Here is a 57,671-nt window from a genome sequence, read left to right on the forward strand (position 1 = left end):
AGAATACCAATTGTAATAAAATAACATAAAAGAAGTCCTAAGTGCTCCTCGACACTTAGGACTTCTTTATTCTTAGCTGATTTTTTTGATTGAATCACTAACCGTTTTAATCATAAATTGAATATCTTCCAGTTCAATGTTTAATGGAGGTGACAGTGCTAATACGTTATTGTAGCCTGCTACGGTGGCACCGTTTTTACCAATTAATACCCCCTCCTGCTTACAGGCAGCGATTACCTGATTAACTAATGCAGCATCTAAAGGCTCTTTTGTTTTTTTATCCTTAACTAATTCAATTCCAATTAATAGCCCCCTGCCGCGGACATCACCGACATATGGATGATTTTTCAGGAGATTCCTTAACTCATTTAATACCTGATTTCCAAGGTCACGCGAGCGGTCAAATAAACTTTCCCTCTCCATAATCTCCAGGTTCTTTAGCGCTAAGGCGCAGGCGGCAGGGTTTCCTCCAAATGTATTAACGTGACGGAAATAATCATATTCCTCTGTACCCTTAAAGGCTTCATAAATTTCTTTCCGAACAGCGGTAGCCGAAAGCGGTAAATACGCACTTGTAATACCTTTTGCCATGGTGATGATGTCAGGCTTAACATCATAATTCATAAAGCCAAAAGGCTTTCCGGTTCGTCCGAACCCACAGATTACTTCATCAACAATTAAGAGCGCACCGTGTTTTTCACAAACCTGTTTAGCTGCTTTCATATAGCCGTCTGGCGGTACTAAGATTCCCCCGCCGGTAATGATGGGTTCCATTATCATTGCGGCTATCGTCTCACTCAGTTCCCATGTCATAGTCCGGTCGATTTCTTTTACCGATGAAAGTTCCATCGGATTGTCTACATTGGTATCGTCCCGATAGGAATCCGGCGGAGCTACATGTATAAACCCTGGAGCTAACGGCTCGTATTTATATTTTCTCTGTGCCTGCCCTGTTGCAGCCAAAGCTCCCATCGAATTCCCATGATAGCCTCGATATCGTGAGAGTATTTTGTACCGGTTATGCTCACCTCTTTGCTGATGATATTGGCGGACGATTTTAAAAGCTGTTTCATTCGCTTCTGAACCGCTGTTTGAGAAGAAAATTACATATTCATCACCAAGCAGCTCATTTAACTTTTCTGCAAGCTTTATGGCAGGGATATGACTTTGAGTCAGCGGGAAATACGCCATTTCCTTAAGCTGCTCATAAGCTGCATCAGCAAGCTCTTTTCTCCCATAGCCTGCATTCACACACCATAATCCAGCCATTGCATCTAAATACCGTTTCCCATCTGCATCCGTTACCCAAGAACCCTCTGCCTTTTCAGCCACGATGGTTGCATTAGGGTTATAAGGCTTCATCGAATGCCATAAATACTTGTCATCTTGCGAAAGTAAATCCTTATGCGGACGACCTGTTTGAACCATTGATAGTCACTCCTTTTCTATCCATCAAACCGTGATGTAATCATTTTTTTACGTGTATAAAAATTCAAACCATCTTTCCCATTGACATGCAGATCTCCATAAAATGAATCCTTCCAGCCTGAGAAGGGAAAGAACGCCATTGTCGCCGGTACACCAACGTTAATGCCTAACATTCCCGCGTCTGCTTCTTCACGGAATTGCCGGATTGCTTTTGCATTATTTGTATAAATTGTTGCTCCATTTCCATATCTTGATTTTCGAATAAACTCTAAGCCATCATCTAAACTGCTTGCTCTGAGGAGGCTTAAGACAGGTGCAAATATCTCTTCCTTCGCGATTGTCATGTCTGGAGTAACATGATCGAAAATAGTTGGTCCTAAGAAGTTCCCTTCACTATGGTCACTCATTTCCCTGCGGCCATCACGAATTAACTCAGCACCCTCTAGTACCCCTTTATCAATATAACCAAGTACCTTATCACGATGTTCCTTTCGAATCACAGGAGTTAATAACACCTCGTCATCCATTCCATTACCGATGATCAATTCATCTGCTTTTTTCTTTAAAGCCTTCACAAAGGGTTCATTGTCACCGACAACCACCACTGCACTGCAGGCCATACAGCGCTGTCCAGCACTTCCAAATGTTGAAGAAATAATATGCTGTACCGCTTTTTCCATATCGGCATCAGGCATAACAATATGATGATTTTTAGCTCCAGATAATGCTTGAACTCGTTTTCCTTTTGAGGCAGCCCGTTCATATACATACTTTGCAACAGGCTGTGACCCAACAAAGGAGATCGCAGCAATATCTTCATGGTCTAATAATCCATTGACAACATCATGAGCTCCATGGACCACATTCAGTACTCCCGGAGGGGCACCAGCTTCAGAAAACAACTCTGCTAGTCTATTAGCCAAAATCGGGGTGCGTTCAGATGGCTTTAATACAAATGTATTGCCACAAGCAATTGCTAAAGGGAACATCCAAAGCGGAACCATCATCGGAAAGTTAAACGGGGTGATTCCTCCAACAACCCCTAATGGATAGCGGAACATTTCGGAATCAATCTCCTCTGCAATACCGGATAGTGTTTCCCCCATCATCAGTGTAGGTGCTCCTGAAGCAAACTCTACACACTCTATTCCACGCTGAACTTCTCCATACGCTTCTTTGTATGCCTTTCCATTTTCTTCTACAATTAGTCTTGCAAGTGCTTCATGGTTATCGCTTAATAGACTGTGATATTTAAATAGGATACGTGCACGTTTCGGAACGGGAACTCTCTTCCACTTTTCAAACGCTTTTCTTGCAGCTGCTACAGCTAAGTCCACATCTTCTCTCGTAGATATAGGAACTTTTGTCAGTAATTCATTTGTTGCTGGATTTGGCACATTAAGGGTCTGGTTACTGCTTGAACTTACCCATACACCATTAATAAAATTCTGCAGAAGTGTTGTATCTTTTTTGGTCACGCTCATTCGTTTCCCTCCATCATCAACTAAGATAGCTGAACGTTTATAAAATAATTATCTATTATTATAGAAAGTTGTTCATTAGACATTCTGTAAGATAACCTGCTCTTTTTCTTCCACAAATTGAACACTTAGTAAGGTTATTCTATCCATTGTTTTTTATTTTCCATCAAATGAGGTGATAAATAATCCTTAACAAGCAGCATGAATTCGTATGCCACTCGTTTTTCATGATTCATAAAATCCTTACCCAGCAGATTCTCTAACTTTTGGAGGCGGTGATATAAAGTTTGCCTGACAATAAAGAGTTTATTGGCCGTTTCTTGCTTTTGACCATTACATTCTAAATATACTTTTAAGGTTTCTAATAGCTTGCTATTATACTTCTGGTCATAATGAATCACAGGCTGAAGATATTCCATCACAAGTTCTTGTAAATCCATATGCCTGCTCATTTGAGAAATGAGCCGGTATAAATGTAAATCTTCATAGAAATAGGTTGTTTCCTTAGCCATTTCCTGTTGGATTCGCATAGTCTCTTTAGCAGTCTGACAGCTCTTATGAATATCCGTTAATCGTTCAACAAATTTACCTGCCGCCATTAATAATTTGGATGTGCTTTTTTTCTTAAGAAACTCAGAGTCTCTAATAGTCTCGATTGCTTTTCTAAATCGCTCCTTAACATTTTTATTCGCTCGATTATTTAAAAGAATAAAGATCAGTTCATTTCTTTTCTCGATAGATAATATCGCAAATCCATTTTGCTCAAAAACAGATTGGAATAATAACTTTATATACGAAACATCCTGATTCAATTTCTCTGTAAACGAATGCACCTTAGCTAAAAAAACCACAGCTTCTGACGACTTAGGTTTAATACTATGCCTGTGCAAATAATCTTGAATACTGTCTAAAGAATGCTCCCCCTCCAGCCAGTCCTGGAGCCACTCATATTCTTCGGCTCTTTTCTTTTCTTCCATAAATAAATTTCTTAAGTCACTAATTTTCCTATATTGATTGTGAATAATCATGGTATGAATATCTTGGGTAATTTCAACAAATGGAACTTCTTTTTGAAAAATAACAAGGGGGAACCTATGCTGATTAGCAATCCTAATCGCCTCGGCTGGAATCTCTGACAAATAGGTTCCCATTTCAATACATAGGCCTGCTGCATGAATTTCTATCAATTGGTTCAGAATGGAAACAAACAAATCCTCATTTCCTTTCCAAGCAACACCGGTTGATAAAATAAGTTCATCACCATTTAAGAGATTACGGATGTTGGTGACTTCAACAACATGAACCCATTTTACGATCCGCTCCAGACCCTCTTCCCCAGCGATGATGGCCGCTTCTTCAAAATGCTTCCTGGATAATATATCAGAAACCATTAGTGGTAAATGCTCATTCATCCTTTATTACTCCTCTACAAATAAACGAATTCTCAAAAAGGATTGGTATTAGATACCAATCCCTAAAAACTCACTTTATCCCCAAATTCTGTTTGATTAGTAAACTCGAAAAATACTTTCTAGCATTTGCGGTTCCAATAAGCAATGTTGCTGCTTCCATACTTACTGGATGGTAAAACTCTACCGAAGCCCCATCTAAATGCTCATGGACAGCATTAATTCGAAAACCCTTCTGAATTAAAAAATCAAGCTTATCTCTTTCATTAAGATATTGTTGATAATCCGACATTGTACCCTCCTGCAAATAAGAAATTTCATTAATCGAATTTTAAATGGGCCGGTGTTTCTTCTACTACTGACTCATATTCTTCTTCAATGACCCAGTCTCGGCCAACTGAGATTCCTAGATATTTCGCATCACTCGGATCAACAATTTCGGCTTGTTGATACTTCTTAAACCACCAGTATTTTGCCAGTACGTAATAAATAGCTGCTCCAAGCAAGAATCCTGCTAAAAAACCATACTCTGGGACTAAATAGGATATATATCCGCCAATGACCCAAGCAATAAAACCTGCAAGATTAACTCCGCCCCAATATCTAAATTGACCATGATCTTCATAAAGTTCCGGGACATTAACGCGCCTTTTACGGATTAAATAATAATCAGCAAAGAGAATCCCTACAATGGCAGACAATATACCTCCAACAATTAGAAGAATGGGAATGATTATACCAAACAACTCCCACGGTTGAACGATGGTTCCTACAATACCTGCTGTTACAACACCTGCCCAAAATGGAAACTTCGGCCCGCCGACATTAGAGAAAATAGTTGCCGCCGGTACAACATTTGCAGCAGTATTTGTTGACCACTGTGCTAAGACAATCATTAGCAGTAATATCGCAAGAATTATTCCACTTGCCGATTCTTGAAGGGCAACCACTGGGTCTGCATTTAAAACGGCAATATAAGAAACTGCACCAATGATAATCATAAAGGTTTGCGTTATAGGCATAGCGACTAGGTTACCAATTAATGAATTCTTATTTCTCTTAAACCAGTTCTTTTCATTAGCAGGGGCCTTCATGAAGCGTGAAATCGAAGGAATATCAGCACTCAATGTTGCCCAGAACCCCATATTACTAAAAATAACAACCATAAAAGCAGTAAACGCGGCACCACCGGTAACAGGTGATTCTACCCAGCTCCATACATCTCTTCCTGCTGCCTGTGCTTGGTCCGATAAAGAAGAATACATCCAGATAGAGATTAAGATAATGATTGGTGCGGCTAAATCTGCAAATCGTTCAATCGATTTTATTCCTAAAGCAGTATTAATCAACTGAACAATCGCAAAAATAATGAAGCACACAAACCAATTATCAAAACCGAATAATATATTTAATATGCCGTTCATAGCTGTTGCACCAAAATAGGTGTTAATTCCAAACCAAGCGGACGCTGTGACACCCCTAGTGACAGAAGGAATATGGGTTCCAATTGTCCCGAATGGCGCTCTCATATACACAGGAAACGACAAACCATGCTCGATACCAATATCTGAAATTAAGGATATAAAGAATCCAATGGCAAGTGATCCAATAATGGTTGCAAGAATAACAAGCGGCAGTGATAAGCTTTGTACACCAGCTCCACCAATCGCAAAGGTTGCAAGGACAACGACCATTCCGACCCACATAAACGAATAACCTAATTTTGTAATTTTCCTATCTTTTTGTTGAATGGGTAATAAGTCTGAAGACTTTAAGTGGCTTTTTTTCATATGAACACTCCTTATTCGGTTAAAAATAATAGAATTTAATCTTTTAAATTCAAATACCGATTTTATAACAGAGGTTTTAAAGTGCAATTGCCTGCGGCAGGCAATTGCAGGAGTCGTTCAACAATGAATGGAGTAAATAGTATTCTAGGAAATGCTGCTAAATGGATAGTGTTTCATTTTGGTTTACTAGTGTATTTCCATTGTATTTGGCTCTCTTTAAATATCGGCCAGAACCCGGTTTACCAACAAACTGCTTATCACGTACGACAAATTCACCTCGTGATAAAACAGAAACAGGTTCTCCCGTGACTTTCATTCCTTCAAAGGCATTGTAATCAACGGCCATATGATGTGTTTCAGCTGAAATAATCCGCTCTGCCTGTGGATCAAAAATGACAATATCCGCGTCTGCCCCAACGGCAATACTGCCTTTTTTCGGATACAATCCAAATAATTTTGCGGCTCTAGTGGAAGTAAGATCAACAAATTGGTTTAGGCTTATTCTTCCCTTTTTCACCCCCTCAGAGAATAGGATGGAAACACGATCTTCAATGATCGGGCCGCCATTAGGAATTTTAGTAAAATCATCTCTGCCTAAGTCCTTCTGCCCATTAAAATCGAAGGAACATTGATCAGACCCGAGAGTTTGCAGCTGGCCGCTTTTTAATGCATTCCAAAGTACCTCTTGATTCCATTTTTCTCTTAATGGAGGGGACCAAACATATTTTGCTCCCTCAAAATTTGGTCTTTCTAAGTAACTTTGATCTAATACTAAATATTGCGGGCAGGTTTCTCCCCATACATTAAACCCCTTGCTTCTGGCTTCGGCAATTTTTTCTACCGCATCACTACAGGATACATGAACGACATATAATTGAGAGTTAGCCAGCCCTGTCAGCTTTGCTGCTCTTCCTGTTGCTTCCCCCTCTAATTCTGGCGGTCTAGTTAAGGCGTGATAGATTGGATCTTTGTTCCCATCGGCAATGGCCTTTTTCGTTAAATAATCAATGACATCCCCATTTTCTGCGTGTACCATAACAAGTGCTCCATGCTCTTTAGCTGAAACTAGAGTTCGGAAGAGTGTTTCATCATCAGCCTGGAAAACATTTTTGTAAGCCATAAATACCTTAAAGGAAGTTATACCTTCTTCATTAATTACATAAGGAAGTTCATTCAATACATTTTCATTAATTTCTGCAATCATTAAATGAAAACCATAGTCAATGACCGCTTTTTCTTTCGATTTATCATGCCAGGTTTGAATGGCATTCTTTAACGGCTCACCTTTATTTGTTAAACAAAAATCAATAACCGTCGTAGTTCCCCCAAAAGCAGCAGCAATAGTCCCCGTTTCAAAATCATCTTTTGTTACAGTTCCTCCAAATGGCATATCTAAATGAGTATGCGGATCAATGCCGCCTGGAATAACAAGACAGCCTTTTGCGTCTATTACTTCCGCTCCATTCGCGGGGAGATTGGTTCCAATTTGTGATATCTTACCATCTTCTATTAATATTTCTGCTTGAAAGGTATCTGAAGCTGTTACAATCGTTCCATTTTTTATCAGTTTTTTCATACAATTTCTCCCTTCTTTATTTATTACTATCAATCTTACATTCTGCTGCGAGACTTAATGCTGACTGTCTTTCATTCCAAGTCATCGGCGGTAATTCATTCGCGACTTCGATCATATCGATGGCCCCGTCTACCGGACAGACAATGGAACATAAATTACAGCCGACACAATCTTCTTCTCTTACTTTTAGATAATTTCTGCCGTTCTCGTCAGTTAACCTATCAATACATTGATGGGATGTATCTTCACAGGCAATGTGGCACTTATTACAGTTGATACATACCTCTGTATTGATTTTTGCAACGATATTATAGTTAAGATCTAAATTCCCCCAATCCGAATACCTTGGAAGAGCTTTTCCAATGATCTCAGATACTGACATTATCCCCTTACTATCTAAATAATGACTGAGACCTTCAATCATGTCTTCAACTATACGGAATCCGTGGTGCATAGCAGCGGTACAAACTTGAACACCGGTTGCTCCCATTAACAAGAATTCTACTGCATCCTGCCAGTTGGAGATTCCGCCGATACCTGATATTGGGACATTTATATTTGCATGACGGGCACATTCCGCCACCATATTAAGGGCAATCGGTTTTACGGCAGGACCACAATACCCTCCGTGTGCCCCCTTCCCTGCAACATGCGGGATAGTATTCCAAGTATCTAGGTCTACTCCCATCAAACTATTAATCGTGTTTATCATACTGATTGCATCTGCACCGCCTTGACATGCCGCTTCAGCGGTAGCTGTAATATCCGTAATGTTTGGTGTTAATTTTACGATAACAGGTGTTTTTGCAGCCTCTTTCACCCAATAAGTCTGCCGTTCTACCAGAGCTGGTACTTGACCGGAAGCTGACCCCATCCCGCGTTCTGCCATACCATGAGGACAGCCAAAATTTAACTCGAGTCCGTCCACCCCAACATCTTCTACCCTTTTTACTAATTCGTGCCACTTTTCTTGCTTTGGCTCCATCATTAAGGATGCAATGATAGCATGGTTAGGAAATCTTTTCTTTGTTTCATAGATTTCTCTTAAATTTACATCTAAGGGCCGGTCGGTAATCAATTCAATATTATTGAAACCGGCGACTCGCTGCCCGTTAAAACTGATAGCAGCAAATCTGGAGGAAACATTCAGTATTGGATCTCCTAATGTTTTCCACACAGCTCCTCCCCACCCTGCTTCAAAGGCTCTCTGTACCTGGTAACCTGAATTGGTAGGAGGTGCTGAAGCAAGCCAAAATGGATTTGGAGATTTGATCCCTGCAAGATTAATACTTAAATCAGCCATTTGAATTCACCCCTTTATAGAAAAATGCTTTAGTGCAGGAAAGCGCTTACATAAATATATCTATATTTATAGACATTTATTGGGCTGTCTCCACCGCTGAAAGTTGCTTGTGAATGCTATAGGCAGCTAGTTTTCCTTGCTCTGCAGCAGTAACCACCATAGCGTCCCCAATGCCCTTTCCAAAGACGACATCTCCGCAAGCATAAATTTTAGGATTAGAAGTTTGATAGGATTCCTTATTTACCTGGACCACACCACTAGTATGTTGTAATCCAAGTTCCGCAATTAGTTCTAAATGCCTTGTTTGTCCGATTGCTTTAATAACGGCATCAACTGGCAAAACATGTTCAGAGCCTTCAATTGGAATCGGTCTTTTGCGCCCGTCTCTATCTGGCTCACCAAGTTTCATTTTGATACATTCAATCCCGGTTACTCTTCCGTCTTGATCACCAATAATTTTCATCGGTGATGTTAACCAGCGAAATTCTACACCATCTTGTTTGGCAAATTCATATTCGAAATCATAGGCAGTCATTTCATCTCTTGTCCGGCGGTATAAGATTTTTACATTTTCTGCACCCAGTCGTACGGAACAGGTAGCACCATCAATAGCGGTATTTCCCGCACCAATGACAACGACTCTTCTGCCGACAAAATCCATCGATAACCTTCCGCTCTTTGTTTCTTTTACAAACTCAATCGCGTCGTAAACTCCTTCTAGGTCTTCTCCCTCAATTCCTAAGTTAGGTACATGTGCCATACCTGCAGCTAACACAATGCAATCAAATTTTTCAAGGAGTTCCTTTGTAGATATATCCTTCCCAACCCTTGTGTTTGTTTTAATGGTTACATTTAGCTTTTCAACCTGATCTACTTCCCAATAAGAAATGGCCTGCGGGAGCCTAAATGAAACAATTCCATAAGTATTTAATCCGCCAGCTTTTTCTGCAGCTTCAAATATTGTTACATCATAACCAAATCTAGCGAGCTCTCGGGCAGCAGAAAGTCCTGCTGGGCCGCCGCCGACAACTGCAACAGATTTTCCATTTGCTTTTCCAGGTTTAAATAGGGTTTGGTCATTTTTTATTGCCCAATCAGTGGCGTATCTCTGCAGATTTCCAATCATAATCGGTTTTGTGGAATGATTTAATACACACGCCCCTTCACACAACTCCTCGGTGGGACATACTCTCGCACAGCTCGCCCCAACTGGATTGGATGTCATGATCGTTTTGGCAGAGCCCAGTAAGTTTCCAGTCGATATTTTTTTTATAAAAGCAGGGATATCAATGCCTGTCGGACAGGCCTTTATACAAGGAGCATCATAACAATATAGACAGCGATTTGATTCTTCCAAAGCCTCTTGATTTGAAAGAGGAGGTTCTACTTCCTGAAAGTTACGTTCCAAATGTGTATAGGAGATCCGCTGTGTTCTTTCCAATAAAAAACCCTCCTTTTATCTAAAAGTTTATTTTACTGAAAATTCTGCATCTAGCCTTCATTTTACAGCCAGCAAAAATACAAAACATTATACGTATTGTAAAATAATGCTTGTCTTCTACTAACCAATATGTGAACTAGATATAAAAAAACAGATTAGGTGTTGCATTTACTTGATGATGATTTGAAGGGAATTTTCGATGAAAAATGCAGTAATGGATGAGAGATATTCTTGTACTATTCTTAACCTTTTACCAATTTATCACAGATAAAAGAAAAATTTTGTAAATTCCCATCGAACATATAATGAATATATTAGATGAAATGTGATTTTAGTAAATAACTTAAACTCAATGAGAATAAAGGAAAAATGAAGGAAGTGCTAAGAACTCTTACAAACTTCCATAAATTTTTTCCCTAATAAGTTCTCGACATTTGCAAAAAATTTGCCGAATAATTTTGTATATGATTAATGATTAAAGTAACACTAAAAAAATGAAACTTGTAATTACTACCCAAAGGGGTTGTTGGATATGAATGTTCAAGAAATGATATTTGAATTCATTGGCGGCTTAGGTATCTTTCTATTTGGAATAAAGTACATGGGTGATGGACTTCAAAATGCAGCCGGTGACCGCTTAAAAAATATATTGGATCGATTTACAACCAACCCTTTTATGGGAGTCTTAGCAGGCATATTTATTACTGCATTAATACAATCAAGTTCTGGTACAACTGCATTAACAGTTGCTTTGGTAAGTGCAGGATTTATGAAGCTCCGTCAAGCCATTGGTGTTATTATGGGGGCAAATATCGGAACAACAGTTACCGCTTTTATTATCGGTATCGATATCGGTGCGTATGCCCTGCCTATAATAGCTTTAGGTGCTATCTTGCTTTTTTTCTTTAATAAAAGAGCAATTAACGCATTGGGACAAATTGTCTTTGGATTTGGAGCGCTATTCCTTGGGCTTGAATTAATGAGTGGCGGAATGAAACCGCTTCGCTCTTTAGAAGCCTTTCAAGACCTAACAGTTTCAATGAGTGATAATCCGATATTAGGGGTTGTCATCGGGACCATATTCACAGTCATCGTGCAGAGTTCCAGTGCGACAATTGGGATCTTACAGGAGTTATTTGGTACGGGCGCGATTGATCTGAAGGCTTCTCTTCCTGTTCTATTTGGAGATAACATCGGTACTACCATAACCGCTGTCCTTGCAGCTATTGGTACATCAATTTCGGCAAGAAGAGCTGCCAGTGTACATGTAATGTTTAATTTAATAGGTACCTTCATATTTATGATTTTATTAATTCCGTTCACAAATTTTATTGGCTATCTACAGGGTGTTTTGAATTTAAATCCAGAAATGACCATCGCTTTCGCTCACGGTATCTTTAATGTCAGCAACACGATTATTCAATTTCCCTTCATTGGTGCACTCGCGTGGATTGTAACCAAGATTATACCAGGAGAAGAAAAACATGTTGATATGACCGTTCAACATTTAAATCCAAAGTTAATTGAACACTCACCATCCGTCGCCTTAGGACAAGCTAAAGAGGAAATTTTGCGCATGGGAAGTTTTGCAAAAGACGGACTAGCTGAAGCGATACATTTTTTAAATACACAAGATAAAAGTAATGCGTCACTTGCTTATCAATATGAAGAAGCGATTAACAAACTAGATAAGGCCATAACCGATTACCTTGTTAAAGTTTCTAAGAGTTCGTTAACTCCTGAACATTCTGAAGAACATATGAATTATATGAATATTATTAGAGATATCGAGCGTGTGGGTGACCACACGGAGAATATCATAGAGCTTCTAGAACTGAGGACTACTCGTAAAGCACCGTTATCCGCTGATGCTTTAGGTGAATTAAATGAAATGTTTCAATTAACGCTGGATACGCTGAATCATGCACTAGAAGCACTTTCAAAAAAGGACTTAACTCTTGCAAATGAAGTGCTCTCTAAAGAAGTGAAAATAGACCAAATGGAAAAAGACTTCCGTAAAACACATATTCTCCGTCTAAATGAAGGAGCATGTACCGGAGACGCCGGTATTCTTTATGTAGATGTTATTAGTAATCTCGAGCGTATTGGTGACCATGCAGTAAATATCGCTCAAGCAGTCCTTGGTGAACAAAAAGCACCAAATGTAAGTAGTTGACGTGATTAAAAAGGGAATCATTCGTTATGAATGATTCCCTTTCTTCAGCTTATACCTTTCCCGATTCTGATAACCCAATCATTGATTCTATTTCATTTGAAAGATAAACATGATTGCCTAATTTTTTTGACTGCGCAACAAAGGACATCGCAGCTGCCACTTTCCTTGCTTGTATACCTCGATATGGAAGGAGCGGGCCAATCATGAGTTTATTCATTACCCCGCTAGACTTTTCTGCTATTTTCTCTCCAAGTCTGAATTCACTTCGCTCTCCTAATAATAATGAAGGTCTAAAAATATGCAGGGAGGGCAGGTTTAAACTAATCAGCGCAGCTTCTAGGTCCCCTTTTACCCGACTGTAAAAGAATAATGACTTAGGATCGGCTCCCATTGAGCTAATTACCAAAACCTTTTCAGCGCCGTTTTCTTTTGCTAATTTTGCAGCCGCAACAGGATAATCGTAGTCTACCTTACGAAAGGCCTCCTTTGTCTTCGCTGCTTTAATCGTTGTCCCCAAGCAGCAGAAAATATCTGTCACCTGAAATAATTCAGTATATTTATGTAATTCATTGAAATCAATAATATGCTCTTCACATATGGCAGATTCTAGATCAATAGGTCTCCGAACTAATAACCTTATTTTTTCATATTGTTCTGATTCATTTAAGATCTTTACTAGTTCTTTACCAATAAGACCCGTTGCTCCAAGAACAAGAGCTGATTTTTTAGTTGAAATCATTGAATTCTCCTCTCAAACATTCACTTTGTTATCCTGCTTAATTGAATTATAATTGTAAAAAACACCATATTCTATATATGAACGAAAAAGGATGAGGTTTCATGAAGTATGAATGGCGAAAAAAAGATAAAGAACTGTACCTTCCTGGTGCCAAACCCAGTAAGCTTGTCGTACCACCGATAAAATACTTTACCTTAACTGGAAAAGGCAACCCTAACAGTGAAGCATTCAAGGAAAGTGTAGAGGCCTTATATGCATTATCATATGCAATACGGATGATGCCGAAAAAAGGAACAACCCCCGAGGGTTATTTTGAATATACTGTTTTTCCTTTGGAGGGTGTTTGGGATCTGGATGAAATTGGAAGACAATTAGATTATTTAGATAAAGACAGGTTTGTTTATAAATTAATGATTCGCCAGCCTGATTTCGTAACAGAAGATCTTTTTTTAATTGCCAAAGAATTATCTGCTAAAAAAGTGTCAAAGACCTTGTTAGAGTCTGCAAAATTTGAAGTAATTGAAGAAGGATTATGCGTCCAAAGCCTTCACCTTGGAGATTACGACAGCGAACCGGAAACTTTTTCAAAAATGCATGACTTTTGTTCTGCCAATCATCTAACAAGAATAGACAAAAGGCATCGTGAAGTGTACATAAGTGACCCAAGAAAAACGGAACCTGCGAAATTAAAAACTGTCCTTCGTTTTAAAGTAAAGTAACGCTTGGGAGTCCCAAGCGTTTTTCATTATTTTAACGGTATTAAGGGACTTTAGCTGGCAGGATTTTTAATACTTTCAACTAAATGTGTTAAGAACTGGTGAATTATCTGAAATGCATTATTCAAAGATATATCTTCTTGGAAACCCCGAACATAATTTAAAGCAAAATTTAAATCCCATAACCCATCGGCTTGACTGAACATTAAATCAAATTTCGCTTCATCTCCATGTAAAGACTGATTAAACTGTTCTTTTAGCACTTTTTCAAACTTCTTTTGAAGTTTTAAGCCAAGCATGACATCATATGTACCAAACACATCATCAACCTCTAAAGACACACCCTCTACTCCAATTTGTTCAAACAATATAGACTCAACATAAATAAATTCATTTTTATGTTCTTTCAGGTATGTAATAGGCTGGTTTAGAAAACCCGACGATTCATTGGCGATCATCGTTTCTGTTTCCTTGCTGCAACGCTCAATATACGAATCAGTAAAACTAATATTCTGTTTGTTCTCCATCCTAATCCTCCTATAATAACTTTTCCCACTTTTAATATAGAATGATGTTCCATGAAAAAGCAAATTTTCCACCATTAAAAAACGTCTAAACCCACTAGAGCTTAGACGTTTTTTATTAGTTTTCTACAAGTTTATTTACTACTTTTTCTCCAACAGGGTTCTCTTCCCTGCTTTCATCTGCTTTTTGAACACGTTTCATAAAGAAAGCAAGTATTAGGGCAACAGCTGCAATAAAGACGGATATTAGAAAAGCAAAATTGATTCCATCTAGTGTCGCACTCATCATAATTTGCTGCTTCATTTCAGCTAAAGCTGCCTGCGATGGCTGTTCAGTCAAGTTAGCCATTGCCGCATCGCCTAGTTCTTTTGCCTTTGACTCAGCACGGTTAGACATAATAGTCACCAATAATGCTGTCCCTATTGCACCAGAAACCTGCTGAAGTGTATTGTTCATCGCAGTACCATGAGGGTAAAAGCGTGCAGGCAGCTGGTTAAGACCATTTGTTGACACTGGCATCATAACCATTGACATCCCAAACATACGAATTGTATATAGAAAAATTAATTGAAGGTATGTCGTTTCTAATGATAATCGGCTGAAAAAATAGCTTGTAATAACTGTGATGGTTAACCCAGTAATGGCTAATACTTTACCGCCAAATTTGTCAAATAATTTACCGGTTACAGGTGACATAACAGCCATTACAATCGCTCCTGGGAGCATCAATAGACCTGCATCAATAGGAGATATGCCTCGAATTGTCTGAACGTAAATTGGCAGCAATAGCATCCCTGAGAACATTGCCATTGTAAGCACCATAGAGATAGCCGATGATAAAGCGAACATAGGGTACCTAAAGATCTTATAATTAAGCATTGGTTTATCTTGTTTTAATTGGCGTAAAATCGATAACAGTAAGGAGATAGCTCCTATTAAAATGGTTAGGTAAACTTGAGGACTATCCCAGCCCTGTTTCCCAGCTGAACTGAATCCATAAAGTAATCCGCCGAATCCAACACTTGTTAGGATAACGGATACGAAATCAAGGTGAATATCCACTTTTTCCTTCTTATCTTTTAATAAGAAGAAACCGATTAGTAAGATAACCACAGCGATCGGTGTTACAAAATGAAATAGCATTCTCCAGTCATAATGTTCAATTAACCAGCCGGATAATGTTGGTCCAATAGCTGGGGCGCCCATTAATATTAAACCAAATACTCCCATGGCTGCCCCGCGTTTTTCAATTGGGAAGCTTACTAACATTACATTCATTAACAGCGGCATCATGATCGCAGAACCAGCAGCCTGTGTCATCCTGCCTGCTAACAAAACAGGAAAAACATGTGCAACCCCTGCAAGGATAGTACCTGCTGTAAATAGCCCCATCGCTGCTAAGAAGAGTCCCCGGACGGAATATTTTTGAATTAAAAAAGCAGTAGTTGGAATTAATACTCCATTTACTAACATAAAGCCTGTCGTCAACCATTGTACAGTTGATGCATCAACTTCTAAATCAGCCATTATGGATGGAAGTGCAATATTAAGTAAGGTATTATTTAAAAAAGCAATAAAGGCCCCTATCATTAAGATGGATATAACACCATATGGCGGCCGTATCGTTTCGGTTTTAACGTGTTCCATGTTCATTTACCCCCTATAAACCCTTTGTACATTTTTTTATACCTGTGTTTCATGCTTTATCAATAATATACCGTCAGTTCATTTTTTGCAATAAAAAAACACTTCTTAATTATAGGTTTGTAATAGACGTCTTTATCATGTAGTATATTTTTATACAGTTAGTATAATTTCGAATTAAAGGTGATAAAGTGAACCAACGGAAGCAGCATGTTATTAATAAGGCTCATCAATTATTTATAGAAAAAGGGTATCATGCTACATCAATTCAAGACATTTTGGACTTTAGCGGAATCTCTAAAGGAACCTTTTACAAATATTTTTCATCAAAAAGTGAATTATTAATTGCTATTTATAAGGCCATTTTTAAAAACCTCCAAAAAGATAGAAATGATTTATTAATTGGGAAAAGCCCTTCAGATATTGAAGTCTTTATAAAGCAATTAGAATTGCAAATGATTTCTAATAGAAAAAATAAGTTAATTGCTCTATATGAGGAAGTAATGTCGACGAATGATGCAGATTTGAAACACTATATCCGTCTAACACGATTGCGTTCACTTCGATGGATGTTCAGCAGGTTTATTGATATCTTCGGTGAAAAAAATAAACCATACTTACTGGATTGTGCCATCATGTTTCAAGGACTTATGCAGCACAATCTCCAATACAACCGCTTAGCTAATGATTCCAATGAGAAAATAAGCAGTGTCGTCAGATATAGTGTGAATCGATTAATTAAATTGGTTGAAGAAGTCGCTGAATCTGATGAACAATTACACCCGCCAGAACTATTGGTCAAATGGCTCCCAGGGCTGGAGAAAAATAATCATGAATTAATTGATCAATTTCATAAAATTGTAAGTCCAATGAGAAATTGTATCCCTAAACACTTTCAAGATAAAAACGACCAAGAAAAATATCATGAACTGCTAGATTTCATCCAAGAAGAAATTTTGCACACCAGGTCACCAAGAAAGTTCCTAATCGAAAGCGCCCTTCAAACACTGCAGAACACTACAGCACATATCTGGGATCAAGAGGTTCTTCAGTTAAACAAAATCATAACTGCCTTCTTTCAACAATTCGAGACAGATAAAGAAGAACAGTAAAATAGACAATTTTATCAGGAGAATTTTAAAGACTGAGCATTTGCCCATGCATTTCTAGATACTTTTACGTAAATTAGTAAAAAACATGTTCTTTTACTATTTAGAGGAGGTGCAAAAATGGGAGAATTATCGACAGAAAAGAACCAAACTTATGTTTTACAGGGTAATGGTTCAATATTTGATTCTTCCAAATTTTGGGGTAAGGGACTAAGGCATAGGAATACCCTGAGTCTAGATCAAGATTTAGAAAAACAGCCAGAGATAATACAAACAATTGATTCAATTGACCCTGCTCCGAAAGAAAAAATAGACAAATCAAGTTTTAGTTCTAGCAATGTAAAACTCTACGAGACGATAAGCGGCCATTTCATTATCACTAGGGGCTGGGAAGACAATAATATGTCTGTATATAAAATTCGCAGAAAAAACCTCTAAAACAAAAGGAAGGAGTTCAATAACTCCTTCCTTCTTGTTTTATTCTTTTTTTACAAAAGTACTCGGCATAATGACAGCTACTACTTCACCGCGGGCACAAAGCTCATTATTTGCAAATACCTCTGTTTCTACCCTGAATTTCTTAGGGTGTATTTCATGAACAACTCCAATAGCCTTTAAAGGAACTCCATGTGGAGTAGGCTTAACAAAGTCAACATTTAATGAAGCGGTGACAAATCTAGGTGGTTCCGTTCCCTCTCCTGCCTCACACCCATTCTTTTTATGCAGCGCTAAAGATGCTGACCCTGTTCCATGACAATCTATAAGGGATGCGATAACGCCTCCATATACAAATCCCGGGAGTGCTATATGTTCGGGTTCAGGTGAATAAATCGTTATTGTTTTTTCTCCCATCCAGCCTGTCCGAAAATGGTGTCCAGGCTTATTTAATCTGCCGCAGCCATAACACCAGGCAAAATCATCAGGATAATCATCTTGAATGGCATGCTCTACAATTTCTTCCATGTTCATACCCCCTTTTTTAGAAAATTATAACATATCGTTCCTTTTTTTAAAGTCAATCAAAGTCAACTTAACCTTGAAATTAACCTATTTGTTAAGTATTCTAATAACATAATTTAACCCTTTTAAGGATGTGTTTAACCTGCGATTAAATAAATTTATATCTGAGTCCGGAAAAACTTCAAGGCGTGGTGCCGATAAATGGATAGAAGAAGGAAGAGTTACAATTAATGGGAAGATTGCAAAAGTTGGCAGTCAAGTAGGGCCTGGTGATGTGGTTCGCGTTAATGGTGAAACCATAAGGGTTGCCAAAAACAATGTCTATATTGCATTAAATAAACCAGTAGGGATCACTAGTACTACTGAAAAACATATCAAAGGCAACATTGTTGATTTAGTCAATCACCCACTTAGAATCTTTAATATTGGAAGATTAGATAAGGATTCAGAAGGATTAATCCTCCTTACTAACGATGGCGATATTGTGAATGAAATTCTGCGTGCTGAGAATAAACATGAGAAAGAATATATTGTAACGGTGGATAAGCCGATTACATCTGAGTTTTTAAAAAAGATGTCAGAAGGCGTTAAAATACTTGATACCAAAACTCTTCCATGTAAGGTGGAGCAAATGTCTAAATATGTATTCAAGATTATCCTGACACAAGGGTTAAATCGTCAAATTCGACGGATGTGCTCTGCTCTCGGGTATTCAGTTGTTCGCCTTCAGAGGATCCGTATCATGAATATTCATTTAGGAAACCTCCCTGTTGGTCAATGGAGGGACTTAACGAAGAAAGAAAAGAATCAATTGTTTAGTGATTTAAATTATGAACCTAGAGAATGGTGAAGAAAAGGATGAGTCAAAACTAACATGTTTTGTCTTATCCTTTTTTATTTTAGTTGCTTTATTATTCAAATAATTTAAGATATTACTTAGATACACGAAGGAATAATAGGAGGAGATATAATGAAAAAGACTGTTGAAAAACGACTTACCCGCTCAGAAGTTCCCGAACACTTAACGTGGAATCTTAATGATTTATTTACGTCTGGTGAAGCCTGGGAAGTAGAATTAAAGGAGATAGAATGTGAGATAACAAGCATCGAGTCATTTAAAGCAACCTTACATACAGGTTCAAATGAGCTTTTAGCTTGTTTACTTGCCCAAGAAAGTCTATTAAAGAAAATGGTCAAAGCAGCAACCTATGCCAGCTTAAAGCAATCCGCGGATGGAACAGATCCAATAAATCAGGCGAATTCCGCTAAATTAGCTGCATTACGGACAAACATGTCTGCAACATTATCATTTATCAATTCTGAGATTCTTTCCTTAGAAGAGGGAACGATTGAAAGATACCTTAGTGAAAATCAGGAACTTCAACCGTTCCGAAAAGACTTATGCGAGTTGCTTGAAACGAAGAAACATCGACTTTCACCGGAAACAGAAGAGGTATTAGCATCGTTAGGAGAGGTGCATGGTGCCCCTTATACTATTTATAGCATGGCTAAATTGGCAGATATGGACTTTGCCCCTATTGTAGACCGTGATGGTAATGAATTATCGGTATCCTTTGCATTATTTGAAAACCGCTACGAGTTTTCTTCTGATACTGATACACGCCGAAAGGCCTATGACTCTTTCGTTTCAACACTAAAACAATATAAAAATACAATTGCAGCCGCCTATTCTGCTGAAGTTAAAAAGCAAGTAACACTGTCTAGACTAAGAAATTATCAATCAGTTGAACAAATGCTCTTAGAACCTCATCAGGTAACAATAGATATGTACAATAACCAGATCGATATCATTTTTAAAGAGCTGGCACCTCATATGCGTCGATTTGCACAATTAAAGAAACAGAAATTAGGCCTGGATGTCATGAAGTTTTGTGACTTAAAAGCCCCCTTAGATCCTGATTTCAACCCAGAAACCACATATGAAGAAGCCAGTCAGCTTATCTTGGAATCTTTAAAAGTGATGGGACCAGAATATTGTGAAATAATCGAAAAGGGCTTCAAAGAGAGATGGGTGGATCTTGCTGACAATATTGGAAAATCCACTGGTGCTTTCTGCTCAAGCCCTTATGGAGCACACCCTTACATTTTGGTTACCTGGCAGGATAATATGCGTGGCGCATTTACCCTCGCACATGAATTTGGACATGCCGGACATTTTTACTTGGCGAACAAAAATCAAAGAATTATGAATGTTCGTCCTTCAATGTATTTCATTGAAGCTCCATCTACAATGAATGAGCTTTTACTAGGCCAGCATCTCTTAGCAAATAATGAAGACAAACAAATGCGCCGCTGGGTGGTCCTTCAGCTGCTTGGAACCTATTATCATAATTTTGTTACCCATTTGCTGGAGGCTGAATACCAACGACGGGTTTACGCATTAGCTGAAAGCGGAAAAGCTCTTACAGCTAATTCTTTATCTGAACTGACAACTAACGTACTTTCTGAGTTCTGGGGAGATACAGTGGAAATAGATGAAGGTGCAAGCCTCACTTGGATGCGCCAGCCTCATTATTACATGGGCTTGTATCCATACACCTATTCTGCAGGATTAACAGCCTCTACTGCTGTAGTACAATTGATAAATGAGAATGGCCAGCTTGCGGTTAACCACTGGCTGGAAGTACTCCGTGCAGGTGGAACGATGAAACCTCTTGAATTACTAAAACACACAGGAGTGGATATGTCGACTTCTGACCCAGTCCGAAAAGCCGTAGCTTATGTAGGCAGTTTAATAGATGAATTAGAAAAATCTTACTCCTGACGACGAACAATACTATCCAAAAGGCACCATTCATACCCGGAATGGTGCCTTAATCATGCAGTTCTAAGGGACTGTCCACCGTAGACGTACAAATGTACACAAGTGGTGCCTGTCACCTATTAAAGTTGAAACTTTCTTCCTATACATTCGTATATAAATAGATCCAGAAAAAGATATCTGAAATAAAGGGGATTTGTATATGGGGAATATGTTTTTGTTTGTACTGATTGTTGCTATTGTGTCTGCACTTGTTCTTATACCGTTTTATAGGGAAGATCCTGCGTCAGAGAGGAAAAGCAAAAATAATGCCAAAGGTAATAGAAGACTTATGCCTGGGGTAATGATTACCGTGATTGTTCTCTTAATTCCTTCTGTTTTTGCATACTATTATATTACCAATTATGATAGGAACCCTTCTTCTTTATGGGTATTTGCAATAATCATTACTGCGTTGGGAGCATTACTTTCCACAGGTATGGAAAGAAAAGTTAAAGCCCTGCTGTTTCTTGTCAGCTTGGTTTTTGGGACCTATTTTCTGACTGCCTTTTTGTTTAATGCAGATGAAAAATTTGAGATTGCTCAAATGGAACAAGAAGTGGAAATCAAGTCTTTTGACGAGAAAGAAACACCTGCTAGTGTACCGCCTGAATTCGCTCGAAATAAAATGAGAAAAGCATTCGGACAGGTTCCAAATACAAGCTATTATGAACTCGGAAATCTACAAATTCAAAAGGTAAAGGGCGATTATGTTTATATAGCTCCTGTTGAGTTCTCTGGTTTTTTCAAATGGATGAAAGGAAAAGAAACACCCGGTTACTTCACTTTAAGCGCAACTGATTCTTCCGCCAATCCAAAGTTTGTAAAATCAGAAATGATTTATACCCCCTCTTCTTACTTTAATAAGTCTATTGAACGCCATATCCGCATGCAGTACCCGAAACATATCTTTTATGGCGATGTTCAATTAGAAATTGATGACGAAGGAAAACCTTACTATATCCGTTCCTATGGAGAATTTATTTCGGCTCGTAATGGGTTTGATGTTAAAGGTGTTGTGGTAGTAGACTCCAAAAATGGGGATACCAAGTCATATACTCTATCCGAAGTTCCAGAATTTATTGATGGTGCGGTTTCACCAGAAATCGTAAGCCTGCAGAATAGTTACTTTGGAAACTATATTCACGGATTTTGGAATAGTCTCTTCGGAAAATCGGATGTAAAACTTCCTTCTGACGAAGGTACAGAGGCTAATGTAAGCCCGATATTTGACCAAAATGGCGTTATGTATTACTTTACTGACTTTACAAGTCCGAAAGAAGGCGTCGATTCCATGCTCGGCTACTCTTTGACAAATTCCCGGACAGGTGAAGCAACTTATTATACGGGGAATCCTGATGAATCTTATATGGATTCGCAAGGTGCATTGCAAATTATTGAAAAGAAATTTATAGAAAAGAAATGGCATGGCGAAATGCCTGTCATCTATAACTTTTATGGAGAAGCAAGCTGGCTGACTCCAGTACTTGATTCAAATGGATTTTTGCAGAATTACTTTATCGTATCAGCCGCTAACCCTGAAATCTCAGTATTCGGGGTCACCCCAAATGAAGCATTAAAACAGTATAAAACGTCCCTTCAAAGAGGCGGCGGTTCAGTCGATGGAAGTTCAAAAGCGGATGAAAAACAGATCTCAGGTACAGTACTGCGTGTATATAAAGAAAAGTCAGGAGATTTCACGGTGGTTTCATTCCTTTTAGACAACAAAAAAAGCTATATCTTATCATCTGAAAAAGAACCATTGATCATTTACTTAAAAGAAGGTGATAAAGTAAATGTCACTTATCTCGATACAGATGAAGACTTCCTGCCAGCAAAAGAGATCGTCATTGAAGGATTAGAATAGTCAAAGAAAACACGATGAAGTGTTCAACGTTCATCGTGTTTTTTCTTGTTATATATTTAATTAGCATGAGTCAAAGCTCTGAATGGTCGATTATTTCTAATGATAGATTTAAACTTTATTGATAAAGAAGGTTAAGGTTTGCTTGGTCTTACTTCTCTTGTTGTCAGCACTTGCAAGGCTTCTCTTACATCTCGAGCAAAATCAATAGGACGATCTATTTTTTCAAAATGAATATACATTAGTCTTGGATTATCAAACAGCCAGTGATTATGGAAAGCAGTCACAATAATATTATGTTCACGAAGAATACTGATAAATGGGTTCAGTTCTTCCTGGAGTATGACTGTTTCACCACTGCATAGTGCCCTGCCGTCTGAAGTTAGCGATTCGAACACAAACATTTGCGGTAAAGCTAGGAAGGACCTGGTTCTTCTGCCAAGTATTCGCGCCATAATATTAAGACGTGAATTCATCACCATACAAACACCATCTTCGAACATGCTCATGCCTCCAAGAATTTCGTTAAATTCTTCGCACAGTTCCTCTGCCCTTCTATTTGATCCCTGTCGAGCTCGGCTTGAACGACCCATGTTCCGAGTAGTTAATACTTCTAGTGCATCTGCGACCTTTTCTGCAAAGTCTAATGGTTCATCAATTGATTCAAAATGAATATACATTAAACGAGGTTCTTCAAACAGCCAGTGATTGTGTAAGGCTGTGACAATAATACCAGCTTCTCGCAGCCTAGTAATAAAAGGATTAATCTCATCCTGTAGAATAACGGTTTCACCAAGGCATAATGCTCTGCCGTCTCTATCTATATTCTCAAAAGAAAAGGCTTGTGGTACAAACATAAAAGATTCAGCTCGGCGGCCTAAGACAACGGGATGAAGGTTTGTTCGCGATCTTGTTGCCGTACATACTCCATTTATAACAGATGGTGCTGCACCTAATATCCTTGCAAATTCCTGACAAAGTTCGCTCGGCTCCATGCTTTCAATATTATTCAAAAAGAATCATCTCCTGATAGAATTTCTCTCAGGATAAGCTATTCCAAAAGTCATATTTAGACAGGGCTTTGGCCTGTTTTAAGAAATGTCTATACAGAATAGGCACCATCAAAGAATGATCGTGCCTTCACTTTTATATATTCTTCTATGGAATTTTATATAAATATTCTCATTTCATAAATTAAGACTTATTTTTTTGTGGGATTATTAAAACTGGAACATGGGTTTCATGGAGAACACCCGTGGATACACTTCCTAATACCGTCCCCCGGATCAGGCCCATTCCCCGGGAACCCATCACAATATACTTTACTTTCAGATCCTTTGCCAACTGACTTATTTGATAAACAGGGTCTCCAACTTTCATGAACGCAACGTATTCAATATCTCGACCCTCTAGATGTTGTACGGCACTGTCCATCACCTTATCATACAATTCTGTCTGATATTCTTTAATCATTTCCTCACCAATGAATAACCTTGTATGAAAGGTATGAAAGGAAGGTTGAACATTTACTAAATAGAGTTTACTAGGAGCTGCCATTGCCAATTTAACAGCTTCATCTAAGGCTTCAAGGGAATTTTTTGAGCCATCTATGGCGACTAAGATCCGATCTTTCATCATTCCACCCCCTAAGATATCATAATACTTCTCAACTTAATTGTATCAATAGATTCATTACAAAAATTTGTAATTATTGAACTATTTGTGAATTTGATTCTATTTTCACTTTCCCCCCGAAAATAATGGCATGATTGTGGTTAAATAGAATTAGAGATCGTTACCAATATCTATTGGAAGGTGAAGATGTTATGTGGTATACAAAAAGTAATGATGAGGTCATTGCTGAGTTGGAAACTCATCCATCAACAGGTCTTTCAACAGAGGAATCAGTAAAGCGCATGGAAAGAGCTGGACCAAATGTATTTAGTGCAAATAGAAAGCCTTCCATTTTCAGGCTTGTTTTCGAACAAATCAATAGCCCATTAATTTATATCCTAATTGTTGCTTCGATCATTTCCATTGTGGCAGGTGAATACAGTGATTCCATAATCATTGTCCTTGTTATCTTACTAAATGCTGTTATAGGTATCATCCAAGAAGCGAAAGCTGAAAAAGCATTAGATGAACTGAAGAAAATGACAACACCCAAAGCCATAGTGAAACGCGACGAAAACATTAAAGAAATCCCCTCAGAACAACTGGTTCCAGGTGATATTGTGCTTATTGATGCAGGCAGGTATATTCCAGCAGATATACGCTTAATTGAAACCGTCAATTTAAAAATAGAAGAATCCTCCTTAACCGGTGAATCGGTTCCAGTTGACAAAGATTCCAACTGGCATTCGGAACAGGAGATACCAATTGCTGATCAACACAATATGGCGTTTATGACAACGTTGTCAACATATGGGCGTGGTCTTGGAATTGTGGTTAATACAGGAATGAATACAGAAATCGGAAAAATAGCCAGCATGCTTGGAAACCAAAAACGTGAGCTTACTCCCCTGCAAAAAAAACTAGCTGAACTGAGTAAAATTCTTGGAATTGGTGCAATCCTCATCTCTATTGCTCTCTTTCTAATTGGCTATTTCCAAGGAAGAGATCTTCTTGATATGTTTTTAATTGCTGTTAGTCTGGCAGTTGCTGCCATACCAGAAGGACTCCCAGCCATTGTTACAATTGTGCTGGCATTAGGTGTACAGCGGATGATTCACAGGAGAGCAGTTGTAAGGAAGCTTCCTGCTGTTGAAACACTAGGTGCGGTTAGTGTCATATGTTCAGATAAGACAGGTACACTGACTCAGAACATGATGACTGTAACAAAAGTGTATGCAAACGGCTCATATGTTCCACTCAATGAGTTTTTTATAGAAGACCCCAGTGAAAAACTTTTTATAGAAGCGATAACACTATGTAATGACGCGGTTGTCACTGATATGGAGCAATCAGGCGATCCAACCGAAATTGCCTTAATAGCAGCAGCCCGTAAACTTGGCTTTGACAAACAAAATCTTGACCAAAGCTATCAACGAGTCTTCGAGATTCCGTTTGATTCAGAACGCAAAATGATGACAACGGTTCACAAGCAAAGTGACACATACTACGTTATGGTAAAGGGTGCATTAGAAAGCATCCTTCCACTCACCTCTTATGTATATAACACAGGAAATAAGATACCTTTCACAAATAAGGAAAACCACCACATAAATGCCCAAGTGAATGCAATGTCAAATGAAGCACTGCGTGTATTAGCAATCGCATATAAAGAAATACCGCCGCCAACAGAATTTATCAAAGAAGAACTTGAAAGTAATCTAGTACTGCTGGGTCTTACGGGAATGATTGACCCTCCTCGTGAAGAAGTTAAGCAATCGATTGAGCAATGTAAGGATGCTGGAATTCGAACGGTAATGATTACTGGTGACCATCAAAAAACAGCTTTTGCCATTGCCAAGGAGCTTGGCATTGCCAGTAATGAGAAGGAAACAATGTCGGGTTATGAACTCAACACTCTGAGTGAACAAGAATTAAAGGATAAAGTGAAGAATACTTCCGTATTTGCGCGTGTTTCACCCGAACATAAAGTGAAAATTGTAAAAGCACTAAGAGCAAGCGGGGATATTGTCTCCATGACAGGTGATGGTGTTAATGATGCCCCCTCCCTGCAACAGGCTGATGTTGGTGTTGCAATGGGAAGAAGTGGAACGGACGTAGCAAAGGGGGCAGCTGACATCGTCCTTACCGATGATAACTTCTCAACGATAGAGGCAGCCGTAGAAGAAGGAAGAAATATCTACCAAAATATTAAAAAATCAATTTTGTTCCTGCTTTCCTGCAACCTAGGGGAAATTGCAGTTTTATTTATTGCCATTCTTTTAGGTTGGCCCGCTCCTTTAACAGCGGTTCATATATTATGGGTAAACTTAATCACGGATACACTCCCTGCCATTTCTCTTGGATTAGATCCTGATGATCACGATGTAATGAAAGAGAAGCCGCGGCCAATTAAAGAAAGTATCTTTGCACATGGAAGCGGTATGTTTACCATATTGAATGGAATCATTATTGGGAGCTTAACGCTGTTTGCCTTTATTGCAGGACTAATGATTTATACTCCTGCAGATTCCATTTTCACCATTGACTTTGACGACATCCCGAAGGATGCACTCATGCACGCACAAACGATGGCTTTTATTACATTAAGCATTTCTCAATTATTTCACTCTCTTAATTTACGAAACACTAATAAGTCAATAGTCCAAGTGGGATTATTTTCAAATAAATATTTAGCAGGGTCTATTCTCTTGGGTATCTTTATACAAGCTGCATTGGTTAACATTCCCGTTCTAAATGGTATCTTTGAAATTAATGTTTTAACTTTAAAAGAATGGTTGTTTATCCTAACTCTTTCTTTCGTCCCTGTTATTTTGAATGAGTTATATAAAGCTGGAAAGCATATCTACAACAGTAAATTTTTCCAATCTAATAAAACATCAAACTTTTAAACAGAAAAGAAAGACGTGTGAGATAAACTGCACACGTCTTTCGCTATTGATTTTAACGCTTTTGCAGTAAGCTTTGAAATGCTGCAGATGTTCTTACTTCAACAGTGAGAGTGCCATTCCCATTGTATATCGCCTTTATCAAGAACGGGACACCCGACGTATTCTTAAATTGAAAATCTTTGCCGCCATATGAAACAGTTGCATCCCGGCCAGCAGGTACATACCCGACTGTCAAGGAATGATGATGCCATTCTACATATTCAATCGCTAATTGATCAACGGCATTAAACAGAGTTGAAGATGTTTGACAAATGCCGCCGCCGATTCCCATGACCAATTCCTTATTTACAATTTCCTGAGCAGGCTGATAGCCATGTGCAGCATCACTTGGTCCCACAGTATGATTAAAGGAGAAAATATCCCCTGTTCCCACAATAACGTTATCGATTGCCAGAGCAGACAGTTCGATGTTTTTATTTCTTCCTGTCACGCTTGGATTAAATTTTGTTGTATAAGATGCCACCACTACTTCTGATAGATGAGCTGCGTCCTCAGGCTTATAGCCGCTTTCTGTCACATAAATCGGCAAAAGAACATCGCCGCCTTTGGCTGATGCCTCGATTACTTTCGTAACCAGTTCTGCTTCCTCGAGCACCACTCTTGGTTTCCCTTTGATAACTTGACCATTTGCATCAATTTTATCTAGTATCATTTTTGAGTCATAACCAGGAGTCGTATCTGTGCCCCTAGCAATTTCTTTAGCCCATTTCTCAAGCTCTTGCTTATATTTTTCATTATCTGTTCCAAAACCCATTTCAATTGGGATGAGGGATTTAACAATCGCCTTGGTAGTCGGTTCCACAATATTTACCACTTTAGGCTTTTTAGCTTCTTCCTCTGCTATTCTCTTTGCTTCCGCTTCCTCAGCGGCTTTCCTTGCTGCTTCTTCTGCAGCTTTTTGTTCTTCAAGCTTTTTTTCAAGTTCTGTTACTTTGTTCTCTAGCTCGGCTTCCTTGCCATTTGTTTTCTCTGCACAGCCGGCTAATCCGATCAAACTGCCAAATAAAATGAATGAAATCACCCAGGTCCGTATAGACATTTACAACTTCTCCTCTTTTCCCAAAATCTCGCCATCGCCAACGAAACACTTCATAATATTCAGAAAAAGAATTTCGCTCTCATTCTTTAAATCTATTCCACTATCAGATACAAAATTCCTGCTAGCTGCTCGCGATAATTCCCTTAAATTGTATACACTTATTAGACGGATTTATTCCTCAATGGTTTCAAGATATTGGCAAAAGATTAGCATATATGTAATGTATGGTTAATCTACCATGTTTTTCGAGAGCAAATACATGATTCAATATGATCATTAACCATCCCAGTCGCTTGCATAAAAGCATAACAGATGGTTGACCCGACAAATTTAAATCCGCGTTTTTTCAAATCTTTACTTAATTTATCACTAATATCTGTTGTAGCTGGTACTTCCGATAAATCCTTAAAGTGATTCCTTATCGGTTCACCATTAACGAATGACCAAATGTACTTACTGAAAGAACCAAACTCTTCCGTCACTAAAAAGTATGCCTTTGCATTTGTAATGACGGCATTTATTTTTAGTTTATTTCGAACAATCCCTTTATTCTGTAACAGTTCTTCGATTTTCATTTCATCATAAGAAATAATAATACTTGGTTCAAAATCGTCAAATGCTTTGCGATAATTTTCTCTCTTCTTCAAAATGGTGTACCAGCTTAATCCAGCTTGAGCTCCCTCTAAGTTCAAGTATTCAAAAAGTAATCGATCATCATACACAGGAACTCCCCATTCTTGATCATGATAATCAATATATAAGGGATCCTGATTCACCCATCCGCATCTTTCCATGTAAACTACCTCCCAAATTCCTTTATTTAAACAACTTTTCTTTAATTCTCCTTGATTTCACTTATTTTTCCAGTACTCCCTTTCATTCCGAATAGAATCTGGATAAATGAAAATCTGGAAATAATATAATGATAAAATACTATAATCATAATAAATGCTGTAACTAGTAGAAAAATAAGTTTTACTGAAATTGACCATTCCCAATCTGAAATTAAAAATCCTAAGGTAACAATTATTGGCTGGTGAATAACATAAAACGGCATAGAGACTTTGCTTCCATAGTTCAACCACTTATTTGGATTAGATAACTTTTTGTCGGCCAAGGCAAAAATAACAAGCAGCCAACTCCAACAATTTATAGCTTTGACACAAGCCAGGAGAATAGACAGCCCACCATTATCTGAAGGCATACCTGTCATGAATCCAAACACAAAAAATACAGTGGTTAGAATGGATATTGTCATTGTGGCTGGCAGCAGCCTTTGAACAACTGACTTGAATGTAGATTTAGTAAAGAAAATATAACCATATAGAAAAATGGCTAGATAAAAACTTATATCCCATCCCCCTAAGTTTACTACATCTATTAAAATGGTTATGATAATCAAAGGTATTGATAAAACAAATAGGTGAAATGGTGTTAGCTCTCTGGAAATATTAGGTTTAATTTTGAGAAAAAATGGCAGCGTAATGAGACTGAAGATCAAAAGAACCAAGAGATACCATAAGTGCAAACCAACAAAAGCAAAATTCCCTGGACCTCCGATACCAAGATAAACTCCATCAAAATAGTGTGGGTACCAGCTAAAAAAGGATCCAGAATATTGCCCGTGACTTACCCGCTCCATATAGATTTGTGGAGGAGTAAGAATCATAATCCCAAATAGAAGTGGTACTCCCAGCCGCGATACTCTTTCCTTAATATATTGTCTACCAGACCTCTTTTGTAGAGTATAATAAGAATTGATTCCAGATACCACAAAAAAACTTGGCATCAACCATCCACTCATAAATAAAGATAGAGCTGTTATGTACGTCGGGTCTGTCTCATTATTCTTCACATGCCATGCCCAAGGATTAAAAAACATAAAACAATGGTAAATGAACACAGCAAGCGTAGCAATAACTCTTATCCAATCTAAATCATATTGTCTCTTCATCTCTATTTAACTCCCCTATTTAATTGCTCCTCTACTTCACTCCCGGTCTATTTTACTATATAAGAAGTCTTGGAATTGTCGAAATATGGAAGGATTATGATAAAACCAAAAAACAGCCCTTAACACAAAGGACTGTTTAATCGTCTAATTTTCTGCTAATTTCTTTATCAACTTATCCTTGTTTTTAGATTGATTTTCCTGTAGGTTTTCCTCGTCAGGTCTTGCTCGTTTAATATAGAACGCAAGAATCAGAGCAACCCCAATAATAATAGCTGATATCAAGAAAGTATAGTTAATTCCTTCTAACATTGCTTCCAAAGCAATTTGCTGCTGCATCTCCGCAAGGGCTGCTTCTGTCGGCTCCTGTGTCATTTTTTGCATGGCGGATTCCGTAAGTTCTTTTCCATATGAGGCAGAACGATTAGACATAAGTGTAATCAATAATCCTGTACCAATCGCTGCCGAAACCTGCTGCATCGTGTTGTTCATTGCCGTACCATGCGGGTAATAGCGAGGAGGTAATTGATTCAAACCATTTGTCGATACAGGCATAAACACCATTGACATTCCAAACATACGAATAGCATGTAAAATAACCATATACATATACGTAGTTTCAAACGATAACATGCTGAATAAATAAGTGGTAACGGTTGTTATGAACAAACCGGTAATGGCTAATATACGACCGCCAAATTTGTCAAACAATCTTCCGGTAACCGGTGACATAAAAGCATTCACAAGGGCTCCCGGCAATAACATTAGTCCTGCATCCAATGGAGAAATCCCGCGTATTGTTTGGACATATATAGGAAGCAGTAAAAAACCTGAAAACATAGCAATATTTACGATCATCGAAATAGCCGATGAAAGAGCAAACATATTATATTTAAAGACCCTGAAATTCAGCATTGGCCGCTCTTGGTTCAATTGGCGGAGGATAAACCAAACCAATGAAATAACCCCTATGATGATGGTTAAATACACCAGCGGACTGTCCCAGCCTTTACTGCCTGCGGAACTAAATCCATAGAGGAGACCTCCAAATCCAATACTTGACAGCAATAACGAAAAGAAATCCAGCTTAATATCTACTTTCTCTTTTTTATCTTTAAGCTTCAAAAAGCCTATAATAAGGATGACCGCAGCAATTGGGGTAACAAAATGGAATAACATTCTCCAATCATAATGTTCAATGATCCAGCCAGACAAAGTGGGTCCAATTGCTGGTGCAAACATAAGAATGAGTCCGAAAACACCCATGGCCGTTCCTCTTTTTTCAACTGGAAAACTAACTAACATGACGTTCATTAAAAGCGGCATCATAATGGCAGAGCCTGAAGCCTGTACCATCCGGGCAGTCAATAGTAATGGAAAATGATGAGCAATTCCTGCAATAATGGTACCAGCTGTAAATAGTCCCATTGCAACTAAGAATAATCGCCGAACCGTATATTTTTGAATTAGAAAGGCTGTGGTTGGAATCATAATTCCGTTTACAAGCATAAACCCCGTCGTCAGCCACTGAACCGTAGCTGTATCTACATCTAAGTCTTTCATTATAGAGGGCAGTGCAACATTTAATAAAGTATTATTTAGAAATGCAATAAAAGCCCCAATCATCAGTACAGCAATAATACCATAAGGCGGTTTGTCTGCCTTTTTTAAGGATTGTTCCATTCGCAGTGTCCCCTTTGTTGAAGTCTATAAAGCTTAGTAACAACGTAATACCTGTCACAATCAATGTTCGATACGTAAATTACCTATTTATTTAGTATGTACATAACTTGAAAACCCAATCAGCTTTGTTCTTTGGGACCTTGTCGGATTCCATTTTCCTCAAGGAGATTAATCATTTTATTGAGGTGATCTACATCTTTTATGACTACAAATTTCGAGTAAGAGTTAAACTTTTTCTTAATGTTTATCGATAGTTTGTATCCATTATTCACACTAGGATCCAACCCATATAACTCATGCCAAATAACGATTTTTTCGATTGTATAATTTTTCACTTGATTAAGAGAATAATATTTTCCAAATAAGATTAACCCCTTGGGTAGTATGTATAGGTTTCCACGATGATGAATCAATTTCAATATAACGAAAAAGATATAAGCCAGGGTAAAAATAGAAGATTCTAACCAAGTTGTAAAAAGGACAATCCACAATATGAAAGATAACAATATGAGAGAAATGATTGTACCCCATTTAACAAGCTGATATGATTTCGTTTTTTTGGTTAAAGGTTCCATTGCTTTCCACTCGGTTGGGATTAGAATACTGTCAAACTCACTTTCGGTTTTAGGATAAATGGCATCTTTAGCTGATTGTGCAGCTTTCTTTAGGTTTACTTGATGGTTAATTAGATAGAAAACACATAGTATGTAAATACTGCTGAATAGGATATTCATGACCATATTATCACTCCTTTCATCTTATTTTCATGAAATTCCCTTGTTAATAACATATCTTCCAATTTTAGTAGAACTGGTAAACTGTGTCAATTTTAGAGTTTTGTAAGTGACTCAAAATGAATAAAACTCGGGATCTAAAAAAGAATCCCGAGTTCGCTTTTAATTCAATTTTGCACTTTAGGAATTTGGTCCCTTTTATATAAATATTGCAATGTAAGCAAAATTACAAACAATGCTAACCCGACTATATCAGAAATTTTTTCAGGATAAATTAAGCATAATCCTGCCCCCAAGGAAACAATCCGTTCAATCCAGTTCAATTTCCGCATCCAAAAACCAATAACCCCTGCACTAATTGCTACCATACCCGTTAAAGCAGTAAACACTACCCATATCAAATATGTCCAAGTGGTATCAATCATTAGCAATTCTGGTGACAAAACAAACATATAGGGTATGATAAAGGCGGAAATGGCAAGCTTCGTTGATTCCACGCCCGTTCGAAATGGCTCCCCGCCAGATATCGCAGCTGCGGCAAATGCTGCAAGTGCAACCGGAGGAGTAATATCGGCCACAATACCAAAATAAAACACAAATAAGTGAGCAGAAAGATCTGGAACTCCTAATAAAATAATCGCTGGCGCTGCAATGGTTGAGGTAATGACATAATTTGCAGTCGTAGGAGAACCCATCCCTAATATCAAGGAAGCGATCATAGTTAAAAACAATGTTGGCAGCAGTGCCCCCCCAGCAAAATCCAGCAGCCCATTGGCCATTTTCAACCCTAGTCCAGTCTTTGTTACGACACCCACAATGATCCCTGCAGCAGCACAGGCTGCAGCAACACCTAATGCCGATCTGGCTCCATCTACTAAAGCCTCTATAATTCCTTTAAAGCCAATTCTTGTATTTTTCTTTATTGAACTAACCACGACTGTTATGACAATCGACCAAAGGGCAGCACGTACGACGCTCATTCCTGAACTTAACAAAAGAATGATAGCAATTATGGGAAGTAACAAATAGAGGTTCCCAAGGACTTCTTTCCTGTTCGGCATTTCTTCTTTTGTCAGACCTCTGAGACCCAATCGCTTTGCTTCAAAATGTGTCATAATCCAAATACCAGTGAAATAAAGAATCGCTGGTATTGCTGCAGCCTTAGCTATTTCCCAATAGCTGATTCCGCCAATAAACTCCACCATTAAGAAAGCTGCTGCCCCCATTATCGGCGGCATTAACTGTCCACCGGTTGAGGAAGATGCCTCTACTGCACCTGCAAACTCTTTTTTATATCCTAGTTTTTTCATCATTGGAATAGTAAAAGCACCAGAGGTCACCACGTTCGCAACCGAGCTGCCGCTAATGGTTCCCTGCAGGGCGCTTGAAAAAACAGCAACCTTTGCAGGTCCGCCGACACTTCTTCCGGCAATCGCAATTGAAAGATCATTAAAATATTCGCCAACCCCTGTTTTAATTAAAAAGGAACCAAATAGTAAGAAGAGAAAAATGAAGGTAGATGATACCCCCAGTGGTGTTCCAAGGATACCTTCTGTTGTATAAAACATCGTCTGAACAAGCCGATCCAATTCTAAGCCTCTATGCGCAATTGCACTTGGCATATAAGGTCCAAATACCGCGTAACCCATAAAAATTAGAGCAATAATCGTAATCGGCAGACCAACCGTTCTTCGAGTTGCCTCTAAAACTAGTAAAATGGCTGAAAGACCAACTAAAAAATCTATCTGTGTGATATTGCCCGTTCTTAAGACCAAAACATCTATCATAGCCGGCCAATAGGCACCAACTATGACTGAAATACCGGCTAAAACGATATCATACCATGCCAGTTTATACTCTTTCCCCCTATTTTTCCTTCGTGCTGGAAATAGTAAGAAGATTAATGCCAAAGCAAAACCCAAGTGAATAGAGCGTTGAAGCTGGGCAGTTAACATACCGAATATACCTGTATATAAATGAAATAATGAAAATGCCAGTAAACCAACAAAAGCAATCCAGCCGGCAGCCCCTTTTAGTTTCCTAGTTCCTGCCTCAGGATCATATTTTTCCAAAAGCTCCTGCTGTTTCGCTTCAGATAGGGCGGAATCATATTGACTCAAGGATATTCACTCCTTTCCATTGACTTAAGAAGTTCAATTTTCGGATTTCTACTTTCACTGAGGTGCCAGGTTTAATCGTTTGAGATAGTGGATATTCCCTATTTTTAAAAATGACAGTGTGATTCGCACGAACCTGTCCGATTCGCAAATGAAAAAAAGGAAAATCACGTTTCATATTTTTGATTGTATAGACACCATCTTTTTGTACAAACGTTTCTCCTTCCTCTGCATTCGCTGGCATGCCGATAGCAAAATCTTCATACATCAGCTCATATTGTTGAACATGATAGTCGGGAGTTATTTTATAGCTTTCTATGACAGGTGATAGATGAATAGAATGTGTGTATTTGATTTGAAAATATGCCTCGTTTTTTACAAGAATATAAGCATATTTTTCATCGCTGTGATTTGGCTTAAAGACTATCGCTTTTTGGAAAGGTATGAACGCTATGGCGCTTGTAATCAAAAAAAAGACTAAGAGATATGAGATGATTCGATAATATCGCATTGCACGCTCCTGTTCAGTAGAAAAGGAGACCGGCTTGTGTTAAGCCGGCCATACCTGCAAAAATAGAATTTCTTTACTGGGCTTTAACACCTTTTTCATTAAAGTATTTTTGTGCTCCAGAATGGACCTCAATTCCCACACCATTTAAGGCGTTTTCTACCTTAATTAATTTCCCTTTTGCATGAGTCACTTTATCAAGATTTTCAAAGATGGCTTTTGTAATTTTATAAACAATATCATCTGAAAGATTACCGTGCGCCACTAACATTGCTTGAACAGCAACAGTTGTTACCGCAGAATCCATACCGTATGTCCCAGATGGAATTTCTTCTTTTACATAAAAAGGATACTTTTCAATAAGACTATCGATTTTGTCTTGTTCAATAGGAACAATGACTACATCCTCTGTTGCCCCAAGGCTTTCAACTGCTCCTGTAGGTGTTCCAGCTGTTACGAAGGCCGCATCAATCGTACCATCTTGAATTCCTTGTGTAGATTCATCAAATGAAAGATCTTGTTTTTGAATATCGTCAAAGGACATACCGTGTACTTCAAGAATCTGCTCGGCATTTGCTACTGTACCAGAGCCCGGAGCACCAACAGATACCTTTTTTCCTTTTAAATCTTCAACGGATGCAATCCCAGAATCTTTTGTTGTAACAATTTGAATCGTTTCTGGATATAAGGTCGCAATTGCCTTTACGTTATCAACTTTATTGTTTTCAAACATTAATTTACCTTCCACTGCATAAGAGGCAATATCAGTTTGAGAGAAGGCAATTTCTGCATCGCCATTCTTCAGTGTGGTCATGTTCTCAGCAGATGCACCGCTTGTTTCAGCATTTGTATCAATTCCTGTTTCATCTTTAATGATTTCCGCAAAAGACCCCCCTAATGGATAATAGGTTCCACCCGTCCCGCCTGTTAGAATACTAATAAATTGCGGCTTTTCTTCCCCGTCATTTGCCGGTTTTTCGCCGCCCTCCTCTTTATTTCCACAAGCTGCGAGAATCATAGTAAGTGTTAAGAGAAAGGCCATTGATAGATGAAACCTTTTCTTTTTCATAGAAATTTCCCCCTTTTTATAATATGCAGTTCATCAATCAATACTTATTATTCAAAAGGTAGAAACTTGTCAATTTTGTCAATAATAGTTCTTTAGTCCTATAAAAACACAAAAAGAAAAACCCTTTCAAATGAAAGGGTTTTTTCAGCTATCTGCGTTTTTTCTTAGCATTTTTCGTCATTCTGCCTAATAAAAATGCTCCTGCAGCTACACCGATTATCGTGTTAGTTTTCTTAGTAAAAACTTGTTTTGCAACTAAATTTAAGTTTTGAGGTCTTTCTGCAAGCCGCCTCATAAAATATCCATACCAGTCATTTCCAAAAGGAACATAGGTGCAGAAATTATAACCTTCTTTAGCCAATTCAAGTTGAAGTTCTTTTCTGAACCCATAAAGCATTTGAAACTCATACTGTTCATTTGGAATGTTGTTCCTCTTAACAAATTCCTTCACATGGTTAATAATATTGTGATCATGTGTGGCAATAGAAGTGAATTTGCCGTTTAATAAATGCCATTCGATTAATTTAATAAAGTTTGCATCAATATCATTTTTATTTTGGTAAGCGTATTCAACGGGCTCCTTATAAGCTCCTTTTACAATTCGTAAACGATAGTTTTTGTACTTTTCAAGGTATTCATCAGCACGCAGCAAATAAGCCTGAATAACCGTTCCTACGTTATCATATTCCATAGACAAATCATCCAAAACATCAAAAGTCGGCTGCAGGTGGCTGGTATCTTCCATGTCAATATTAACAAAAATACCATAGTTGTTTGCTTTATCAACGATTTCTCTTAAATTGCTTAAGCAAAAGCTGTATTCAATATCTAAACCTAATTGAGTAGGTTTTAATGAGATATGTGCATCAACTTTGTGCTCATGGATTGCTTCAATCACCTTGAGGATTTGTTCTTTCGCTTCTGTCGCTTCTTCCTCTTTAAAGACAAATTCACCCAAATTATCAACCGTACAGGAAATTCCATGCGCATTTAGTTCTTTAATACTTCTTATTACTTCATCAATATTGGTACCTGCAACAACACTTTGTGCACCCAATTTTAAGCCATACTTTTTTGCTGCACTATTTAAGAATTGATTTTGTGATAAGCCCATAAATATATCTTTCAACATAGCGATTACCCCTTGCTGTTGTTATTTCACTATTATTTTAGCATAATTCCTTTAAATTCACCTTAAGTTTTTAAAAAAATTGTCGAAATTGTAAACGCTTTATTGCAGCCCTAAAAAAAGCAGCCGAGATTACTCTCGGACTGCCTTCCTTATAACCTTTATCTTCTATTACGATTACGCAGGAATGTTGGGATATCTAACGCATCTTCTGATTGTTGTCTTGGTTTGTCATGATTATGTGCCGGCTCTTCTGGTACACTTTGCTCACGACGGGACAGTACCGAAGATGATTGTCTAGAATTTGTTTCTCTCAAAGGTACGGCAGCACTCTTTCTTGCTGAAAGTTCCGTTTCAGAAAAACCTGTAGCGATGACTGTGATCATGATTTCATCTTTAAAGTCTTCATTGATGATCGAACCAAAGATCATATTTAATTCCTTGTCAGCTGCAGAGGAAACAATATCCGCAGCTTCTTGAACTTCATATAGACTTAAGTTGCTGCCGCCTGTGATGTTCATTAGCACACCCTGCGCACCATCAATTGAAGTTTCAAGTAATGGACTAGAAATAGCTTTCTTCGCCGCTTCCACTGCCCGGTCTTTACCTTTTGCTAAACCAATACCCATTAATGCTGTTCCTTGATTTGACATTATCGTTTTGACATCGGCAAAATCGAGGTTGATTAATCCAGGTACTGCGATTAGATCGGAAATCCCTTGTACACCCTGTCTTAATACGTTATCCGCTTCACGGAAAGCTTGTATCATAGGGGTCTTTTTATCTACGATTTGAAGCAAGCGGTCGTTAGGTACAATAATTAAGGTGTCTACTGCTTCACGCATCAAATCAATTCCTGCTGCTGCGTTGGTCGCGCGTTTACGTCCCTCAAATCCAAATGGACGTGTCACAACACCAATCGTTAAAGCTCCAAGTTCGCGGGATATTTGGGCAATAGCAGGCGCAGCTCCAGTCCCGGTTCCTCCGCCCATACCAGCGGTAACAAAGACCATATCTGCTCCTTTTAATACTTCTTGTATCTGCTTTCTGCTTTCCTCAACTGCATTTCTGCCAACTTCAGGATTGGCACCTGCTCCCAGGCCTCTCGTTAAGGTTGCACCAATTTGCATTTTAATTTCTGCTTTTGATAGTTTTAGAGCTTGGGCATCTGTATTTACCGCAATAAATTCTACGCCTTGAACACCGTCCTCTATCATTCGGTTAACGGCATTATTCCCCCCGCCGCCAACACCAATAACTTTTATTCTTGCTACTTGATCTATGTCCATTTCAAAATCCCACATTGATAGATTTCCTCCTGCTCTTGCAAAATTCATTGCCTCATTATTCGAAAAATTCTAATGAGCTTTTCTACTAAAGCTTTTAGTCAATTTATTAAACTATTATTAATATTATAATCTAACTAAAGCAGAGATTATATTGAATTTTGTCGAAACTTTTTCCTTAAATACTATTTTAACAAAAAACTGGGGATTTTTATATAGTCCAGCAGTCATTCCTCTTTTTTTTATCATTAAAATTTTGTTACAAAACGACAAAAGGCTCAGTACAATGACTGAGCCAAAGAATTATGAGAATATACTTTTAATGCTGTCGATTAATTCTTTAAAGAAATCTGCCACTTTTTGCAGAAAATTCTTGTCGCCGACTGCCTCTTCAATCCGTTGCTGAATGTCATTCGCAAGATTTTCAAGCTGTGATGTAACATTATCGAAATTAATATTTAGGTCTCTCATTTTTTCAAATAAGTCTAGTAATAGCTGTCTGTCCTCAGCACTTAGATTAATTTCTAATGTCTTTAATTTTTCATCAATAATGGCTGCAAGTTCTTCCTTGGATGCCGGATTCTGTTCCGCTATTTCCTTCTTTATTTCAGTCAAAAGCTCACTAACCTTATCCTGATCTAACCCTTCCTTTTTTGCCAGGTCCGTTGCTATGTTCAACTCTTCATTCGCAACCTCTGTCCGTTCTTTGTTTAGTCCTGCACCTTCTCCCGCATCATAGGCTTTATAGATCCCCACTAACGCAGAATGTCCGCTTACCTTAACCGGAGAAGCAACATCAACAACGGCATCTTGAATTCCAGCGGTCAATAAGGCATTAGCGTACATTTCATTCGTAACCTCTGTAATATTTTCGGGTGTCACCTGATTAATAATAAGTCCTTCACCAGAATCCTTTCTGGTGATTTTAGCAGAGGAATACATATTGGAGTGTGGATCACCTTTTATATACGTGACAAGATCTTCTCCTGTTACTGTAATCTCTTTAACCTTGCTCGTATCCTTTACCTTTAGTAACTCTCTTACTTCATCTTTTTGAGCTTCAGATAATGCCTCTCCGTAGACCACAATTGGCAGCCCAAACTTTTCATTGATACTCTCTTCATTATTACCATTTGTATCGGCGAACACCTTGCTTGTACTACTTACTGACAATATTAATGCAAGAATAATAGCAAATGCAGTTACCTTATAAAAACTCTTCATGTAAATCTCTCCTTAACAAATTCTAAAGTTGCTTCAACCTAAGAGACGCAATAATAGCCATTTTGGTTTCAACTATATTTAATTATAGTGTGTGAAAAATAAGAAAACCATCCCGGAGGATGGCTTCTACCCTTTTACAAAGCCGCGAATCTTTCTTAAATATAAAAAGTAAAATAGGCAGGAGAAAACTCCTAAAAAGAAAAAACCTGATACAACTGAAATACTTGAAGATATGATTCCAAAAAGAATGCCGACCGTAAATGTAATGATGCTCTCAATCAAGGATTGTATGGACTCCGTGGTGGCTCGTATCTCTGAATTTCCAAGATGGTGAATATAGCCAATTATGACAGGATCAATAACCCCGCTTGCTAAGAAGATCATAAGTATCATAAATAATCCGAAACTGCCTGGAAAAATAGCCGTAACAAAAAAGCACACAGAGGTAATTCCAAGGATTGAGAGAATGATTGACTCAGCCCTAAAATAGCTAAGCAGCAACGATGCAAGCAAGTTTCCTGGAATTCTTGCCAACGAAATGAAAGCTGAAAACACTCCAAAAAAAAGTACGGAATAACCAATTTCATCTAAGTAAAGCTGCCAAAACTCATCTAAATACGTGATGCAGGCACCTATAGCCATCGCATGCGTGATGATTGAGACTAACTTTGGATTGGTATTATAAATAGAGACAGATCCTCTGAGATAAAACATAAAATTTTTTTGTTTTGGTGGTGCCTCTCCATTTAACACAATCCTTACAGGCTCTTTTAGTAACAAGGTGAGTATAAAAGCAAGGATCATGCTTATGGCCGAAAGGATGTAGTTAAACTCAAAACCATAATATTTCGCTAGAACTCCCCCGGTTAGTGCCGCAATCAACGAGCCTGCAAAATCAAGCGAATTCATCCTGCCGACGATTTTTTCAAAAGATTGCTGCTTTTTGACGGCTGCAAGTGAATCATAAAGGAGTGCATTCCAGGCACCGCTTGTACAAGCACTTGAAATTCCTGCTAAACTCACAACCAATGTGAATGTCCAAAATTGATAGGCAAATAGCAATATAATAAGTTCCAGCATCGATAAGATTGCTCCAAATACGAGCAAAGGCTTTCGTCCAAATTTATCAGCTAACACTCCTGTAGGGATTTCAAAAATGACAATTGTAACGGCATAGATAATTTCACAAAGTACAACCATTAATACCGACATACCCCGCTGCTCCCAGAACAACCTTTCAATGACGTATGCAGGGATTAGGTTATGAAAAAATATAATAAGGTAAAGTTTATTTATGTTTTTTTCCATCATCCAGATGACTCCTCCTCTTTTTCTTTTTTTGAAAGAAAAATTAAAGGAGGGGGACGGATGGTTTTTTTAGATTAACAAGGCGGCCTTACCAAATACATATTATCAACTCCTAATTTTTTACCTGTTTTTATTTTAGTTCAAAGAAGGGAATTTAGTACACAACTTAAAATTCTATATTTTAACTATAATGTAGTATGATGAAAATGGAAAATTTTAATAAGTAGAGGAGGTCATCAAATTGATCGAAAATTTCAAAGCCTTCGTCGTGAATAAAACTGAGGCTGATTTTAGTGGTGAGGTTAAAAATCTTTCTATTAATGATTTACCTGCTGGAGAGGTATTGATTAAAGTTGCCTATTCCAGCATCAATTATAAAGATGGATTAGCAAGTATTCCCAAAGGCAAAATCGTTAGATCTTATCCTTTTGTACCAGGAATAGATTTGGCAGGAGTAGTGGTCTCATCTGAAGATCCCCGTTACTCAGCAGGTGACCAAGTCATTGCTACAAGCTACGAAATTGGTGTATCTCATTATGGCGGATTCAGTGAGTATGCGGTGATTCCTGCTGATTGGATTGTACCGCTGCCAGACACACTATCTTTAAAAGAGGCCATGATTTATGGAACTGCGGGGTTTACTGCAGCCCTTTCGGTTCAACGTCTTGAAGAAAATGGGCTTACTCCTGAAAAAGGGAAAGTGTTAGTAACTGGTGCGACCGGAGGCGTTGGAAGTATCGCTGTTGCTATTTTAGCAAAACGAGGCTACGAGGTTGTTGCAAGTACAGGCAAATCGAGTGAACATGAATATTTACATAAACTCGGTGCACAGGAGGTTATTTCTAGGGATGAAGTATACAATGGCGAAATTAAAGCATTAGATAAACAGCTCTGGGCAGGCTGTGTCGATCCGGTTGGCGGAGAATCATTAGCAGCTATTTTAAGTAAGGTCCATTATAATGGGTCCGTTGCGGTCAGTGGATTAACAGGAGGCGGCAACGTTCCTACTTCTGTGTTTCCTTTCATTCTTCGAGGTATTAATCTCCTTGGTATTGATTCTGTCTATTGTCCAATGGAGGTTCGTAAAAAACTTTGGGCTAGAATGGCAACAGATTTCAAATCTGAAGTTCTTGATTCGATTTCCAAAGAAATAAGTCTAGACGAGCTTGCACAAACACTTCCTATAATTTTACAAGGGCAGGCTAGGGGTCGTTACATTGTAAAAATGTAATGGCAAAAGCCGCAAAACCCGATAATCGGTTTGCGGCTTTTAGCTTACATAACCGAGCCTTGAAGACAATTGCTGGCTTGTCTGAAGCATAATAGGGCCAAGTTGATTTAATCTATCCATTGTCATCCTCGTGGAAGGCCCAGATATACTAACAGCTGCAACTACATTTCCGAGATGATCAAATACAGGAGCTGCGATACAGGTAATTCCATATTCATTCTCTTCTAAGTCTAAGGCATATCCTCTTTGCCTTATTTGTTTCAACTCAAGAAGGAGTGCCTCCATTGAGGTAATAGTATGGTCCGTATGAAATGGCATCCCTTTTCGATTAAGGATGGAAAGAACCTCATTTTCAGTTAAATATGCTAGTATCGCTTTCCCAACGGACGTACAATGCATCGGAGCTCTTTTTCCAACCTTTGAATGAGTTCTTAAAGTTTCGGTTCCTTCTAGTTTCTCAATATAAACGACTTCCCCCTGGTCATAGACCACGAGATGAATTACTTCATTTGTTTTATTTTCTAGTTCCTTTAGAAAGGGTTTCGCTTCCGAACGTATATCGATTGAATCTAACAGCTTTGAGCTAATATCTAGAAACTTATACCCCAGCTTATATTTACCTGTTTCACGATCCTGTTCGATATATCCGTATTGCACAAGCGTGGACAGGGTTCTAAAAACAGAGCTTTTATTGATATCGATTTGATTTGCTATCTCTGTAACACCCAAACCGCCTTTTTTCATCGCTACTAATGCAATGATATCCAGTGCCCTGCTTACAGACTTCACCATATTTTCTCTATGCAACCATGATCACCTCGTATAGCAGAACTTGTCAGGGTATTTTGCTGTAAACACCCTGACTACATCATTCTTTAAGATTGGACTGAAAATTTGGCTTTCGCCTCAAGTCGGCGGCTGTGCAAAATCGGTTCAGTATAGCCGCTTGGCTGGTCATAGCCCTTAAATACAAGGTCACAGGCTGCCTGGAAAGCAACAGATTGATCAAAGTCAGGCGCCATTGGTCTATAATTAGGATCCCCAGCATTTTGTTCGTCCACGACTTTAGCCATCCTCTTCATGGTCTCTATCACTTGTTCCTTCTTGCAGATTCCATGGTGCAGCCAGTTTGCAACATGCTGGCTGGAAATCCGAAGAGTAGCTCGGTCTTCCATAAGCGCTATATTATTAATATCTGGTACCTTCGAACAGCCAATCCCCTGTTCAACCCACCTTACGACATAACCAAGTATTCCTTGTGCATTATTATCCAGCTCTGCTTGAATTTCTTCTGGACTCCAATTGGTATTTTCTGCTACGGGAATCTGTAATATATCATTTCGTAAATCCGAAATACTGCCTAGCAGGTTATTTTGTACTTCTTTCACATTTACTTGATGGTAATGGAGAGCATGCAAGGTCGCAGCCGTTGGAGATGGAACCCAAGCCGTGTTTCCTCCAGCCAACAAATGTCCTATTTTTTGTTCAAGCATACTTTTCATTAAATCTGGCATCGCCCACATACCTTTACCAATCTGAGCTCTTCCTTGAAAACCGGTTGACAGGCCGTTATTTACATTTGATTTTTCATAGCTTTGCAGCCATAGTGTAGATTTCATTTCATTTTTACGAATCATTGCACCTGCCTCCATTGACGTGTGCATTTCATCGCCCGTCCGGTCAAGGAAGCCTGTGTTTATAAATACAACACGCTCCTTCACTTCATGGATACAGGCTTTAAGATTTAAAGATGTTCGGCGTTCCTCATCCATCACACCTATTTTCAATGTGTTTCTGGCTAATCCTAGTAAATCTTCAATCTGATTAAATAGCTCATTGGCAAAGGATGCTTCCTCTGGACCATGCATTTTTGGCTTTACAATATAAATAGAGCGAGTTTTGGAATTTACGAAAGAAGTGTTTCCAATAATTGAATGCTTTGCACATAAAGAAGTAACAACACCATCGATGATTCCCTCTTGAACTTCATCGCCGTTCACATCAAGGATTGCATTATTGGTCATCAAATGCCCAACATTTCGAACGAGCATTAATGCACGTCCAGGCAAGGTAAATTCACTGCCGTTAGGTAAATAGTAACGTCGGTCAGGATTAAGTGTACGAGTTAAGGTTTTATTTCCTTTAGTAAAAGTGGCAGAAAGAGTACCTTTATTTAAGCCCAGCCAATTCCGATATACGAGTACCTTATCCTGTGCATCCACTGCTGCCACAGAGTCTTCGCAGTCCATAATGGATGTTAGGGCAGATTCTAAGAGAATATCTTTTACACCAGCAGCATCACTTTTTCCAATTGGATGACTGTAGTCAATTTGTATTTCAAAGTAGTTATCATTATTTTTCAGCAGAATAGCAGATGGATGAGCTGGATTTCCTTGATAACCAGCCAATTTTTCTTCCTCTTTTAATCGAGCCTGCCTCCCATTACGTAAGCTAACGACTAAACTTCCTTTGTCAATCGTATAGCTTACCGCATCTTTATGGGAACCATCCTTTAAAGGTACAGCAGCATCAAGAAATTCCCTGCCAAAAGTGATAACCTTTTCACCGCGAACAGGGTTATAACCACCTTGTGCCTTGGCACCATCCTCATCACTTATGACATCCGTACCATATAATGCATCGTACAAACTTCCCCAGCGGGCATTCGCTGCATTAATGGCATAGCGCGCATTATCAACCGGAACAACTAATTGAGGACCAGCTTTTTGAGCAATTTCATCATCTGTCCCTTCAGTAGAAATACTAAAATCGTCAGGTTCTGGCAGAAGATAGCCGATTTTCTCTAAATAAGCTTTGTATCTAGTAAAATCGAATTCTTTATTTTCCCGGTGCCATGTGTTAATCTTCTTTTGAAGTTCATCTCGTTTCTTAAGTAATTCCTTATTTTTCGGTGTCAGATTGGTGATGATTTTTTCAAGACCTGCCCAAAATACCTTTTGATCCACTTGACTGCCTGGCAAAGCCTCAGAATTAATAAACTCATAGAGTTCACTAGCTACCTGTAAATCTCCCACTTTAACATAGTTAACCATTTACTTATTCCTCCTATCTGTCGTTTAGTATTACGAAACAGCGTTTCTATGAAGAACTTGACGTTTTCATTTCTTTTTTAATTTCCACGCAGCGCCCCGGAGTAGGAAAAAGCTTTCCGGCATTCAAGAGATTATCAGGGTTAAATACTTCACGTATATTGGTTTGAGCAAGGATTTCCTCTTCTTTAAAAACAAATCGCATTTCCTCACGCTTTTCAATTCCTACCCCATGCTCACCTGTTATCGTACCGCCAACATCTGCACACGCCTTTAAACATTGGCTTCCCGCTTCCAAAGCCTTTTTGGTTTCTCCTGGTTTACGAGCATCAAATAGAACGAGTGGGTGGAGATTTCCATCACCCGCATGGAAAATATTAGCAATCCTTAATCCGGAATCTTTACTGATTTGGGCAATTTTTTCGAGAACGACTGGCAGCTTGCTTCTGGGAATGACACCATCTTGTACTAAATAATCAGGTGAAATGGCACCCATAGCCCCAAACCCTGTTTTACGATTGGCCCACCATCGTCCTCGTTCTTCCTCATCCTTTGCGGCTCGAACCTCACGTACATTATTCTTTTTACAGACCGCAAGAATCTGGTTAATTTGTTCTTCTATACCCGCAGCTATTCCGTCAACCTCAATTAATAGGACCGCTTCAATATCCTTAGGGTGTCCCACCGGGAACGCTGCAGCTTCCACCGCCTCAATTGCTGTTTTGTCCATCATTTCAAGTGCAGCAGGGACAATACCTGCTGAAATAATATCTGAAACAGCATGGCTTCCATCTTCAACTTTATCAAAATAAGCTAAAACCGTCTGTTTTCCTTCTGGATTTTTGAGAATACGTACGGTAATTTTCGTGACTATTCCGAGAGTCCCTTCTGATCCGGTCAAAAGGCCGAGTAAGTCATATCCTGGTTCATCTAAAACTCCATTTCTGCCAATCTCAATTATCTCTCCATTTGGCAGCACTACCTCAAGCCCGAGAATATGATTAGTCGTTACACCATATTTAAGACAGTGCGCCCCGCCTGCATTTTCCGCGACATTCCCTCCAATCGTGCAGCAATATTGACTAGAAGGGTCAGGGGCATAATAATAGCCTCTATCAGAAATGGAGTTAGTAAGTTTCAAGTTGACGAAGCCCGGTTCAACAACCGCTCTCCTATTTTCAAGGTCTACACTAATTAGTTTTTTCATACGAACCAAGCTGATGATTACTTCACCATTTAAAGGAACTGCCCCGCCGCTCAAACCCGTTCCGGCACCACGGGCAAGAAAAGGGAGCTTATGCAAAGAGCAATATTTAACTAATTGAGAAACTTCAGCTGTATTTTTAGGAAAGACAACAGCCTTTGGCAAATGCTTATGGATCGTAAATCCATCACAATCATATGCGAGCAGATCTACTTTTTTATATAAGATGGAGCGAGTACCGCCGACGATTGCTGCGAGATTCATAATATGCTTGTCATTTGTGTTAAGTTTAATGACTGCCATTATTCTTATCCCCTTCTTCTTTTTGGTAAGCCCAATCGAGCAGTTGAACGGTATGGACAATCTTTTGATTTCTTCCGTATTTCTGGACACCCAATGCCATCTGTATCATGCAGCCGGGGTTCCCCATTGAAATCATTTCAACGTCTTCTGGTATGTTTTCCATTTTACTTTTGAGCACGGCATCAGCCATTTCAGGATTGGTAATATTATAGATTCCTGCACTTCCGCAACACCTGTCTGCATTAGGCATGTGAACCATTTCTACCCCTGGGATGTCAAGGAGTATCTCTCGGGGTTCCTTTCTTACTCCTTGGCCATGTGCTAAATGACATGCATCATGATAGGTGATACGCATATTCATGTTTACTTTTGGTTTTTCATATCCAGTATCATGCAAGTGTTTGGCAATATCCACTACCTTTTCTCCAAACTTTTCCGCACGTTCCTTCCATTCAGGTTCATCACGAAATAACTCACCATATTCCTTCATCATGCATCCGCAGCCAGCTGCATTGACGATGACCTTTTCCTCATTCTCAAATGCTTCTATATTTTGCTTTGCCAGCTTCCTGCCCATTTCTCTGTCTCCGGCATGAACATGCAAAGCACCACAGCACGTTTGGTTTTTCGGAATACTAACATCATTCCCATTGTGAGTAAGCACATTGATGGTCGCTTCATTGATATCACTAAAAAAAACATCCATCACACAGCCAGTCAGCATAGCCACTTGCTGCTTCGTTTCACTTTTAGCTTTAATATCAGTATTGAATTTATTACGGACTGACCCTTTTACTTCAGGCATGATTGATTCCATCTCTGCTAAATGCTTCGGCATGATTTGAATAAGCTTTGTTTTTCTAACCACCTTCTGCATACCGCTCTTTTGGTAAAATCTTAACAGACCGCCGAGTGACCTTAAGCGATTTTGATGAGGAAACACGCCATGGAGGAAGAACTTATTCACTGCTCCTTTCCACCCTTTAAGTGGAAGAGCCTGCCTGATTTGACCTCGTGCTTCCTCGATAAGACCGCCAACATCTATATCAACTGGACAGGCCGTGGTACAGGCACGACAATCTAAACAAGAAAACACGGGTTCCGCAAAATGTTCATCCACATTCAGCTTTCCTTCCGCCACTGCTTTAATCAGATAAACACGGCCGCGCGGGGAATGCTGCTCTTCACCACTTTGTTCGTATGTAGGACATGATTCCAAGCACATACCACAATGAACACAATCAGCCCACTTACTTTCTTGTGGAGGGTCATGCCATAAATAGTTTCCTAATGAAGAAGTGCAAGGCAGGGCTTGTTTTTCTTTTACACTCATGTTATATCCCCCCGACAAAACGACTTGGGTTCAAGATTTGGTTATGATCAATTTTTTGTTTGATTCCCTCAAAAAGGAAATGGGATGCTGATTTTCCCCCCCAAACATTTACGACCTTACGCAGCGAAAATGGAAGGTGTTTTATTACTGCATATCCTCCTAGATACACAGCTTTTTCTCTAGCCATCTTAATTGCTGAAACAACATCATCGCTTGCACCACGAATTGTCAATTGACATAATCCTGTTCCTAAACCTCCATGTGCTTCTATAGAAACATGACAAGAATCACTGATTAATTCTGCTTCATTTATGATCTTTATAACATTGAGATTGGTCACACCAATTTTGAGTACGGCTTCTGTTCGGGATGAATTTGTTAATCCATTAGGCTGTTGGTGATAGAATTGATTCCAGAAGAATGTTGCTTCATTTTGCGTTAGGGATGTTAGTGTAGTTTTTTCTGGTGTAATACTCCTGATTACATTTTCTTGCCTGTGTACGGAGCTTTTCACATCTTCAAATGAAACAAGTAATGTCCATTTATGAATGTTAATCAATTTCCCAGCTAAGGAGGGGTTTAGAATCTCGAGGCTGATGGGTTCAATCATTGAATCAAGCACCTTGACTGCGAATGCCTGAATCTCTTCTAAATTATTTTCAGGAAATGTTACAAAAACAATCGATTCATATTTTGGGATAGGACGCAGTTTCATCGTCACCTCAGATACCACACCGAGCGTTCCCATCGCACCAATATATAACTTATTCATATCGTAACCTGCAACGTTTTTCACCACTTTCCCGCCAGAACGGATCAGCGTTCCATCAGGATAGACCATTCTAAGTCCAATCACATTGTCCCTTGCTGAACCATACCCCATTCTTTTAGGTCCGCTATCATTGGCAGAAATGATTCCCCCAATTGTGGCATGATTCGGGTAGAAAGGATCAAGTGGAATTTTCTGATGGTATGGTGCTAAATAATTTTGGATTTCTTGGAATGATGTCCCCGATCTCACCGTCAATGTCATATCACCAGGATGATGTTCAACGATTCCAGTATATTGACTTAATGATAGGAGAATGTCTGCTTTTTCTATTAGCCCGCCATACCCTCTTTTTGAACCATTTCCCATGATGAAGAGAGAAAGTCCTTTATTGTTGGCATAAGATACTATAGAGGAAATTTCCTCTTCAGTTTTTGGAAAAATTATGATTCTTCCAGAATTCCCAAGTGGATGATCTTGGACTTCTTCATTTAGATGTAAGTCTTTAAAAAGTGATTTTATTTCAGCTAAACTTTCGTCAACAATCAATTCCTTCACCTCCATATGTTTCGTAATACCAAACAACGTTTCTGTTATTTAGCAAAAACTTCCTTATCATTTTCCCTTTAATTTTATTTACCCTTTATAAAATTGTCAATCTATTTAGAAAATTTAAACACTACATAAAAAAGCCAGGATTTGCCGGAAATCCCGGCAGGTTATTTTAATCGAAATTTGGTTTTCTTTTCTCTAGTACAGCAGTAACTCCCTCTTTGTAATCATCAAGCTCTGTAACAATCCCCATTGCGGAAGAAATCATGTCAAGCGAAGTTCTAAGGTCACTGTTTAATCCTTGGTAAACTGCCTTCTTCGTAAAACGCATCGCTGCCTGTGGACCACGTACTAGTCGTTCTACATATTGATCGACGAACTCTTGTAATCTCTCATCCTCAACCACATGTGTAACCAGCCCCAAATCTTTTGCTTCTCCAGCTGTTAAAACGGTTCTATTCCATAGCAAATCCAACGCTTTATCAGTCCCAATTAATCTAGGCAAAAACCAAGCAGCACCATCTCCCGGGACAATTCCTACATTTAGGTAACTTTCAGATATTTTAGTGTTTTCAGCTGCAATTCGAATATCACATGCTAGAGACATATCAAAACCTGCCCCGTATGCAAAACCATGTAATACTGCGATAACAGGAATATCAATCTCTTGTAAAAGGAGAGGAATCCTTTGAACTTTTTTCCATAAAGAATCTTTACGCGCTAAAGCCGTTGATGAAAGGTCCTCTGTACCGTCGCTATGTAAGAAACCATTTCCTTGTGCCATTGATTTAATATCCCCGCCAGAACAAAATCCACGGCCATTTCCCGAAATAACAAGAACTCTTATATCCTTAGAATCTCTCACATTCTCCAATGCCTTAATCCATAATTGAATCATATCCACACTAAAGGCATTTAAGCTATCAGGACGATTAAGGATTATTTTTGCCACTTTGTTTTCAACAGAAAAGATTAAGTCGCTCATTTTCATTCCACCTTTTTTAAAATTCAATTCCTATGCTTTACTCTTTTTATGAACATGCTTGGTCATCCTTACTTAATAGTATATAACTAGAACTTTCTATTGTCGAAGTAGTTTTGTGATAATTCATACTCTTCAGTCTTATTGTGAAATGATTAGACGAAAAAAAATCCACCTTTTAATAATTGGGTGGATTTAAGCAATCATTTATTTTTGTCAATGTTTCCCCAATAGAATGATGGATAACGTAGGAATCCTTCACTGTGTCATAGGGTGAATCACCTTTATTAACGATAATTAAGGGAGACCCTTCACTCCTGTATTGCGGGAAGGTGGAGAACGGGGTCACCTTCAAACTAGTTCCTAACACCAGGAGACAATCACTTTCATTGATTAGGTTTAGGATTTTGTTGAAGCCGTCAATGGAAAACCATTTCCCTGTATCTCCAAAAAGGACGACATCAGGTTTAATATATCTATCTTTTTCAGCAGGGGTCCGACACTGGTCACAAACGTAAAAATCGTCCATGGTATTTAATCTGTTGATCATATCTTGTGTTGAATAGACATGCCGGCAATTTTGACAGGAAGCAATTTTCATGGTCCCATGAAATTCTATCACCTGCTTAGACCCTGCTTTTTGGTGTAGTCCATCAATATTTTGCGTGATAATGCTAGTAACTTTTCCTTCCTGCTCCCATTGTGCCAGTATTTCATGTCCTTTATTTGGGAGTGCCTCAGGGTGGTAAAGATTCTCTAAGGCAAACTGATAAAATCCCTTAGGGTTTTGGTAGAAATAATTCAGTGAAAGGATATATTCAGGCGCCATCTGATAAATTCCTGTTTGCGACCGAAAATCCTTGATTCCAGATTCTGTACTAATTCCTGCACCTGTAAGGACGACAATGCTCTGGGCATTTTTTATTAAGTTCGTGCAGGTTTGAAGTATGCTGCTTTCCATTGTAACACTCCTGTAAAACTTTGTGTTTTTTGGGGATATCAACTTGTGTAATGCGCGCTATCATTTTGCTAGCACTCTGCTATGTGACAGTATTTTAGGATATTCGCCAGCATTTCCGGCCATCCGCCAGTATTTCTCACCATCCGCCAGTAAACCATATTGACCTATTTTAAATCTGCAAACTCCCTGGCAATTCGCTCGAAGGCTTCTTTTATCATTGGTCTAGGTGATGGAATACAGATTCGCTGATGGTGCAGACCTTCATCACCGAACATTTTTCCATCTTCTAATAAAACGTTTGCTTTGTTATAGATTCGGTCATGGACCTCTTCGGGCGTGATACCGTATGCACTAAAATCCATCCACATAATATAGGTACCCTCTGGGATTCTTACTTTCACTTTCGGCATGTTTTGGGCTAAGAACTCGACTGCCCACTCCATCGTTCCGTCGATATACTCTTTCAGCTGCTCTAACCAATCCTCACCATCATGGTAAACCGAAAGAAGCGCGGAAACGGTAAATGGTGATGGTAAATGCATTCCCATCACACCATTATAGGTTTTTCTTAAATCTGGGTTTGAAATAATAACATTTGTACAATGAAGTCCAGCCAAATTAAAGGTTTTGTTAATAGCTGTAAAAGTAATAATATGATCTTTGTACTCTGGAACAACTTTAGCAATTGGCGTAAACGTTTGACTCTGTCGAATGATATCACCGTGAATTTCATCTGCGATGATAAGCACATTGTTTTCTGCACAAATCTCAGCAAGTTTTCTTAGTTCATCTTCTTTAAATACTCTGCCTGTTGGATTGTGCGGATTACATAGAATAAACATTTTCGTCTTTTCATCTTTCGCCTTTGCTTCGAAATCTTCAAAATCAATGGAATAATAGCCTTCATCATCAGCTATGAGTGCATTATTTAACAGCGTTCTTCCATTAGCATTAATGGAAGACGTAAAAGGAGGATAAACAGGCCGCTGGATGATAACTCCTTCTTCTGGTTGTGTAAATGCCCGAACTGCTACATTTAATGCATGAACCGTTCCCGGACTATAAACGATTTCCTCCTTTTGGAACTCCCAATTATGCCTTTTTTTAAACCATTGCTGCACAGCTTCAAAATACTCATCAGGAAATACTGAATAACCAAAAATTCGATGATCGACGGCTTTATGCAATGCGTCTATTAAGGGTTGGGGGACAGGTAAATCCATATCTGCTGTAAATAAGGGAATTGTATCTTCATCATATCTTTCAGTAAAACCCATGGTTTTAAGAATCTTACCACCATCCCATTTTATAGAATAGGTCCCTCTCCGATTTACAATCTCATCAAAGTTGTATTTCATGTGATCAGCCCTTCCTTTTGATTTATTATGTACCGGTTGGATTACGTTCAGGTTGAAAAGCTTCTATTTATTAATTTATGCTTTAAAAAGTTAGATATCAAATATAACGATTCTTCATTCAGTCAGAAAAATAAATAAGTGCTAGGATTTCCTAGCACTTTACCTTCTATATTAATTTGCTTTTTAAAGAATTTCTAATACCATTTTTATCTACTGGAGTTACTTTATTTTCTGAATTAAATACGACGACATTTTTAAGCTCTGCATAAAGGATATCTCCCTTTTTTACTGGGCTCATTTTCTGATACTGATCGATACTCATTTCTGCTTCAAATAAATCATTTGTATCGCTGCTTCTTAACTCTATCCTCACGGTTGAACCGATAACATGGATATGTGAAACCTCTGATACAATATCGTTCCCTTGTGAAATTTTTCGAAGAATAATCTCATGCGGCCTAATATAGCTGATTTTCTCAGAATCACTGAATTCATTGACTCTTCCTAAAAAACTATAAACAAATGCACTTTCAGGCTTTTGATAAACGTCTTCAGGTGAACCGATTTGTTCGATTTCACCATGATTCATTACCACTACAGTATCTGCCATTTCTAAAGCCTCTTCCTGGTCATGGGTAACAAAAATAGTGGTGATATTGAGCTTTTGATGAATCTCTCGCAGCCAATGTCGAAGCTCTTGACGCACTTTTGCATCTAGTGCACCAAATGGTTCATCTAGAAGTAAGACTTCAGGTTCTATAGCAAGAGCTCTTGCTAACGCAATGCGCTGTTTTTGTCCACCTGAAAGCTGTGAAGGATAGCGATGGGCTAGATGATCTAACTGAACAAGCTTTAACAATTCATTTACCTTTTCTGCAATCTCAATTTTAGAAGGGCGTTTTCTCCTTGGTCTAACCCTTAATCCAAATGCAATATTATCAAATATCGTCATATGCTTGAATAATGCATAATTTTGAAAAACAAACCCGGCGTTCCTTTCTTTAATATTTTTGTTGGAGTAATCTACGTCATTGAAGAAAATTTTTCCAGTATCTAATCCCTCCAACCCTGCAAGGAGACGAAGGAGAGTTGTTTTGCCTGAACCTGATGGCCCCAATAAGGCCACAAAGTCTCCAGTTGGTATTTCAAGATTAATATTTTTCACGGCTGGAAAGGATCCAAAAGCCTTTGACACGTCCTTGATCGTAATCCCCATTACAACAATCCCCCAATGTAAAGACAATAAAATTAATACTCGACATTATAATTAGTGTTTTTTTGTTTTCCACTCTACAAAACTCTTTAGAACTAGTGTCAACAAAGCAAGCATGGCCAGTAAAGATGCCACGGCAAAAGCTGCTGTAAAGTTGTATTCGTTATACAGGATTTCAACATGAAGAGGAATGGTATTGGTTAAACCTCTAATGTGTCCGGAAACTACCGATACCGCACCAAATTCACCCATGGCACGTGCATTACAAAGGATAACACCGTACAATAACCCCCATTTTATATTAGGTAACGTTACGTGAAAGAACATTTGCCAGCCATTAGCTCCCAGTGTAATCGCTGCCTGTTCCTCTTCGGTACCTTGTTCCTGCATAATGGGCAGCAATTCCCTTACCACAAATGGAAAGGTAACAAAGATAGTTGCGAGAATAATTCCAGGTACTCCAAAAATAATCTTGATATTATTAGCCTCTAAAAATGGACCCAATACGCCTTGTGAGCCAAATATTAAAACAAACACGAGTCCAGCTATAACCGGTGAAACGGCAAAGGGAATATCAATTAAGGTAATAAGGATATTTTTACCCCTGAAATGAAATTTCGCTATCGCCCAAGCCGCTAACACCCCAAAAAGGGTGTTAACAGGAATCGAAATTACGGCAGTAAGTAAAGTTAATTTAATTGCAGATAGTGCATCAGGCTCTGTTAACGCTGCAAAGTATATCTGAATTCCTTTATTTAGAGCCTCAGAGAAAACAGCAATCAACGGTACCACAATAAAGATTCCTAAAAATCCAATTGCGATTGTAATTAGCAGCCATTTTGTTAACAAAACTGGCTGGAAAGTTGTTTTTACATTCTTTATATGAAGGGTTGTTTCTCTAACCATCATTTTCCCTTATCCCCTCTAACTCACTTGATATTTTTTAGTTGTTTTCCATTGCCAGAAATTGATCAAGAATAATAGAACGAATGAAAATACCAGCATTACAACAGCAATAGCAGCTGCCCCGGCATAATTGAATTGCTCTAATTTCGTGATAATTAGCAATGGAACAATCTCTGTTTTCATTGGCATATTTCCTGATATGAAAACAACGGAACCATATTCGCCTAAAGCCCTTGCAAATGCAAGGGCAAAGCCAGTTAAGATGGCCGGAAAAATGGCTGGAAAGATAATTTTCACGAAAATTTGGAGCGGATTCGCCCCAAGTGTAGCAGCAGCCTCTTCGAATTGGTGGTCCAAATCCTGCAATACTGGCTGGACGGAGCGGACGACAAAGGGAAGTCCAATAAACGTTAAGGCAATCATAATACCAAGTGGTGTATAAGCAGCCTTTATCCCCAATGCTTCAAAGTATTGCCCTATCCAGCCATTTGGAGCATAAATGGTTGTAAGTGCAATTCCAGCTACCGCGGTCGGAAGTGCAAACGGCAAATCGACTAGAGCGTCGACAATACTTTTTCCATAAAACTCATACCTGACCAATACCCAGGCGATCAATGTTCCAAATATAGCATTTACAAATGCAGCTATGAATGACGTATAAATTGTTAATTTATACGAAGCGACAACTCGTGCATCGGTAACCGTCTCCCAAAATTCTGCCAGGCTGATTGTTGTCGCATTTAAAAACAGAACGGCAATTGGTATCAAGATGATTAGGCTCAAATAAATCAGTGTGTACCCCATTGATAGACCAAATCCCGGCAAGGCACGATGTTGCTTTCTTTTAGCTGCCACGTTGAAACTCCCCTTTATCTTTACGGTTTATATATCTCATCGAAGATTCCGCCATCGTCAAAATGTTTCTTTTGTGCAGTTTTCCACCCATCAAAAACCTCATCAATGGTAAATAGATTAATTTCAGGAAACTGTTCAGAGTATTTTTTGGCAACACTTTCAGAACGTGGACGGTAATAATTCTTTGCAGCAATTTCCTGACCTTCCTCGGAATACAAATAATCTAAATAGGCCTTAGCAGCTTCTTCTGTACCATGTTTTTTAGCATTCTCGTCAACAACTGTGACGGGTGGTTCAGCAAGAATACTTACAGATGGAACGACAATTTCAAATTCATCTTTTCCTAATTCATTTAACGCAAGGAAGGCTTCATTCTCCCATGCAATTAATACATCCCCTATTTCTCTTTCGACAAACGTTGTTGTAGAGCCGCGTGCACCAGAATCTAGAACAGGGACATTTTTAAACAGTTTGGTTACAAACTCTTTTGCCTTCGCTTCATCTCCGTTATTTTTTTCTAAGGCATATCCCCAAGCAGCTAGGTAGTTCCATCTGGCACCACCGGATGTTTTAGGATTTGGAGTGATTACAGAAACATTTGATTTCACGAGGTCATCCCAGTCTTTAATACCTTTTGGGTTGCCTTTTCTAACAAGAAATACAATCGTTGAAGTGTATGGAGAGCTGTTGTTATCTAGTCGTTCTTGCCAATTTTCAGAAAGCTTTCCGGCTTCGGCAATTACATCGATATCATAGGCCAATGCTAACGTTACGATATCTGCTTCAAGACCATCAATGACGGAACGAGATTGCTTACCCGAACCTCCATGTGATTGATTAATGGTAACCTTTTGTCCTTTTTCTTTCTCCCAATAGGCTGCGAAGCTTTTATTGTATTCCTCATAAAATTCTCTAGTCGGATCGTATGAAACATTTAATAGTTCGATCTCTTTTTTTACTGATTCTTGTGTTCCTGCTGTTTGTTCCTCTTCCCCACTTGTTACACTTTGTTTCGAGCACCCGGCCACCCATAAAAGTAAAGTTAAGGATAATAACGTCAACCATGTTTTTTTCATCATATAAACGACTCCTAATCATTTTGTAGGCTTTTTTCCAATAAAAAAAGCCCCATTAGTTAACTGCGTGTACATAGCATTGTACAAGAAACTAAAGGGCCTTCGGGTGTCCGATCGGCAGCTATTCATTTTTCTGGCCTGCTTTTTGTTTTGTTAGAATTAGCAGATACACCCGCTTTATTTTGTAAGGGAAGACGGTGCTTCTCTAAGCGGTCAATTTGGGTGATTTGTGAATCATGAACAGTAATTTGTACCGTTCCAAACT

Annotated in this window: 49 protein-coding genes (2 of these 49 running past the window's edge); 10 read left to right on the top strand and 39 right to left on the bottom strand. The window is 38.6% G+C overall.

What is annotated here, in order from left to right; all coding sequences use genetic code 11:
- Positions 1–24 carry the final stretch of a multicopper oxidase domain-containing protein gene (locus SFC47_RS13120; RefSeq protein ID WP_411254739.1) on the top strand. Its footprint begins 1,290 nt before the window's first position, so 24 of the gene's 1,314 nt are visible here — the last part of the coding sequence; the start codon falls outside the window, past its left edge; its stop codon occupies positions 22–24.
- Between the two features lie 48 nt (positions 25–72).
- Here the strand turns inward: SFC47_RS13120 and SFC47_RS13125 are convergent, their stop codons facing one another.
- The 8 genes from SFC47_RS13125 to SFC47_RS13160 all read right to left on the bottom strand — a co-directional run bounded on the left by SFC47_RS13125 (position 73) and on the right by SFC47_RS13160 (position 10,428).
- Positions 73–1,428, bottom strand: a complete 1,356-nt coding sequence (locus tag SFC47_RS13125) for an aspartate aminotransferase family protein (protein WP_411254740.1) — start codon at positions 1,426–1,428, stop codon at positions 73–75.
- Positions 1,429–1,445: 17 nt separating this feature from the next.
- The gene (locus SFC47_RS13130; protein ID WP_411254741.1) at positions 1,446–2,912 is read right to left on the bottom strand and encodes a CoA-acylating methylmalonate-semialdehyde dehydrogenase; all 1,467 of its coding nucleotides are present in this window, start codon (positions 2,910–2,912) and stop codon (positions 1,446–1,448) included.
- Between the two features lie 134 nt (positions 2,913–3,046).
- Complete coding sequence (locus SFC47_RS13135) at positions 3,047–4,321, bottom strand: PucR family transcriptional regulator (protein ID WP_411254742.1); 1,275 nt, start codon at positions 4,319–4,321, stop codon at positions 3,047–3,049.
- 70 nt (positions 4,322–4,391) lie between these two features.
- Positions 4,392–4,610 (bottom strand): hypothetical protein, encoded by a 219-nt coding sequence (locus SFC47_RS13140; RefSeq protein WP_411254743.1) that lies wholly within the window; start codon positions 4,608–4,610, stop codon positions 4,392–4,394.
- A gap of 28 nt (positions 4,611–4,638) precedes the next feature.
- Positions 4,639–6,108 (bottom strand): NCS1 family transporter, encoded by a 1,470-nt coding sequence (locus SFC47_RS13145; RefSeq protein ID WP_411254744.1) that lies wholly within the window; start codon positions 6,106–6,108, stop codon positions 4,639–4,641.
- A gap of 157 nt (positions 6,109–6,265) precedes the next feature.
- A complete protein-coding gene (gene hydA, locus SFC47_RS13150; protein WP_411254745.1) occupies positions 6,266–7,684 on the bottom strand; it encodes a dihydropyrimidinase in 1,419 nt (472 codons plus the stop codon).
- A 16-nt stretch (positions 7,685–7,700) separates the two neighbouring features.
- Positions 7,701–8,987 carry an NAD-dependent dihydropyrimidine dehydrogenase subunit PreA gene (preA, locus tag SFC47_RS13155; protein ID WP_411254746.1) on the bottom strand — a complete coding sequence of 429 codons (1,287 nt, stop codon included), beginning with the start codon at positions 8,985–8,987 and terminating at the stop codon, positions 7,701–7,703.
- A 76-nt stretch (positions 8,988–9,063) separates the two neighbouring features.
- On the bottom strand, positions 9,064–10,428 hold the full coding sequence (locus SFC47_RS13160; protein ID WP_411254747.1) for an NAD(P)-dependent oxidoreductase: 1,365 nt from the start codon (positions 10,426–10,428) through the stop codon (positions 9,064–9,066).
- 526 nt (positions 10,429–10,954) lie between these two features.
- On the opposite strand from SFC47_RS13160, the gene SFC47_RS13165 reads away from it, so the two are divergent.
- Complete coding sequence (locus tag SFC47_RS13165) at positions 10,955–12,604, top strand: Na/Pi cotransporter family protein (RefSeq protein ID WP_411254748.1); 1,650 nt, start codon at positions 10,955–10,957, stop codon at positions 12,602–12,604.
- A gap of 49 nt (positions 12,605–12,653) precedes the next feature.
- Here the strand turns inward: SFC47_RS13165 and SFC47_RS13170 are convergent, their stop codons facing one another.
- On the bottom strand, positions 12,654–13,343 hold the full coding sequence (locus SFC47_RS13170) for an oxidoreductase (protein WP_411254749.1): 690 nt from the start codon (positions 13,341–13,343) through the stop codon (positions 12,654–12,656).
- 101 nt (positions 13,344–13,444) lie between these two features.
- On the opposite strand from SFC47_RS13170, the gene SFC47_RS13175 reads away from it, so the two are divergent.
- Positions 13,445–14,062 (top strand): GyrI-like domain-containing protein, encoded by a 618-nt coding sequence (locus tag SFC47_RS13175; RefSeq protein WP_411254750.1) that lies wholly within the window; start codon positions 13,445–13,447, stop codon positions 14,060–14,062.
- Between the two features lie 50 nt (positions 14,063–14,112).
- On the opposite strand, the gene SFC47_RS13180 is transcribed toward SFC47_RS13175, so the two are convergent.
- Entirely contained in the window at positions 14,113–14,586 is a 474-nt protein-coding gene (locus SFC47_RS13180) for a branched-chain amino acid aminotransferase (RefSeq protein WP_411254751.1), read from the bottom strand.
- Positions 14,587–14,701: 115 nt separating this feature from the next.
- A complete protein-coding gene (locus SFC47_RS13185) occupies positions 14,702–16,231 on the bottom strand; it encodes a DHA2 family efflux MFS transporter permease subunit (RefSeq protein ID WP_411254752.1) in 1,530 nt (509 codons plus the stop codon).
- 188 nt (positions 16,232–16,419) lie between these two features.
- Here SFC47_RS13185 and SFC47_RS13190 point away from each other — a divergent pair, with 188 nt between their 5' ends.
- Both SFC47_RS13190 and SFC47_RS13195 read left to right on the top strand, forming a co-directional pair.
- Positions 16,420–17,340 (top strand): TetR/AcrR family transcriptional regulator, encoded by a 921-nt coding sequence (locus SFC47_RS13190; protein ID WP_411254753.1) that lies wholly within the window; start codon positions 16,420–16,422, stop codon positions 17,338–17,340.
- Between the two features lie 117 nt (positions 17,341–17,457).
- Positions 17,458–17,775, top strand: coding sequence for a hypothetical protein (locus SFC47_RS13195; RefSeq protein ID WP_411254754.1), 318 nt, complete (start codon positions 17,458–17,460; stop codon positions 17,773–17,775).
- A gap of 39 nt (positions 17,776–17,814) precedes the next feature.
- On the opposite strand, the gene SFC47_RS13200 is transcribed toward SFC47_RS13195, so the two are convergent.
- On the bottom strand, positions 17,815–18,300 hold the full coding sequence (locus SFC47_RS13200) for a PaaI family thioesterase (protein WP_411254755.1): 486 nt from the start codon (positions 18,298–18,300) through the stop codon (positions 17,815–17,817).
- Positions 18,301–18,430: 130 nt separating this feature from the next.
- Between SFC47_RS13200 and rluF the strand changes: the two genes are divergently transcribed.
- The 3 genes from rluF to SFC47_RS13215 all read left to right on the top strand — a co-directional run bounded on the left by rluF (position 18,431) and on the right by SFC47_RS13215 (position 22,985).
- Positions 18,431–19,147 carry a 23S rRNA pseudouridine(2604) synthase RluF gene (gene rluF, locus SFC47_RS13205; RefSeq protein ID WP_411254756.1) on the top strand — a complete coding sequence of 239 codons (717 nt, stop codon included), beginning with the start codon at positions 18,431–18,433 and terminating at the stop codon, positions 19,145–19,147.
- A gap of 120 nt (positions 19,148–19,267) precedes the next feature.
- The gene (pepF, locus tag SFC47_RS13210; protein ID WP_411254757.1) at positions 19,268–21,082 is read left to right on the top strand and encodes an oligoendopeptidase F; all 1,815 of its coding nucleotides are present in this window, start codon (positions 19,268–19,270) and stop codon (positions 21,080–21,082) included.
- 199 nt (positions 21,083–21,281) lie between these two features.
- The gene (locus SFC47_RS13215) at positions 21,282–22,985 is read left to right on the top strand and encodes an MFS transporter (RefSeq protein WP_411254758.1); all 1,704 of its coding nucleotides are present in this window, start codon (positions 21,282–21,284) and stop codon (positions 22,983–22,985) included.
- 131 nt (positions 22,986–23,116) lie between these two features.
- Here SFC47_RS13215 and SFC47_RS13220 read toward each other — a convergent pair whose 3' ends face one another.
- On the bottom strand, positions 23,117–23,977 hold the full coding sequence (locus tag SFC47_RS13220) for a DUF1259 domain-containing protein (RefSeq protein ID WP_411254978.1): 861 nt from the start codon (positions 23,975–23,977) through the stop codon (positions 23,117–23,119).
- A 199-nt stretch (positions 23,978–24,176) separates the two neighbouring features.
- The gene (locus SFC47_RS13225) at positions 24,177–24,620 is read right to left on the bottom strand and encodes a universal stress protein (RefSeq protein ID WP_411254759.1); all 444 of its coding nucleotides are present in this window, start codon (positions 24,618–24,620) and stop codon (positions 24,177–24,179) included.
- 188 nt (positions 24,621–24,808) lie between these two features.
- On the opposite strand from SFC47_RS13225, the gene SFC47_RS13230 reads away from it, so the two are divergent.
- Positions 24,809–27,505, top strand: coding sequence for a cation-translocating P-type ATPase (locus SFC47_RS13230; RefSeq protein WP_411254760.1), 2,697 nt, complete (start codon positions 24,809–24,811; stop codon positions 27,503–27,505).
- 52 nt (positions 27,506–27,557) lie between these two features.
- Here the strand turns inward: SFC47_RS13230 and SFC47_RS13235 are convergent, their stop codons facing one another.
- From SFC47_RS13235 to SFC47_RS13290, 12 genes are all read right to left on the bottom strand, one after another.
- The gene (locus SFC47_RS13235) at positions 27,558–28,604 is read right to left on the bottom strand and encodes a VanW family protein (RefSeq protein ID WP_411254761.1); all 1,047 of its coding nucleotides are present in this window, start codon (positions 28,602–28,604) and stop codon (positions 27,558–27,560) included.
- A gap of 233 nt (positions 28,605–28,837) precedes the next feature.
- Positions 28,838–29,398, bottom strand: coding sequence for a DNA-3-methyladenine glycosylase I (locus SFC47_RS13240; RefSeq protein ID WP_411254762.1), 561 nt, complete (start codon positions 29,396–29,398; stop codon positions 28,838–28,840).
- 41 nt (positions 29,399–29,439) lie between these two features.
- Positions 29,440–30,558: an acyltransferase family protein gene (locus SFC47_RS13245; protein ID WP_411254763.1), complete on the bottom strand. Its 1,119-nt coding sequence runs from the start codon at positions 30,556–30,558 to the stop codon at positions 29,440–29,442.
- A 144-nt stretch (positions 30,559–30,702) separates the two neighbouring features.
- The gene (locus SFC47_RS13250; protein ID WP_411254764.1) at positions 30,703–32,238 is read right to left on the bottom strand and encodes a DHA2 family efflux MFS transporter permease subunit; all 1,536 of its coding nucleotides are present in this window, start codon (positions 32,236–32,238) and stop codon (positions 30,703–30,705) included.
- A gap of 119 nt (positions 32,239–32,357) precedes the next feature.
- Positions 32,358–32,978: a hypothetical protein gene (locus tag SFC47_RS13255; RefSeq protein ID WP_411254765.1), complete on the bottom strand. Its 621-nt coding sequence runs from the start codon at positions 32,976–32,978 to the stop codon at positions 32,358–32,360.
- A 161-nt stretch (positions 32,979–33,139) separates the two neighbouring features.
- Positions 33,140–35,092, bottom strand: a complete 1,953-nt coding sequence (locus SFC47_RS13260; RefSeq protein WP_411254766.1) for a TRAP transporter permease — start codon at positions 35,090–35,092, stop codon at positions 33,140–33,142.
- Positions 35,079–35,600, bottom strand: a complete 522-nt coding sequence (locus SFC47_RS13265) for a DUF1850 domain-containing protein (protein WP_411254767.1) — start codon at positions 35,598–35,600, stop codon at positions 35,079–35,081. The genes SFC47_RS13260 and SFC47_RS13265 overlap by 14 nt, the downstream gene beginning before the upstream one ends.
- A gap of 73 nt (positions 35,601–35,673) precedes the next feature.
- Positions 35,674–36,666 (bottom strand): TAXI family TRAP transporter solute-binding subunit, encoded by a 993-nt coding sequence (locus tag SFC47_RS13270; RefSeq protein ID WP_411254768.1) that lies wholly within the window; start codon positions 36,664–36,666, stop codon positions 35,674–35,676.
- A gap of 148 nt (positions 36,667–36,814) precedes the next feature.
- A complete protein-coding gene (locus SFC47_RS13275; RefSeq protein WP_411254769.1) occupies positions 36,815–37,798 on the bottom strand; it encodes a proline dehydrogenase family protein in 984 nt (327 codons plus the stop codon).
- A 158-nt stretch (positions 37,799–37,956) separates the two neighbouring features.
- Positions 37,957–39,099 (bottom strand): cell division protein FtsZ, encoded by a 1,143-nt coding sequence (ftsZ, locus tag SFC47_RS13280; RefSeq protein ID WP_411254979.1) that lies wholly within the window; start codon positions 39,097–39,099, stop codon positions 37,957–37,959.
- Between the two features lie 285 nt (positions 39,100–39,384).
- Complete coding sequence (locus SFC47_RS13285; protein ID WP_411254770.1) at positions 39,385–40,305, bottom strand: DUF1002 domain-containing protein; 921 nt, start codon at positions 40,303–40,305, stop codon at positions 39,385–39,387.
- A 126-nt stretch (positions 40,306–40,431) separates the two neighbouring features.
- A complete protein-coding gene (locus SFC47_RS13290) occupies positions 40,432–41,616 on the bottom strand; it encodes an MFS transporter (protein WP_411254771.1) in 1,185 nt (394 codons plus the stop codon).
- Positions 41,617–41,854: 238 nt separating this feature from the next.
- Between SFC47_RS13290 and SFC47_RS13295 the strand changes: the two genes are divergently transcribed.
- Positions 41,855–42,844, top strand: coding sequence for an NADPH:quinone oxidoreductase family protein (locus tag SFC47_RS13295; RefSeq protein WP_411254772.1), 990 nt, complete (start codon positions 41,855–41,857; stop codon positions 42,842–42,844).
- A gap of 39 nt (positions 42,845–42,883) precedes the next feature.
- On the opposite strand, the gene SFC47_RS13300 is transcribed toward SFC47_RS13295, so the two are convergent.
- The 13 genes from SFC47_RS13300 to SFC47_RS13360 form a co-directional block, all read right to left on the bottom strand.
- Positions 42,884–43,651, bottom strand: a complete 768-nt coding sequence (locus SFC47_RS13300) for an IclR family transcriptional regulator (RefSeq protein WP_411254773.1) — start codon at positions 43,649–43,651, stop codon at positions 42,884–42,886.
- A 68-nt stretch (positions 43,652–43,719) separates the two neighbouring features.
- Positions 43,720–45,897, bottom strand: coding sequence for a malate synthase G (locus tag SFC47_RS13305; protein WP_411254774.1), 2,178 nt, complete (start codon positions 45,895–45,897; stop codon positions 43,720–43,722).
- 46 nt (positions 45,898–45,943) lie between these two features.
- The gene (locus tag SFC47_RS13310) at positions 45,944–47,401 is read right to left on the bottom strand and encodes an FAD-linked oxidase C-terminal domain-containing protein (protein ID WP_411254775.1); all 1,458 of its coding nucleotides are present in this window, start codon (positions 47,399–47,401) and stop codon (positions 45,944–45,946) included.
- Positions 47,388–48,734, bottom strand: coding sequence for a (Fe-S)-binding protein (locus SFC47_RS13315; RefSeq protein WP_411254776.1), 1,347 nt, complete (start codon positions 48,732–48,734; stop codon positions 47,388–47,390). The genes SFC47_RS13310 and SFC47_RS13315 overlap by 14 nt, the downstream gene beginning before the upstream one ends.
- A 1-nt stretch (position 48,735) precedes the next feature.
- Positions 48,736–50,067 (bottom strand): FAD-binding oxidoreductase, encoded by a 1,332-nt coding sequence (locus SFC47_RS13320; RefSeq protein WP_411254777.1) that lies wholly within the window; start codon positions 50,065–50,067, stop codon positions 48,736–48,738.
- A gap of 160 nt (positions 50,068–50,227) precedes the next feature.
- Positions 50,228–51,040 carry an enoyl-CoA hydratase/isomerase family protein gene (locus SFC47_RS13325; RefSeq protein ID WP_411254778.1) on the bottom strand — a complete coding sequence of 271 codons (813 nt, stop codon included), beginning with the start codon at positions 51,038–51,040 and terminating at the stop codon, positions 50,228–50,230.
- 175 nt (positions 51,041–51,215) lie between these two features.
- Positions 51,216–51,998: an NAD-dependent protein deacylase gene (locus tag SFC47_RS13330; protein WP_411254779.1), complete on the bottom strand. Its 783-nt coding sequence runs from the start codon at positions 51,996–51,998 to the stop codon at positions 51,216–51,218.
- 164 nt (positions 51,999–52,162) lie between these two features.
- Positions 52,163–53,356, bottom strand: a complete 1,194-nt coding sequence (locus SFC47_RS13335; RefSeq protein WP_411254780.1) for a MalY/PatB family protein — start codon at positions 53,354–53,356, stop codon at positions 52,163–52,165.
- Positions 53,357–53,522: 166 nt separating this feature from the next.
- Positions 53,523–54,572, bottom strand: coding sequence for a sulfate/molybdate ABC transporter ATP-binding protein (locus tag SFC47_RS13340; RefSeq protein WP_411254781.1), 1,050 nt, complete (start codon positions 54,570–54,572; stop codon positions 53,523–53,525).
- Positions 54,573–54,623: 51 nt separating this feature from the next.
- Positions 54,624–55,478 carry a sulfate ABC transporter permease subunit CysW gene (gene cysW, locus SFC47_RS13345; protein ID WP_411254782.1) on the bottom strand — a complete coding sequence of 285 codons (855 nt, stop codon included), beginning with the start codon at positions 55,476–55,478 and terminating at the stop codon, positions 54,624–54,626.
- Positions 55,479–55,493: 15 nt separating this feature from the next.
- The gene (cysT, locus tag SFC47_RS13350; RefSeq protein WP_411254783.1) at positions 55,494–56,330 is read right to left on the bottom strand and encodes a sulfate ABC transporter permease subunit CysT; all 837 of its coding nucleotides are present in this window, start codon (positions 56,328–56,330) and stop codon (positions 55,494–55,496) included.
- A 20-nt stretch (positions 56,331–56,350) separates the two neighbouring features.
- Positions 56,351–57,409 carry a sulfate ABC transporter substrate-binding protein gene (locus SFC47_RS13355; protein ID WP_411254784.1) on the bottom strand — a complete coding sequence of 353 codons (1,059 nt, stop codon included), beginning with the start codon at positions 57,407–57,409 and terminating at the stop codon, positions 56,351–56,353.
- Between the two features lie 122 nt (positions 57,410–57,531).
- Positions 57,532–57,671, bottom strand: the 3' portion of a protein-coding gene (locus tag SFC47_RS13360) for a YezD family protein (RefSeq protein ID WP_411254980.1). The gene runs 34 nt beyond the window's last position; the window shows 140 of its 174 coding nt (coding positions 35–174); the start codon falls outside the window, past its right edge — the gene reads right to left on this strand; the stop codon is at positions 57,532–57,534.

The sequence above is a fragment of the Neobacillus niacini genome (genome assembly GCF_046591715.1).
GTDB classification, from domain to species: Bacteria; Bacillota; Bacilli; order Bacillales; family Cytobacillaceae; genus Neobacillus; species Neobacillus niacini_L.

Bases quoted from the DNA above. Each gene is read 5' to 3' on its own strand.
- SFC47_RS13125 (WP_411254740.1), bottom strand. From the start codon at position 1,428: ATGGTTCAAACAGGTCGTCCGCATAAGGATTTACTTTCGCAAGATGAC.
- SFC47_RS13130 (WP_411254741.1), bottom strand. From the start codon at position 2,912: ATGAGCGTGACCAAAAAAGATACAACACTTCTGCAGAATTTTATTAAT.
- SFC47_RS13135 (WP_411254742.1), bottom strand. From the start codon at position 4,321: ATGAATGAGCATTTACCACTAATGGTTTCTGATATATTATCCAGGAAG.
- SFC47_RS13140 (WP_411254743.1), bottom strand. From the start codon at position 4,610: ATGTCGGATTATCAACAATATCTTAATGAAAGAGATAAGCTTGATTTT.
- SFC47_RS13145 (WP_411254744.1), bottom strand. From the start codon at position 6,108: ATGAAAAAAAGCCACTTAAAGTCTTCAGACTTATTACCCATTCAACAA.
- hydA (WP_411254745.1), bottom strand. From the start codon at position 7,684: ATGAAAAAACTGATAAAAAATGGAACGATTGTAACAGCTTCAGATACC.
- preA (WP_411254746.1), bottom strand. From the start codon at position 8,987: ATGGCTGATTTAAGTATTAATCTTGCAGGGATCAAATCTCCAAATCCA.
- SFC47_RS13170 (WP_411254749.1), bottom strand. From the start codon at position 13,343: ATGATTTCAACTAAAAAATCAGCTCTTGTTCTTGGAGCAACGGGTCTT.
- SFC47_RS13175 (WP_411254750.1), top strand. From the start codon at position 13,445: ATGAAGTATGAATGGCGAAAAAAAGATAAAGAACTGTACCTTCCTGGT.
- SFC47_RS13180 (WP_411254751.1), bottom strand. From the start codon at position 14,586: ATGGAGAACAAACAGAATATTAGTTTTACTGATTCGTATATTGAGCGT.
- SFC47_RS13185 (WP_411254752.1), bottom strand. From the start codon at position 16,231: ATGGAACACGTTAAAACCGAAACGATACGGCCGCCATATGGTGTTATA.
- SFC47_RS13195 (WP_411254754.1), top strand. From the start codon at position 17,458: ATGGGAGAATTATCGACAGAAAAGAACCAAACTTATGTTTTACAGGGT.
- SFC47_RS13200 (WP_411254755.1), bottom strand. From the start codon at position 18,300: ATGGAAGAAATTGTAGAGCATGCCATTCAAGATGATTATCCTGATGAT.
- pepF (WP_411254757.1), top strand. From the start codon at position 19,268: ATGAAAAAGACTGTTGAAAAACGACTTACCCGCTCAGAAGTTCCCGAA.
- SFC47_RS13215 (WP_411254758.1), top strand. From the start codon at position 21,282: ATGGGGAATATGTTTTTGTTTGTACTGATTGTTGCTATTGTGTCTGCA.
- SFC47_RS13220 (WP_411254978.1), bottom strand. From the start codon at position 23,977: ATGGAGCCGAGCGAACTTTGTCAGGAATTTGCAAGGATATTAGGTGCA.
- SFC47_RS13225 (WP_411254759.1), bottom strand. From the start codon at position 24,620: ATGATGAAAGATCGGATCTTAGTCGCCATAGATGGCTCAAAAAATTCC.
- SFC47_RS13230 (WP_411254760.1), top strand. From the start codon at position 24,809: ATGTGGTATACAAAAAGTAATGATGAGGTCATTGCTGAGTTGGAAACT.
- SFC47_RS13235 (WP_411254761.1), bottom strand. From the start codon at position 28,604: ATGTCTATACGGACCTGGGTGATTTCATTCATTTTATTTGGCAGTTTG.
- SFC47_RS13240 (WP_411254762.1), bottom strand. From the start codon at position 29,398: ATGGAAAGATGCGGATGGGTGAATCAGGATCCCTTATATATTGATTAT.
- SFC47_RS13245 (WP_411254763.1), bottom strand. From the start codon at position 30,558: ATGAAGAGACAATATGATTTAGATTGGATAAGAGTTATTGCTACGCTT.
- SFC47_RS13250 (WP_411254764.1), bottom strand. From the start codon at position 32,238: ATGGAACAATCCTTAAAAAAGGCAGACAAACCGCCTTATGGTATTATT.
- SFC47_RS13255 (WP_411254765.1), bottom strand. From the start codon at position 32,978: ATGGTCATGAATATCCTATTCAGCAGTATTTACATACTATGTGTTTTC.
- SFC47_RS13265 (WP_411254767.1), bottom strand. From the start codon at position 35,600: ATGCGATATTATCGAATCATCTCATATCTCTTAGTCTTTTTTTTGATT.
- SFC47_RS13270 (WP_411254768.1), bottom strand. From the start codon at position 36,666: ATGAAAAAGAAAAGGTTTCATCTATCAATGGCCTTTCTCTTAACACTT.
- SFC47_RS13275 (WP_411254769.1), bottom strand. From the start codon at position 37,798: ATGTTGAAAGATATATTTATGGGCTTATCACAAAATCAATTCTTAAAT.
- ftsZ (WP_411254979.1), bottom strand. From the start codon at position 39,099: ATGTGGGATTTTGAAATGGACATAGATCAAGTAGCAAGAATAAAAGTT.
- SFC47_RS13285 (WP_411254770.1), bottom strand. From the start codon at position 40,305: ATGAAGAGTTTTTATAAGGTAACTGCATTTGCTATTATTCTTGCATTA.
- SFC47_RS13290 (WP_411254771.1), bottom strand. From the start codon at position 41,616: ATGATGGAAAAAAACATAAATAAACTTTACCTTATTATATTTTTTCAT.
- SFC47_RS13305 (WP_411254774.1), bottom strand. From the start codon at position 45,897: ATGGTTAACTATGTTAAAGTGGGAGATTTACAGGTAGCTAGTGAACTC.
- SFC47_RS13310 (WP_411254775.1), bottom strand. From the start codon at position 47,401: ATGGCAGTCATTAAACTTAACACAAATGACAAGCATATTATGAATCTC.
- SFC47_RS13315 (WP_411254776.1), bottom strand. From the start codon at position 48,734: ATGAGTGTAAAAGAAAAACAAGCCCTGCCTTGCACTTCTTCATTAGGA.
- SFC47_RS13320 (WP_411254777.1), bottom strand. From the start codon at position 50,067: ATGGAGGTGAAGGAATTGATTGTTGACGAAAGTTTAGCTGAAATAAAA.
- SFC47_RS13325 (WP_411254778.1), bottom strand. From the start codon at position 51,040: ATGAGCGACTTAATCTTTTCTGTTGAAAACAAAGTGGCAAAAATAATC.
- SFC47_RS13330 (WP_411254779.1), bottom strand. From the start codon at position 51,998: ATGGAAAGCAGCATACTTCAAACCTGCACGAACTTAATAAAAAATGCC.
- SFC47_RS13335 (WP_411254780.1), bottom strand. From the start codon at position 53,356: ATGAAATACAACTTTGATGAGATTGTAAATCGGAGAGGGACCTATTCT.
- SFC47_RS13340 (WP_411254781.1), bottom strand. From the start codon at position 54,572: ATGGGGATTACGATCAAGGACGTGTCAAAGGCTTTTGGATCCTTTCCA.
- cysW (WP_411254782.1), bottom strand. From the start codon at position 55,478: ATGATGGTTAGAGAAACAACCCTTCATATAAAGAATGTAAAAACAACT.
- SFC47_RS13355 (WP_411254784.1), bottom strand. From the start codon at position 57,409: ATGATGAAAAAAACATGGTTGACGTTATTATCCTTAACTTTACTTTTA.